Here is a 57671-nt window from a genome sequence, read left to right as displayed (position 1 = left end):
ACTTCTGCTGCCTGAGTCAGGCTGCCGATATCGACGATTTTTACAAAATACTTGAGTCGTCTTAAATTCATGTTGCCTCCGTCAATCCCCGAATACCCAGTTGGGTGTTTCAGCCTGCTGGCTTGTGGGAATGAAGTTGCAATATGCAGGCCAGGTTTGTTCGCGATGCAAAATTGCGTTGCCAGATTTTTCCTAACGGCACGGAAAATAAGCGTTTGTGATTACCTCGAAGGAGTTAATAAGCGCGGGCGATGACGTGATTCGCGTAAGCGTTGAACAACATGCACCGCGATGGGGCAGAAAATGCGAGTCAGGCGTGCAAAAAAGTGATGACCGGATGAGCTGGTTTGGTGCAGAAAACACAGAAAGTGAACAGAAACGGCGGGAATGGAACAAAACGAGCGGGAAAGAAGGAGGTTAGCCAGTTGGAAAACTTATGTGGCGGGCGGTGCGCGTTGTCCCTCACCCTAACCCTCTCCCGCGCGCGGGAGAGGGAACCGACCGTGCACAATGTCACTACGCAAAATAATTCGCGCTGTAGCAAGGCGGCAAGAAAATTCAGCCCCGGGAGCATAGTTAACTATGTGACCGGGGGGAATTTTCGCAGCCAACGCCGCTACAGCGTGAAGCATGAAGCGTATTAGCGTTTTTTACGGTTACGATGCATATCTATTGAAACCGCTGCGACGATGATGATGCCTTTGATGATGTCCTGCACATAAGCATCGACACCGACAAAGGTGAAGCCGCTCTTGATCAGGCCAAGGATCACTGCACCAATCAGCGTACCGGTGATGCGCCCCACGCCGCCCATCAGGCTGCTGCCGCCGATAACCGCTGCGGCAATGGCATCCAGTTCGTACGCCATACCCATGCTGGACTGGCCGCTACTGACGCGCGCCGCCAGCACCACACCCGCCAGGCCAGAGAGCGCACCGGCGATGGTGTAGACAATGATCAGGTACTTATTAACGTTGATACCGGACACTTTGGCGGAGGTCATGTTGCCGCCAATCGCGTAGACATATTTGCCGTAGCGGGTGTGTTTCAGTGCGATGTGGAACAGGAACGCCACCACCAGAAAGATGATTACCGGCATCGCGCCCTGGCCGATGGAGGTGAAGCCATCTGACAGGAAGCTAATCGGGTTACCCTGCGTGTAGTACTGCGCCAGACCGCGTGCCGACACCATCATGCCAAGCGTGGCGATGAACGGCGGAATACCGGTTTTGGTGATCAGCACGCCGTTCATTACGCCGCACAGCAGCCCTACGCCAATCCCGGCGACGATGGGAATCACCGCAGGCAGGTTCACCAGCGACGGATACATCGGCGACAGGCTGTCTGAAGTTTGCGCCAGACTGGCCGCCACCACCGCGGTGAGGGCAATAACCGAACCGGATGACAGGTCAATACCGGTGGTGATGATGACTTGGGTCACGCCCACCGCGATGATGCCGATGATCGCCACCTGCAGAATAATCAGCACCAGGCGGTTGGTGTTCATCAGGAAAGATTGGTCACGTACGTACCAACCGGCAATTTCAAAAATCAGGGCAATGCCCACCATCACGACAAAAATCCCGGTGTCTTTTGGCAGCTTGTGACGCAGGTTGCCAAAGAAAGAACTCTGTTCTGCGGCCTGCGGGGCCGTAATTTTTACGTTACTCATAGGTGTCTCACGCCTCACTCGGATGCCAACGACAAAATGGATTCCTGATTGGCCTCTTCTTTATCGAGGATGCCGGTTATACGTCCGCCGTGCATAACCATCACGCGGTCGCTCATGCCGAGAATTTCTGGCAGTTCGGACGACACCATGATGATGGCCACGCCGCGATTCGCCAGTTCACTGATTAAGCGATAAATCTCTGCTTTTGCCCCCACGTCGATACCGCGCGTGGGTTCGTCGAGAATCAGGATCTTCGGTTGCGCCAGCAGCCAGCGGGCAATCAGCACCTTCTGCTGGTTACCGCCGCTGAGGTTATTGATGATCTGATCCATGGTGGGGGTTTTAATGTTCAGCTTGCGAATCTGATCCATGCAGTCCTGCGCCATTTTGATGTGGCTGACAAAACCGCTTTTATGGGTGTAATCGGGCATGTTGACGATGCTCATGTTCTCCATCACCGACAACACCAGGAACAGCCCCGACTTTTTACGGTCTTCGGTCAGGAACGCCATGCCCTTCTCAATCGCCGTTGACGGCGAATCGATCTTGACCGGCACGCCATCAATCAGGATTTCACCGCTGTCGAAACTCTCCATGCCGAACAGGCTTTCCATCACTTCGCTGCGTCCGGCACCCACCAATCCCGCTACGCCGAGGATTTCGCCTTTGCGCACCGTGAAGTTGATGTCGGTGAAGCGATCTTTGCAGGTGAGATTGCGCACCGTCAGCACATCCCCACCGATTTCACCGTTGAATTTCGGGAACAGCTGGGTTAATTCACGGCCCACCATTTGCGTAATCAGTGACTGACGCGTGTATTCGCTGGTGCTGTTGCTGCCGACCCACGATCCGTCACGGAAAATACTGATCTCATCGGTAATGGTGAAAATCTCATCCATTTTATGGCTGATATAGATGATGGCTTTGCCCTGCTCACGCAGGTCGCGGATGATGGTGAACAGGTGCGCCACTTCGGTTTCCGTCAGTGCGGAGGTCGGTTCATCCATAATCACGATGTCCGAATTCCATGACACCGCTTTGGCGATTTCCACCATCTGCTGCGACGCAATACTCAACTCGCCAACCAGACGATCGGCTTTTAAACGGATATTGAGTTTGTTCAGCAGTTCCTGCGTCTGTTTGTTCAGCTTGCCGTGGTCAACAAAGCCGTACTTCATCGGTTCGCGGCCGAGCCAGATGTTCTCGGCCACGGTCATGTAAGGCACCAGATTGAGTTCCTGGTGAATCATGGAGATGCCGGAACGCAGCGCATCCATGGTGTCCTGAAACTGCACCGGCTCCCCTTTAATGCGAATGGTGCCCTTATCGGGACGATACATCCCGATAAGGCATTTCATTAAAGTGGATTTGCCCGCGCCATTTTCACCCATCAGGGCATGTACCGACCCCGGTTTAATACGCAGTGAGACATTGTCGAGTGCCTTCACTCCGGGGAAGAACTTGCTGATGCCTTCGGCTTCAAGCGCAAAAGCGGTCATACATCACCTCCGTACGGCTAAGTCGGTTACGGTTTATTTCTGATTCTGACTGGCGAATTTTTCGTAGTTATCTTTGGTAATCAGCTGGAACGGGATATCGACCACTTTCTGCACTTTCTCGCCGTTAATCAGCTTGACCGCCGTTTGTACCGCGCCTTCGCCCTGACCTTTCGCATCCTGGAAGACCGTGGCGACCATTTTGTCGTTCTTGATCATCTGCAGTGCGTCCGGCGTACCATCCACACCCGCTACCAGGATGTGATTCGGGTTTTTACCCAGCGCCTGCAGCGCACCGATTGCCATTTCATCGTTGTTGGAGGCAATCGCCTGAATGTCATCGCCCGCGGTCAGCCAGTTACTCACCACGTCCACCGCATCATTACGGGTGAATTTGGCGGTCTGTTTCTGCACAACTTTAATGCCCGGATATTTGGCGACCACCGCTTCCACACCTTTGGTGCGTTCACGGGTGGATTCGTTAGCCAGGTCACCCAGCAGAATCGCCACGTTGCCTTTGCCATTCATCTTTTTAGCCAGCGCTTCCATCTGCAGACGGCCCGCCAGTTCAGAATCCGAACCGACAAACGCCATTTTGTCTTTCAACTCGCCTGCCGGTTTACGGTTGACGAACACCAGCGGCACGCCGGCTTTCGCTGCGGCATCCACCAGCGGTTTCACCGCGTTAGTATCCACGGGGTTAACGATGATGGCGTCAACGCCCTGACCAATGAAGTTCTGCACCTGCTGCAGCTGCTGTGCCACGTCGCCTTTGGCGTCTTCAACCTGGCCTTTGATGTTGTCTTTTTGCATCTCTTTCTGCATTGCGTTGCGCAGAATGGTGAGGAAGTTGTCATCAAACAGCGCCATAGAAACGCCTACCTGAAGATCTTTTGCCATCACGGCGGCAGGTAACATGCAAACTAACAGGGAAGTTAATAACGCTTTTTTGAATTTCATAGGTAACCCTTCTTATTCGTTAACATGCTCAGGTTGGCTGAGACCGCGAATGAAAAATATCTTTTACATTCACCCAACGTCGCTGGCGTTTTTTTTGTGGTTGTAGAGGTAAGGCTTCTGGTCTAACGCTATCGGTTTACTGCATCTTTTCAGTGTAACTCGCTACTAATCAGCCAGTTATTTTCGAAATGCCGTTTCAGATGACACAACTCATTTCGCCAGTGATGATTAGCAGTTCATTTATTTCATCTAACCTGCATTTGAAACTTTCATCATAAAAGCACTGAAATGATTGTTTTAAAATCGGCAAATAACAAAACTTTGACATGCATCTAACATCTCAAAGGAATTGCGTTTAAAGTGAGATCTTGCTGGCAGTTTAGAATCTGATCATTCAAGGCAGAAAAGCAGCATTCCGCTGCTTTTACGCGCACTTAAACCAAAAGTGTGCAGTCGGGCTTTGACAATGGGGATCGGCATCGCTAATATGCGCCTCGTTCACACGATTCCTCTGTAGTTCAGTCGGTAGAACGGCGGACTGTTAATCCGTATGTCACTGGTTCGAGTCCAGTCAGAGGAGCCAAATTCAAAAACCCCGCTCAGGGAAACCTGAGCGGGGTTTTGCGTTTTTGAGGATTTGCCAGGTCGCCACGAGCAACTACGTCAGCGGAGCCAGCTCCAGACTGCTGCGGAAATCGTTGCCGACATAATCGGTATCGATCAGCTGGCGGCGACGCAGTTCTGGCAGCAGGCCGTTGAGCAGCAAATCCTGCTGATCGGGCTGGCCGAGTCCATGCAGCGAAATCACATCCAGCACGCCGGCGCGGTAGCGCTGTTCGATGGCATCGGCCAGGGTTTCTGGCGTACCAGCAACAAACCAGTGGCCGGTCTCTTCGGCTTTGATGATCAGCTCGCGCAGGGTTAATCCTTCCAGCGCATAGCCACGGAAAATGGCGGCGCGCCCCTGACGACGATGCACCTGCGCCAGTTCGGGAATTAACGCGGCGGGCAGCGGTTGGTCGAGCGGCACATCGCGCAGATCCACCTCGCCGCCCAGCATGTCGGCCACGCGTAATCTGCCCTGTTCATAGTTGATGCGTTCATGCTTATCGCGCAGACGGCGCGCCACATCGGCGTCGCTGTCGCCAATGATGGCGTGGAACGAGTTCATGATCAGCGGCGGATTATGTTCGCGGCCAAAACGTCGCGCCCGCTGCTGCACATCAGCCACGAAAGTTTGCGCCGCCTCAAAAGTAGGCTGCGAGGTGTAAATCACCTCGGCATAACGTGCGCCGAGCGTGACGCCCGCGTCGGATTGTCCCGCCTGAAACTGCACCGGACGGCGCTGTGGCAGCGGCGGTACGTTAAGCGGCCCCGCCACCTGGAAATAGTCGCCGCGATAGTGAATCGGATGCAGTTTGCTGTGGTCGAGACGAATGCCGCCGCTGGCGGTGCGCTGCGCTGCCGCGCGTTCGTTGGCGTCATACAGCGCGTTCATCACTTCAATAAATTCAGTGGCGCGCGCGTAGCGCTCCTGCGGTGGCGGCAGCTGGCTTTCACCGAAGTTCTCCTCGCCAACCGAGGAAGTTACCGCGTTCCAGCCCGCGCGGCCGCCGCTGATGTGATCGAGCGTGCCGACCTGACGCGCCAGATTATACGGATGCAGCCAGCTGGTGCTGACGGTAGCGATTAAACCGATGTGCGAAGTGACCTGGCTCAATGCCGCCAGCGCAATCAGCGGATCTTGCGTGCCGGTGGTGCCCGCTAATCCGGCCGCATCGGCCTGCAGCAAATCGGCGGTGAACAGGCCGGTGATTTTTTCGCGCTCGGCAATTTTCGCCAGTTCGATGGCGCGCGTGATGCCCACGCCGGTCTGGCTGTCATTGGCGGCGGAAATCACACTGCTGGCGCCGACCAGCGTTTTAAGTTTTCTGCGATAGGTTTGCGACACAACACTCTCCTTTATGGTTGTCGCGCGAAATCCGCTTTGACATGGTTTAAGGCGTCCGCATCGGTCAGCAGACGTAAGCCGGTGCGAGCCAGCACGCGCGCGCCAATCAGCAGCGCCTGATAGCCGCGCGCTGAGTTGGCCGCTTCACGGAATGGCACGGTATGGAAAATCAGATCGTCATGGCCGATTTTCAGCCACGGATGCGCCGTCGGCACCGCGTGGCTGATGTCGCCAGCATCGGTGGAGACTTTGTTTTTCTGCGGCGAGAGATCAACCTGTTCGCCTGCCGCGGTGAACTCTTCCAGCAGCAAGGCATCCAGCGCTGAGTTGAGTTTGAAATCGCGCGGGCCAATCTGATGGTCAATCTCGACGCGCGCGCCGGTCGCCAGCGCCACGCCTTCAGCAATGGCACGCAGACGCGGCTCAAGGGATTCCACCACTTCGCGGCTGTCCGCGCGGATGTAGTAATGCGCGGAGGCGTATTCCGGGATCACGTTCGGGGCCTGGCCGCCGTTGGTGATAATGCCGTGCACGCGCACGCCATCCGGCAGTTGCTGACGCAACACGCTGATGCCGTTGTAGAGCAGCACCAGCGCATCCAGTGCGTTGATCCCTTCATGCGGCGCGCTGGCGGCGTGCGACGGCTTGCCGTAGAAGTGGAAATAGAGATGATTATTGGCGAGCGTGGATTCAGTCAGGCGGGTTTTGCCCGAAGGATGCACCATCAGCGCCACGTCGACATCTTTGAGGTAGCCGGCTTCGACAAAGCGCTTTTTCACGTTGCCTTTGGGTCCGCCCGGTCCGGCTAATCCGCCCTCTTCCGCTGGCGTGCCTAACACCACCACGCGTCCACCGGTTTGATCCAGTACCTGCGATAGCGTGATGGCCGCCGCCACGCTGGTGGTGCCAATCAGATTATGACCGCAGGCGTGACCGATGCCGATCAGCGCGTCATATTCTGCGAGAAAAGCGATGGTGGGGCCCGGTTTGTCGCTGGCCTTCACCGCGTAGAACGCCGTTTCATGTCCGGCGACGTTGCGCGTGACCGCAAAGCCCTCAGCGCTGAGTAGTTGCGTGAGTTGCTCACTGGCAAAATATTCGTTGTTGCCGGTTTCGGGATTTTGGAATATCGCCTGCGATACCTTGAGATAAGCGGCGCTGTGTTGTTCGAGGCTGTTTTCGAGCGTGAGCTGAAGTGGATTCAGCGACATGAGCATTCTCCTTTGGCAAAACAATGCGCAATAGATTGCGCCGCTACCTTAGATGCAGGTATTCGTAGCGGCGCGATTTATCGCGCATCAGTGATAATCAATGGCGCTTATCAATACGCTGCACTAACCGGTCGCCGAGCCACTGAATGCCGCACACCAGCACAATCAGCACCGCGATCACCGCGATCATCACTGAGGTTTCAAAGCGCTGATAGCCATAACGGATCGCCAAATCGCCCAGTCCGCCTGCGCCAATCGCGCCGGCCATGGCCGAAGCACCAATTAGCGCCACCAGCGTAACCACAAATCCCGACAAGATGCCGGGCAGCGCTTCCGGGATCAGCACGTCCCAGACAATGCGCAGCTTGCTGGCGCCCATGGCGCGCACCGCATCAATCAGGCCGCGATCGACATCACGCAGCGACACTTCCGCCACGCGCGCGAAGTAAGGCGTGGCGGTGATCGACAGCGGCACAATTGCTGCCCAGGTGCCGAGCGAGGTGCCGACCAGAAAACGGGTAAAGGGAATTAACGCCACCAGCAGAATAATGAACGGCAGCGAGCGGAAGCTGTTGATGATCAGGCCCAGCACGCGATTCACGCCGCGATGTTCGGCGATGCCGCCGGGGCTGGTCATCACCAGAATCAGGCCGAGCGGCAAGCCCGCCACCAGCGAAAACAGGCCGGAAATCACCGTCATTAAAACCGTTTCGCCTAACGCATTGAGTAAAAGATCAATCATGACTGGCGACATAACCCACTAACTCCACTTGCGCCTGCTGCGCGTGCAGCCAGCTGAGAATATATTGCTCGTCGGCCGCGTTGGCTGCCGGGAGCGCAATAAAGAAACGCACCACCGCGTAGTGCTGGATGTGATCGATGCCGCCCTGCAGCAGGCGGAACTTGCCCGGCAGCGCGCTGGCAAAGCGGGTGAGCAGATCGCCCTGCGCATCGTCACCGGCAAAGTGCACGCTGTAGATGGCATCGCCTTGCTTGTCATCGCTAAGGCGCGCAGCAATATTTTCCGGCAGCTGCGGCAGCAAACCGCGCAGCAGCGTGCGCGTCAGGGCCGATTGCGGATGCGCAAACACCTGCCAAACCGGACCTTGTTCAATTATTTCACCGGCATCAATCACCGCCACGCGATGCGCCACGGATTTGATCACTTCCATCTCATGGGTAATCAGCAAAATGGTGATGCCGAGTTTTTGATTCAGGGATTTGAGCAGCGCCAGAATTGAGCGCGTGGTTTCCGGATCGAGCGCCGAGGTGGCTTCATCGCACAGCAGCAGCGCCGGGCTGGCCGCCAGCGCGCGGGCAATGCCAACGCGCTGTTTTTGTCCACCCGATAACGCCGCCGGATAGCTTTGCGCTTTGTCCGCCAGTCCCACCAGCGCCAGCAGTTCCGCCACGCGCTGCTGGCGTTGCGCCTTATCCATGCCGGCAATTTTCAGCGGCAGCGCAACGTTCTGCGCCACCGTTTTTGCTGATAACAGATTGAAGTGCTGGAACACCATGCCAACGCGGCTGCGCACCGTTTGCAGCTGTTTTTCCGACAGGCCGGTGATGTTCCGGCCTTCGATTTCAATGACGCCTTCATCAGGTTGTTCCAGACCGTTGAGACAGCGGATCAGCGTGGATTTCCCCGCGCCGCTGCGCCCAATCAGGCCAAGGATTTCGCCTTTCTGCACCGTCAACGAGATATCGCGCAGCGCCTGGGTTTGTCCAAAGCGACGTGACACGCCTTGCAGGCGCACCACGCTGCCGCTGTCGCGAAACTTCACCTGCGCCTCGTCATGGGCACTTTCCGCCACGCCGCGTTTCACGGCGGTAAAGGGCGTTTCGGCTGCTGAGAATAACGTCATCTTTATCGTTCCTTACCAGGCCGTTTCGCCCGTGCCTTTGTAGACCTTGTCAAACACGGTCTTCACGGCATCGTTCTGGTAAGAAGCCACCAGCGTTTTCACCCACGGCGCGCTGACGTTCTCTTTCTTCACCGCAATAAAGTTGTTGTACGGGTTATCTTTTACCGGCTCTTGCGCAATGCGGTCTTCGGCGGTCAGGCCACTTTTCAGCGCCCAATCGGTGTTGACGACGGCGGCATCGAGGTCAGGAACGGAGCGGCCGATGATGCCGGAATCCAGCTCTTTGATTTTCAGATGATGCGGATTGGCGGTGATATCGGCGGTGGTGGCCGCGATGCCGACGCCCGGCTTCAGTTTGATCAGGCCTTGTTGCTCAAGCAGCACCAGACCGCGCGCTTCGTTAGAGGGATCGTTTGGCACGCCAATCACCGCGCCCTCTTTCAGCGCTTTGGCGCTTTTCACTTTCTTCGAGTAGAGACCAATCGGCCACACGGCGGTATCGCCGACGCGTACGATGTCGTAGTGATTGACCTTGATTTGGTTATTGAGGAACGGCTGATGCTGGAAGGCGTTGGCATCCACTTCGCCGTTTTGCAGCGCTTCGTTCGGCTGGTTGTAATCGTTGAAGATCACGGTTTTCACCGTTAAGCCTTTCGCCGCCGCCTGTTTGATCACTTCGCGCCAGACGTCTTCATCTTCGCCGCTCATAATGCCGACTTTTACCGAGGTTTTGTCCGCCGCGTGCGCGATGGACAGCGGCGACAGCGCCGCGCTGGCCAGCAGCAAGGCGCCAGCCGTTAACAGGAATTTATTTTTTACTGATGACAGACGTGTGTGCATAAAGTGCTTCCTGATAGTTATAATTGCGCGAGTCAAAATTAGCTGTCGTAACGACAGATGACCGCAGTATACGCAGTTGCTTATTCCTGCATTATGATTTATTCAGGAATGCTATTCCTGAAAAGCATAAAGCCGCGGCGCCGCTCGCATCGCCACACGCGAGAAATGGCTGTGTTATCCTCCCCCTTTTGATGGACTTGTTACTGAGCGCTATGTCGGACACCACACCTAAACGAAAAAATGACCCTGAAGGGCTGAAGAAGCGCATCCTTGCTGGTGCGCTGAAAATGTTCGCCGAGTTCGGTATGCAGGGCGCACGGCTGGAGCAGATCGCTGAGCACGCGCAAACCACCAAACGCATGGTGGTGTATCACTTTGGCAATAAAGAGCAGCTCTATATTGAGGTGCTGGAGCAGGTGTATCAGGCGATTCGCCAGCATGAAACCGGCCTTAATCTCGCCGAGATGGCACCGGAACTGGCGATGACCAAACTGGTGGAAGCCAGCTTTGATTACCACGTTTCGCACCCGGATTTTATGCGCCTGGTGTGTACCGAAAACCTGCTGCGCGGGCGCTACATCATGCAATCCGAACGCATCAAGGCGCTGAACAAAAGTGCGCTCGATGTGCTGGATGACATTCTGACGCGCGGCCAGCAGCAAGGGCTGTTTATGGCTGGGCTGGATACCGTGGATGTGCACCGCTTGCTGAGCAGCATTTGTGTGCATCACGTCTCCAATCGTTACACCTTTCATACGCTGTTCACGCCGAACGATAGCGAGGAAGACAGCATCCGTCGCAACCGCCAGTTAGCCGTCACCGCCACGCTGCGTTATGTGCGCAAAGCCCCGTAGGCTGCGGCTGCGCGCTGATGGTCTACGCTTTTAAATTTGGGACCGTCACAGACCACAGACTAAGGAACTCCGTAGTGAACAAAGATCCCCACCTTTATCCCTTACGCCATACGCAGAATACCGATCGGGACAGCGCACTGTGGAACTGGGCGCAAAACTCGGTGGTTGGTCAGCGTAGTCAGTTACATCAGCCGCAAACTGAAGCGGAGTTGCAACAACTGCTGCGCACCGCCAGCGGTAAAGTGCGCGTGCTGGGCAACCGCTTGTCGCCGGGCCGCATGCTGGGCGTTGATGAGCAGGATTTGCTGCTGGATCTCAGCGCGTTCAACGGCGTGATCGCCCAAGACGAAGAGAGCGTCACCTTTGCCGCCGGTACGCCGCTGGAGCAGGTTTACAGCACCCTAACCGAGATGGATCGCATGCTGGCCTCGTCGCCGGGCGTGATTGCGGTGCAAACGCTGGCGGGCGCAATGGCCACCGGCACGCACGGCCAGGGTTTAGCACAAAGCTCCATCGCCGATGAAGCGCTGCGCATTCGCATGGTGTTGGCTGACGGCAGCGTGCGTGAATTTGTGCGCGGTGAGCCCGATTTCGCTGCCGCCCAGGTTTCGCTCGGCACCCTAGGCATTGTGACGGCCGTGACGCTGCGCACCCGCCCTTTCCGCCTGTTTACCTGCCACAAATTCGCCGTCTCCGCCGATACGCTGGAGAACGATCTGATCGAATGGAACCAGCAGTATGAGATGAGCAAAGCCTGGTGGTTTGTCGATGACAACCTGATGCACGTGTGGAACGCGCACGAAGCCAGCGCTGAAGATTCGCAGGCATGGCACGCCAATCAGCGCGAGGTGATTGAGCATGGCGATGACACCGACAGCAGCCTGAATGACACCATCGACCAGACGCTGGCGCAGATGCATCGCGATACGCAGATTCACGGCAAAGGCGGCAAACAGTTCCGCACCGTGACGCGCTTCCGCGATTTCACCGACATCAGCGGCGATATCTATCAGCTATTTTGTCGCGGCATTGCCGTGCCGCAGATCAACGTCGAGATCGGCGTGCCGCTGGAGAAAACGCCGCAGATTATCAGCAAGATCAAAGCGTGGTATGCCGAGAATCACCCGCATATGCACTATCCGATCATTCTGCGCTGTACCGGCGCGTCTGAAGGCTGGCTCAGCCCGGCGTATCAGCACGCCACCTGCTTCTTTGGCTTTGTGGTCTATTACGCTGATGACGGTTCGCTGTCGCAGGATGGTCTGCATTTTCTCACTGAAGTCGAGAAGCTGCTGGCGGCCGAAGGCGGACGTCCGCACTGGGGCAAATATTACGATCCGCAGCGCTATCAGTGGCGCGATATCTATCCGCAGTGGGACGCTTTCCGCGCGGTGCGCGACCAGCTCGATCCACAACGCCGTTTTAGCAATGACTATGTCACTGCTTTGTTTGATTAAGTTTGAAGGGGAGAAACCATGTTTGCATGGGTAACGCTGTTAACGCAGCCGGACTATTTCATTGGCGTGAAGGCGCTGCACCGCTCGCTGAAGCGCAGCGAAACCCGCTGGCCGCTAATTGTCATGGTCACCGACGCCATCGACCTGGAGACGCGTGAGGCGTTGCAGGCGCTGGGCTGTGTGATCCATCCGGTGGATCCGCTGACGCCAAACGCCGAACTGGAGCAGCATTACGCCTCGGCGCAGTTCGGAGAAGTGTGGAGCAAGCTGCGCGCGTGGGAGCTGGTTGATTGTGAACGCGTAGTATTTCTCGATGCCGACATGCTGGTGCTGCACAATATGGATGAGCTGTTTACGCTCGATCTGGGCAAGCATGCTCTGGCAGCGTGCCACGCCTGTCGCTGCAACCCCAACAAGATCGCCAGTTATCCCGCCAGCTGGCAGCCAGAGAATTGTCACTATACCTGGCAGGATCGCGGCGAACCGGCACCGTCCACGCTCGATCGCTACCTGAACGGCGGTTTTTTGGTGCTGAAGCCGGATTTGGCGGTGTTTGAGTGGCTGCAGGAGAAAGTGGCGGGGATTACCGATCTGCGCCGCTATCCGTTCTCAGAGCAGGATTTGCTTAATGAAGTGTTCGAGGATCGCTGGCTGCCGCTTTCGTACAAATACAATGCGCTGAAAACCTTGCCGTTCCAGCACAGTAAGATGTGGCGCGAAGATGAAGTGAAGAACCTGCACTTTATTCTGGCGAAGCCGTGGAAACGCGACTTGAATCAGCCTGAATCGGAACGCGACCGCTACTACGCGCTGGATAAGCTGTGGTGGGAGTTAGCGGCGGAATAAAAAAAACAGCGCGATTCGTCGCGCTGTTTCATATGAATTGCCCGTTACTGCGGGCCAGTTCGCCGCGAATGGGTTTCCTACGAAGCTTATGAACGGGTCTTCGCAATGCGCTCAAGCGCGACCTGCGCCAAAAAACCTGAACGGGTTTTGAATTCGGGATGCGTTGCTACGCAGCGGTCAATGCGATCAATCAGCAGTTTTGGCAAGGTTACATTGATTTTCTCGGACCCGCCCAAAATGCGAGTGACATCCACATCAATAAGTACCCAAACATAACCTGCATATTGCGGATCTTTCATCAACGATTTCAATTCAGAAACCGCCGGGATGTCCTGCTCTAATTCTACCAGCAGCTCCAGATGGCCGATAATCGCCTCTTTAGCATTTGTTACCGCCGCTTCCAGCGTATCTCCAGCAGAAAAACAGCCCGGCAAATCCGGCACCGTGACGCCAAATGCCGTGCTTTGGTCGCCCGCCTCAATCGCGATGGGATAGAACATACGTCACCTCTTTCGAATTAATGGACAGTCAGTCCGGCTTGTTTCCTGATACTTTTCACCGTTTTGATCGGCAAATCCTTTTTGGGGTGCGGTATCGTCACCAGCCCTTTTTTTACCGGATGGACAAAATGGTGATGGCTACCGTTTACACGTATCAGTTCCCAGCCATCGGCCTTGATCTCGGCCATTAATGATCTGCTATCCATGCCATTGCCTTACCGCGTCCTGAAAGCATAAAAAATAACCCCAACAACTCTAAATCGCAAGAAGAGTTATTGGGGTTATCTTTTTCCCAAATAAAAAGGTCGTCATAAATGACGACCTCAAGATGAGTGGTGAATGGAAATTTATTGCGCTTTTGGCTCGCCCATCGCTTTCAACTTCTTCGACAGCTCGCGACGCTCTTTGGAGAGGTCAGCGTTTTTGATGATGTATTCATCAACGCGGTCTTCATAGTCCACACGCATGCTGGCGATAATTTCCTGCACCGCCTCGATGCTCATGCCGGGTTTGATGTATTCACTCAGGTTGTCCAGCAGCAGCACACGTTTCTGGTTATCACGGACTTTCTTCTCGTTATCCACGATTTCGCGCTGCAGTTTGTTTTTACGACGGAACATACGCACAAACTCCAGTACGTCCTGAAATGATTGCTTGGCATTTTCCATGTTGGCACCTTTCTTGAGGCCTGCGTCGGCAGGCGGAATAGTCATAACGTTTAGCTTAGCGGCTTGGCCGCCAGGGTTGCAATTCTCACCGCTAAATTCGGACTGGCGCTTATCTTAGCGCAAAGAAAGGGTGATTCACATTAAGTCCTTGCCTGAGAAAACTATTTACGCAGCGCCAGACGCACTAAATCAGTCATACGCTCCAGCTGACGCGCCTGTTCGAGGCTCAGCCAGACGTAGCCGTAAATCGCCGTGGTTTCGGAACGTCCGCTGCGATTAGCAATCAGCTGCTCCAGTTCCTGGGTGATCTCCTCCAGCGCGTGGCTGTTGGCGGTGATCTGCTCGGTTTCGCCTTTCACCATCAGCGTGGCCAGCGCATTCAGCGTGTCTTCCGTCATCTGCTGGGTGCGGCGCAGCGTAGGCGCGTTGAGCATAATCAAGTGGCTTTCACGCGACGACCACCATGCATCAATTTGCATCTGCATGGTGTTGACCAGATTGCGATTGATGGTTTGGATCGCCTCAAACACCGATTTCGGAATGCGCGTCTCTTTACTCGCCGGCTCCAGCAGCGCGCGCATTTTGATCACGCTGCTCAGCAATTTCTGAAAAGGTTTATTCAGCCGCGGCTTCTCCAGCAAATTGGCGGAGAAACCGGTGTGATGCAGTTTGGCCATGGCGATAAACGCATCCGATAACTGGATGCGCCAATGCGTATAGGCACGCTGCGCCCAGATGGCGCTAAACAGCAGCGCCATCAGTGAACCGAGAATCACATCGCCTCCGCGCCACATGGCGATGGTGAAATCCCCGGCCGGTGCGCCAACCACCACGCCGAGCGTGATGCCGATCAGCAGCGCCATATAGGGATGTTTTCCCAGCGTCAGATAGCCGCAGACCACCATCACAACGGCGCACCACACCAGCATTACCGGCAGTGAAAACAGCTCAAGCTTGAGCGCGATCAGGCCAGAAATCAGTCCGGCAAAGGTGCCGCTGATACGCTGCACCACGCGCGGCAGCACATTGCCCCAGGTGGAAATCGGCCCCATCACGACCACCAGCGTAATCAGCGGCCAGGTGCCTTCGGGAATGTCGGTGAGCCGCACAAACAGGAAACACAGCACAAAGGCGATAGCGATACGTACGCCGTGTACGGTGCGATAGTGGCGGTAGAACCAGAACTCAATCTGCGAGATGGGCTTGTCAGCGCGTAACATGGTTGTCCGGGAACGCTAAAAATTTGCGCGCTATGTTACCCTGGTGACGGCTGCATCATCAGGGTCGAACGCAATTATTTTTCAGGTTTTGCTGAAATACAACATGGACGTTACATCAGGTTTTCTCAATAAAAACATTGATGTAACGCAGCGTGTTTGGTGCGTGCATTAAAACAGTTGCCATGAATGGCGATCAGAAAATCACGTCATCGCGCACCAGCACACCTTTCTGGTCTGCAACGCCTACAGCGATTGTGTCATCATCGCCGCATCATGGCGACGATGATGACGCGGAAATACGCGACAGATTACAGTTTCTGTTTCACGTAATCGCTGATGCGCGTAATGATGCCTGCCTCTTCCACCGCTTGCAGCGCGTAGAGCGGATAGCTGGCCAGCTGCTTATCTTTGTCCATCACCTGAATTTCGCCAATCTGCTCGCCCGCTTTCAGCGGCGCTTCCAGATCTTTGCGATCGATAACGTATTTCGCCATCACGTTGGCCACTTCGGTGCGCGGCAGCGACAGGTAGATATCCTGCGTGGTGCCGACATCGACCTTATGCGGATTGCCGTACCAGACGTTTTCGCTACCGATTTTTTTGCCTGCGTGGAACAGTTGCACGGTATCAAAGCTGTTTTGGCCCCACACCAGCAGCTTGCGCGCCTGATCTTCACGCCCTTTCGGGCTCTTGCCGCCCATGATCACCGCAATCAGGCGATGACGTCCGACGACGTTGGAAGCGATGATGTTAAAACCGGCGCTTTCGGTGTGGCCGGTTTTCAGACCATCGACGTGCAGATTTTGATCCCACAGCAAGCCGTTGCGGTTGTTTTGGGTGATGCCGTTCCACGTCAGGGTTTTCTCCCCGTACATGGCGTAGAAATCGGGCTCGCCGCTGATGATGGCGCGCGACAGCACCGCCAGATCGCGTGCGGTGGTGTGCTGGCCCGGCGCATCGAGGCCGTGCACGGTTTCGAAATGGGTGTGCGACAGGCCGAGTTTCTGCACGTAGCTGTTCATCATGGTGACGAAGCTGCTTTCGCTGCCGGCCACGTGATCCGCCAGCGCTACGCAGGCATCGTTGCCGGAATCGATGATCACGCCGCGCATCAGATCGCGCACAGTGACCTGATCGCCAGGCTTGAGGAACATCAGCGAGGAGCCTTTGAACACCGGATTGCCTGCGCCCCACGCATCTTTGCCGATAGTGACTTTGTCATCGCGGCTGATTTTATTCTGATCGATAGCGCGATCCACGACATAGCCGGTCATCAGTTTGGTCAGGCTGGCCGGGTTACGCTCTTCATCCGGATTGCCAGCGGTGAGAATTTGTCCGGTGGTGGCGTCCATCAACACCCATGAAGCCGCATCAATCGGCGGTGGTGTCAGGGGAAACGGCATGCTGTCGTCAGCCTGCGCCCACGATGCCCAAATAATTATTCCAGATACAGTTACCAGCAGACGCCTTTTCAACACTTCTTCCTCAAAATCAAAAAAATGAATTTACCGCCGCACGTTTTACGGCAAATAGCGCTTACAGATCTGAATAAATTGAAAAAAAGTATGAACTGCGCATAAATGCTGCGCGCCCGCTCGCAGCGAGAATGATCGAGGTTGTACTGCTACCCAGGGACGACTATCCTGTGCGTTGATTCTCCATTGCCAGGATAACGCCGTGCCCGCCTCTGAGTTCACCTTCTTATTCCACGATTATGAAACCTTCGGTAAAAGCCCGTCGCTGGACCGTCCGGCGCAGTTCGCGGGCCTGCGTACCGATAAAGAATTCAATGCAGTAGGTGAACCGCAGGTGTTTTATTGCCAGCCAGCCGACGATTATCTGCCGCAGCCGGAAGCGGTGATGATCACCGGCATTACGCCGCAAACCGCCAAAGCGCGCGGCGTGACCGAGGCGGCGTTTGCCGAACGCATTCACGGCCTGTTTAGCGAGCCGCAAACCTGTGTGATTGGTTACAACAATGTGCGTTTTGATGATGAAGTGACGCGCAATATCTTCTATCGCAACTTCTTTGATCCCTATGGCTGGAGCTGGCAGAACGGCAATTCGCGCTGGGATCTGCTGGATGTGATGCGCGCCTGCTACGCGCTGCGTCCGGAAGGCATTGAGTGGCCGGAGAATGACGATGGCTTCCCCAGCTTCAAGCTGGAGCATCTCACCAAGGCCAACGGCGTGGCGCACGAACAGGCGCACGATGCGATGTCCGACGTTTATGCCACGCTGGCGATGGCAAAACTGGTGCAAGAGAAGCAGCCGAAGCTGTTTGAGTTTCTGTTTACCCATCGCAACAAACAGAAACTGATGACGCTGATTGATATCCCGCAGATGAAACCGCTGGTGCACGTCTCCGGCATGTTCGGTGCGGCGCGCGGTAACACCAGCTGGATTGTGCCGCTGGCGTGGCATCCGGATAACCGTAACGCGCTGATTGTCGCCGATTTGGCCGGTGATATGTCGCCGCTACTAACGCTGGAATCTGACGAACTGCGCGAGCGTTTATATACCCGCCACAGCGATTTGGGCGATCTGCCTGCGGTGCCGATCAAGCTGGTGCACATCAATAAGTGTCCGGTGCTGGCGCCTGCCAGCACGCTGCGTCCGGAAGATGCCGCGCGCCTCAACATCGATCGTCAGCAGTGCCTTGCAAACCTCAAGCTGCTGCGTGACCACGCGGAAGTGCGTGAGAAAGTGGTGGCGCTGTTTGCCGACGCCGAGCCGTTTACCCCGTCAGATGATGTTGACGCGCAGTTGTATGACGGTTTCTTTAGCGATGCCGATCGCGCTGGCATGAATATCATCCGCCAGACGCCGCCGCAGAATTTACCGGCGCTGGATTTGACCTTCGACGATAAGCGCATTGCTAAATTGTTGTTCCGTTACCGTGCGCGCAACTTCCCCGGCACCCTCGATGACGCCGAACAGCAGCGCTGGTTGCAGCATCGCCGCGAAGCGCTGAATGCCGAGCGCGTGCAGGCGTTCCTGTTGGAGCTGGAGTCGCTGGCGAGTTTGCATGAGGGGAATACGGAGAAGATGGCGCAGCTGAAGGCGCTGTATTTGTATGCGCAGGAGCTGGTGTCTTAGTTCTCTGCGATTTGATGCCCTCACCCCGGCCCTCTCCCACAGGGAGAGGGAGACGCTGCCAAATGCTGGCGTGTGCGCTCGATCGGTTCCCTCTCCCACAGGAGAGGGAGACGCTGCCAGATGCTGGCGTGAGTGCACGATCGGTTCCCTCTCCCTGTGGGAGAGGGTTAGGGTGAGGGAAAACCCTTAAATCATCCCCCACACCAGCCACGTCAGTGCGAAACCGCTCAGCCCCATCACCGTCGTCAATACCGTCCAGGTCTTAAGGCCATCGGCCACTGACAAGCCCAGATAGCGCGTCACCACCCAAAAACCCGCATCATTGACGTGCGACAAGCCTAACCCACCGAAACAGGCCGCCAGCGTCACCAACACGCGCTGCATATCCGTCACATCGCCCACCGCCTGGCTTAACAAGCCGCTGGTGGTCAGAATCGCCACCGTTGCCGATCCCTGCGAAGCACGCAGCGCCAGCGACAGAATAAAGGCCGCCGGAACTAATGGCAGATGCAAGGTTTCCAGCGTCAACGCCAGCGCTTTGCCCACGCCCGATTCCACCAGCACCTTACCAAACGCGCCGCCCGCGCCCGCCACCAGAATCACGCTGGCGGAGCTGGGAATCGCACGTCCGGTGAGATCTTCCAGTTTCTCTTTGCTCCAGCCACGACGCACGCCGAGCAGCCACGCAGCCAGTCCCAGCGCAATCAGCAGCGCAATGGCTGGCGTACCGATCACCGTCATCACCGCACGCAGCGTGCTGCCTTCAGCCAGTGTGGTATGCGCGACGGTGCCCATGACGATCAACAGAATCGGCACAACAATCAGACCGGTAATAGTCAGCGCACCCGGCGCTGGCGCGTCGTTCTTCGGCTTGCCTTCCGGCTTCGCCAGCTGCAGCTGTTCTAATACATCAACGGAAAGATGATATTGACGCAGGTTCATCGCTTTCGCGACGTAATAACCGACGATACCCACCGGAATCGAGATCAGGATACCGAGCATCATCAGCCAGCCCATATCAGTGTGCAGAATGCCCGCCGCCGCCGCCGCGCCGGGATGGGTTGGCAGCGCCACGTGCACCGTCAGCATCACGCCCGCCATCGGCAAGCCAAACTTCAGCGGTGACACGCGCGCCACTTTGGTGAAGCCATAAATCAGCGGAATCACGATGATAAAGCCGACTTCGAAGAACACCGGAATGCCGAGGATAAACGCCGCCATGGTCAGCGCCGCCACAGTACGCTTGATACCCAGCGATTTACTGAAGCGTTGTGCCAGCGACTCGGCACCGCCCGAGGCTTCAATCACTGCGCCGAGCATCGCCCCCAGCACGATGATAATGGTGATATGCCCCAGCAAGTTACCCATCCCGCTAAAGATGGTTTCCATGATTTTGTCGGCTGGGATGCCAGTCGCAATCGCCACCAGCAAGCTGACAATCAGCAGCGCCACAAAGGGATGAACTTTGGTTTTAATCACCAGCAGCAGCAAGATCACAATGCTGGCGGTAGCAATGGCTAACAACAACGCGGTAGACATGATAATCCTCTGATTTAATTAGTATAGTTTGGGTACAGCTCTATCTGGTATTGACGAATTCAGGTAAGACTTACCCAGCACAGTGCTGAAAATCCCTGTGCTGGGTGGTTAAACAAAAATTATTTAGCGTAAGGCGCGAACCAGCCGAGGCCGGCTTCAGTGCGGCCACGCGGGATGTATTCACATCCCACCCAGCCGTCGTAACCCACTTCATCCAGCAGGTCGAACAGATAGGAATAGTTGATCTCGCCTTCATCCGGCTCGTGGCGATGCGGCGCCGAGGCGATCTGGATATGGCGATAACGCCCGGCGTATTCGCGAATCAGATGCGTCAGATTGCCGTCCACCAAATGCGCATGGAACAGATCGAGCTGGGTAAAGACGTTGGGCCGATCGATACGCGCCATCATCGCCAGCGTCTGATACTGGCTGGCGTAGAGATAATTCGGCTTAGTGACTGGATTAAGTGCTTCCAGCAGCAGGCGAATACCGTGCGGCGCTAAACGCTCGGCGGCATAATGCATATTACGCACGAAAGTCTCTTCATAGGCTGCACGATCGGCACCGTTTGGCACCGTTGCCGCCATCACATGCACCTGCCGGCAGTTGAGCGCCAGCGCATACTCCAGCGCCCGATCGATATCGGCACGCGCTTCCTGTTCACGGCCCGGAATGGCGGAAACGCCCCACTCGCCCGCCTGCACGTTGCCTGCGGCGGTGTTAAACAGCACCAGTTCCAGCTGATGTTTTTCCAGCTCGGCTTTAATCACCTCAGCCGGAAAGTCATACGGAAACAGGAATTCAACGGCGCGAAAACCGGCGTTGGCCGCGGCGGCAAAGCGTTCGATAAACGGCAGCTCACCGAACTGCGTTGATAAATTGGCTGCAAACTTAGGCATTAAACATTCCTCAATTCCGCGACTTCGCTATCGGTCAGATAACGAATCGAGCGGTCACCGAGCGTAAACATCAGGCGCGCGGTCTCTTCCAGTTCTTCAGTGTTATTGGCAGCTTCGCGCAGGGATTTGCCCACCACCACCGGACCGTGATTGGCCAGCAGGAAGGCGTTATAGCGCGAGGCCAGATTGGCCAGATCGTCTGCCAGGCGCTGATCGCCCGGCTTATAATACGGCACCACCGGCACATCGCCGACGCGCATCACCACATACGGCGTGAACGGACGGATGCAGTTTGCTGTGTCGAGATCGTTGAGGCAGGAGAGCGCCGTCAAATAGTGGCTGTGCAGATGCACCACCGCTTTGCACGCGGGATTGTTCAGATAGAGCGCGCGGTGAAAAGCCACCTCTTTCGACGGCTTGTCGCCGGAGATCCATTCGCCCTGAATCGTCACTTTCGACAGGCGATCGGCCTGCAGTTCGCCGAGGCAGGAGCCGGTTGGCGTCGCCAGCAAGTTGCCATCCTCCAGCAGCAGCGACAAATTGCCCGCTGAACCGGTGGCGTAACCGCGCTGAAAGAAGGACGCGCCGAGCTGTACCATTTCTTCGCGTGCTTGTTGTTCCGTCATGCTGAATACTCCTGTTGTGCGCGGGCAAAGAACTGTTCGTCGCCAAAGTTGCCTGATTTCAGCGCCAGTGACAGCGGCTGATGGATATCGCGCACCCACGGCACGCCCGGTGAAATCATCGGGCCAATGTGGAATGCGGTGACGCCAAGGCTTTGTGCCACCACGCCCGAGGTTTCACCACCGGCAACGATGAAGCGCTGCCAGCCACGGGTTTTCAGTTCACGAGTTACCGCAGCAAACAGCTGCTCAACCGCTTCACTGCTGCGCGCTGCGCCGTATTGCTGCTGAATAGCCTGCAGCTGCTGCGCATCGGCGGTAGCAAACAGCAAAGGTGCCAGTTCGGACTGATGATTGGCTTCCACCCAGTCACAGAGCTCCTGCGCATAGCTTTTGGCGTTATCAAGGCAGCGTTCCACCAGCACTTCATGCGAGGGCGCTTGCTGACGATACGCCTGCACCTGACGGTTGGTCATTTGCGAGCAGGAGCCTGAGATCACCACCGCGCGATCGCCTTGTGGGCGCCCGGCGTGTTCAGCATCGCTGTTCTGCTGCTGCGTTGCCCAGGCGCGGGCGATACCGATCGCCAGGCCTGAACCGCCGGTCACCAGGCGCGTCTCTTTCAGCGCTTCGCCCTGCGTCAGCAGATGCTGCTCGTGCAGCGCATCCAGCACCACATAGTTGATGCCCTGTGCTTTCAGGGTATCCAGCTGCGCACGCACCGCATCAGCTCCTTGATCGAGCTGCGCGGCGTTGATCACCGCGGCCTGGCCTTTGGCCTGGCGCGTCATCAAACGCACCAGATTGCTGTCGGTCATTGGCGTTACCGGATGATGGCGCATGCCCGATTCGGACAGCAGCTGATCGGCGACAAAAAGATAGCCTTGATACACCGTACGACCGTTAACCGGCAGCGACGGCGAGATCACCGTTTGCGTTTCGCCCAACGCCGCCAACAGCGCATCAGTCACCGGGCCGATATTGCCCTGCTCGGTGCTGTCAAAGGTGGAGCAATATTTGAAATAGAAACGATCGCAGCCCTGCTGTTGCAGCCACTGCAGCGCGGCCAGCGACTGATCGATCGCCTGCTGCGCCGGGCATGAGCGTGACTTCAGGCTGATAACAATCGCCTGCGCGCTCAGCGCGTCATGACTTTCCGGCACGCCGTTGAACTGGATGGTCGGCAAACCGTTTTGCACCAGAAAACTGGCGATGTCGGTTGCGCCGGTAAAATCGTCTGCAATAACGCCTAAACGCATGATTATTGCTCCTTCGCCTGCGGCAGCGTGATGCCGCTGAAGATTTTGATCACTGCGCTGTCATCTTCACGACCGTGGCCGGCGTTGCTGGCTTCGGTAAACATATTGAGCGCAGTAGAAGCCAGCGGCAGCGGGAAGTGCAGCGACTTGGCGGTATCCGCCACCAGATTGAGATCTTTAACGAAGATATCGACCGCTGATTTCGGCGAGTAATCGCCATCCACCACGTGACGCATGCGGTTCTCGAACATCCATGAGTTACCGGCGGCGTTGGTCACCACGTCATACATGGTGTCGAGCGGGATTCCAGCGCGCGCGGCCAGCGCCATCGCTTCAGCGCCCACAGCAATGTGCACGCCCGCCAGCAACTGGTGAATGATTTTGACGGTTGAGCCGAGACCGATTTCGCTGCCCACGCGATAGACTTTCGCCGCCACCGCATCCAGCACAGGCTTGAGCAGGGCAAAAGCTTCATCGCTGCCGGACGCCATTACCGTCATCTCGCCGACTGCGGCTTTGGCTGCGCCGCCGGAAACCGGTGCATCCAGCATCAGCAACTGATGCTGCGCCAGCTGTTGTTCAATCGCCTGCGCATCCTGTGAAGAGATGGTAGAAGAGACCATGACCACAGTGCCGGGCTTGAGCTGCGCCGCCACGCCGTTTTCACCGAACAGGATTGCTTTAACCTGCGCGGCGTTCACCACCAGCAACAGCACCGCATCGAGTTCAGCGGCAAAGCGGGCAGCGGAGGTTTGCGCATCACGTGCACCGGCCTGACGCAGGATTTCCAGCGCCTGCGGATTGAGATCAACACCCCAGGTATTTAATCCTGCACAGATGCAAGACTGCGCGGCACCCATGCCCATGGAACCTAAACCAATCACGCCGATGTTATTCACGGTTGCTGACATAGCAAACCTCCATTGTTAATTTAAGTGATAATTTGTTCATTGGTGTTAAGTCTGCCGCAGTCAGTGGCGAATAAACGTGCGTGATATCACAAAAATTAACTTAGCTGCTCATTGATTAACATGGATTCACAGCCGGAGGTCTGCGCTTCGAAGTCAGTCCAGATGGGATTTCTGCTTAGATTACGGCAAGATAAATTGTGCTGCGGGCTGTGAATCGATGATCTACAATGTGAAAAAATGATAATTCAGGGAGAGCAAGGTGATTCCGGTTGAACGTCATCAACAAATTTTAGCGCTGGTGGGCGAACGCGGCGTGGTTAGCATTGCCGAGCTCACTGAGCGCTTGGGTGTGTCGCATATGACGATACGTCGCGATGTGCAGAAGCTGGAAGAGCAAGGTGCGGTATTGTCTGTTTCGGGCGGCGTGCGCTCAGCAGATCGCCTGGCGGCGGAGCCATCGCATCTGGCGAAAACCAATATGTACAGCGGCGAGAAGATGGCGATTGGGCAGTATGCCGCGCGTCATATTCCGCGTAATAGCTGCATCTATCTCGATGCCGGCACTACCACACTGGCGCTGGCGCGCGAGTTGCTTGAGCGTGATGACTTGCTGGTGGTGACCAACGATTTCGTGATTGCGCGCCTGCTGATGGAGAGCAGCGGCTGCAAGTTGATTCACACCGGCGGCACGGTATGTCGTGAGAACCGATCCAGCGTCGGTGAAGCGGCCGCCAGAAGTTTGCGCCAGCTGGCGATCGATATCGCGTTTATCTCCGCGTCCTGCTGGGGCCCGCGCGGGCTGTTTACGCCGGATGAGGATAAGGTGCCGGTGAAGCTGGCGGCGAGCGATGTGAGTAGTAAGCGCGTGTTGTTAAGCGACAGTTCGAAGTACAACAAGATTGCGACGCATCTGGCGTTACCGCTGGAGCGGTTTGATACCTTGATTACCGATGCGGGGTTGAGTAAAGCGGGACGCGAGGCGTTGAGTGCGGGGAGTTGGGAGTTGGTGTTGGCGGGATAGTGCGTGCTGTCCCTATCGGTCGGTGCTCGCTGTCCCCCATCCCTGGTCCGTGCTTGCTGTCCCCCTCCTCGGTCCTCCCCCATAAATGGGGGAGGAAGATGGTGCTCTATACGAGTGAGGAGGTGCATGTGGCAGCGTCTCCTTCCCCCGCTTGCGGGGGAAGGCCGGGATGGGGGACAGCGACGTCGATCAAATCACACTTCTTCGCTGAACTGCGGAACCGGGTTGCGGAAGGTGCGGGTCACAAAGGCGAGGTAAATAATACCAATCGCTGCCCACACCAGGCCGAGCACCATGGAGGTCTCTTCCAGGTTAATCCACAACGCACCGACTGTCAGGGCACCCATTACCGGCAGCACCAGATAGTTGATGTGATCTTTCAGCGTCTTGTTACGCTTCTCACGGATCCAGAACTGCGCAATCACCGACAGGTTCACAAAGGTAAACGCCACCAGCGCACCGAAGTTAATCAGCGCAGTTGCGGTTACCAGGTCGAAGTTGATCGCCATCAGCGCGACCGCGCCCACCAGCAGCACGTTCAGTGACGGCGTGCGGTATTTCGGGTGCACGAAGCCAAAGAAACGCTGCGGGAACACGCCATCGCGGCCCATCACGTACATCAGACGTGAAACGCCTGCGTGCGCGGCCATACCGGATGCCAGCACCGTCACCACCGAGAAGATCAGGATGCCAATTTGCAGCGCTTTACCCGCCACGAACAGCATAATCTCTGGCTGTGAAGAGTCCGGATTCTGGAAACGCGAGATGTCCGGGAAGTACAGCTGCAGGAAGTAAGAAACCCCAATAAAGATCACACCACCAATCAGCGCGGTGAGGAAAATCGCGCGCGGGATGGTGCGTTCAGCATCTTTGGTCTCTTCTGACAGCGAACTGATACCGTCAAAGCCAAGGAACGAGAAGCAGAGAATAGTCGCACCGGTAATCATCGGGACTACGTGCGCATTCTCAGACCAGAACGGTCTGCTGCTGGTCAATGTCCCCTCGCCAACACCGTGTGCCACACCGTAAACCACCATGCCGGTAATCACTACCATCACTACCACCTGCAGCACCACGATCACGCTGTTGAAGTTGGCAACGGTTTTGATTCCACGCAGGTTGGAGATGGTCATAAAGGCCACCAGCAGCACCACGAAAATCCACGACGGAATGCCCGGCACCAGCGTCTCAAAGTAGCTTTTCGCCAGCAGGATGTTGATCATCGGCATGAACAAGTAGTCCAGCAGTGAGGACCAGCCAACCATAAAGCCGACGTGCGGACTGATTGCCTTCTGAGCATAGGTGTAAGCGGAGCCCGCAGATGGGAAGCGGCGTACCAGCTTGCCGTAGCTCACGGCAGTAAACAGAATCGCGATCAGGGCGAAAGCATAAGCGGTGGCGACGTGGCCGTCGGTCAATCCAGACACGATACCGAAAGTATCAAACAGGGTCATTGGCTGCATATACGCCAGGCCCATCATGACAACCGGGATCAGGGTCAGAGATTTTTTCAGGTGTGCACGCTGAGGTGCGGCAGAGGTGTTAAGCGACATTGTTCAGGCCCCCGCAGACGACAACCGCGATCGGTTGGGCTACAGGGCTACTGCGCAATTTGCTGCAGTGAGAAGTGATATAAGTGTTTACGATTGTCGCGGCGCCGTAGTCATCACGGAAGCGAGAACCAGCCTGCGCTGGTGCAATGTTAAACAGTCCCATCTTTGTTTTCCTCAAATCTCACGCACAAGCGTGTTTGTCAGTATCTATCTATCCGGATGCGTGTCCGGCCTCGTGTGAATGTCAGTGAGTACATCATGCAAAAAAATAACCGACGCGGTTAACGTCGGTTAGTTCTCATTTTGCAGGGCGCGTATTTTGCCCCAACTTATGCCATCGGCACAAGACGTTAGATCAATTCTTCCGGCACTCAGGCATTCTTGAGCATCCAGTCGATTTCCGTCGAGGTGATTAAGCGCTCAAACTGCATCAGTTCGTACTGTTTGCAGCTGTGCCACACCCCGCTAAAACGCTCGCCCAGCAGCTTTTGCAGCGGATAGCTATTCTCGAATTCATACAGCGCATCACTCTGCCGAATCGGTAATGCCAGCCCTTCTGCTTCATGTCCATTGCCCTGCACCGCATGCGGTAAAGGTAGCTGATTATCCAGACCGTGCAAAATACCGGCAAGAATTGTTGACACCACCAGATAGGGATTTGCATCCGCACCGGCCACGCGATACTCGATGCGATGGTTATCCGCATCGCCACAAGGCACACGCAGCGCAACCGTGCGGTTGTTGTGTCCCCATGACGCCTGTAGCGGTACATAGGCTTCCGGCAAGAAGCGGCGATAAGCGTTCACATTCGGCGCCAGCAACGCCATTGAAGCCGGCATTAAATCGATCATGCCCGCCAGCGCGCGTTTCATCAGCGGTGAATCGCTGCCGTCATCAAGCGCGAAAGCGTTGTGGTCGGCGGCATCCAGCATGCTGATGTGCACATGCATGCCGCTGCCTGCGTACTCTTCATAAGGCTTGGCCATGAAAGTGGCGGTCATGCCGTGATTTTCCGCCACCTGACGCACTAGCCGTTTCAGCTGAATAGCGTGATCGCAGGCTTTCAGCACGTCGCGCGTGTGATGCAGGTTGATTTCGAACTGGCCGGGCGACGCTTCCGCCAGCGCGCCATCGGCGGGAATGCCTTGCAGCTTGGCCAGATGGTCGATGTCCCGCAGTACGTCGGCGAAGTGATCGAGATTATCCACCGAATACACCTGGCTCTGCATATTGCGTTCGTCACTGCCCGGCGAGCACGGCGGCTGAATGAAGCCCTCCGCATCACGCTTTTTATCCACCAGATAGAACTCCAGCTCTACCGCTACCACCGGGAACAATCCTCGATTACGCAGCTGTTGCCACAGTCGATTGAGGACATTACGGGGTTCAACGTCAAAGGGAGTGCCATCTTGGTTACACATGGTCAGCAACAGCTGAGCGATGTGCGTGGGATCGGCGGCAGAAGGAATTAAGGTGCCGGGCACCGGCATGCAGAGGTGGTCGGGTTCGCCCAGTGACTGGCCCAGTCCGGCGTCTTCGACGGTGTTACCGAGAATATCCATAGCGAAAACCGAGGCCGGGAAGTAACACCCTTTTTCCAGTTTTGCCAATGCGGAGATGGGAATGCGTTTACCGCGAAATACCCCATTTAAATCATTAAGAAGAATATCGACATACTGCGTTTCAGGATGGCGTTCCAGCCAGGTTTTGACCTCCAGCTGGAACGCGCTTGTTCGCTTCTCTTCACTGTGTCGCGTGAAGTCTTCTACTTCTACGAGGTTCGTCATGATCCCACCCGCCCTTTACCGTTTAATATTGGTGCGCGCAATGCTCAAAATAACAGCCACTCCACTAACATAGCGCTAACGCAAAAAGTGTGCAAATGTAACAATTCTGTTTGAGGAATGAACGATCGGTTGCTAGATTGACAAAATATTGCACACTTTTAAGGCCAGCCGCGCATTTCCGGCGAAAATATTGAACAGCAACGCGGAGACGTTATGGGCATTATTTTTGACAAGCTCTTGATTGGCGTAGTGATGTGCCAGAACTTTATCGGCAGCCATCCAGGTCAAACGGTTCACAACAAATATCTCGACGCTATCGTGCTTGCCGGTGGCGTGCCGCTGCCCTTGCCGCATCAACTGATGCAGGCACCTCATCTATTAGAAAACAGTATGACCGTACTGGATGGCATTTTGCTGACCGGCAGTCCCAGCAACATTGAACCCTGGCATTACGGCGCAGACGGTAAAGAGGCGCATGCCGATCCAGCGCGCGATCGCCTCGCCTTTGGGCTCATCACCCATGCGATCGGTAAAAAGATGCCGATGTTCGGTATCTGTCGCGGTTTGCAGGAGCTGGTGGTCGCTAATGGCGGTGCGCTGCATCGCCAGCTGCATATGACACATCTGTTTCAGGAGCATCGCGAAAACGACGCGTTATCGCTGGATGAGCAATACGCGCCGGCACATACCGTGCAGCCAGAAGTGGATGGCCTGCTGAGCCAACTGCTCGGCAGCGCCGAACCTTTTGCGGTGAACTCGCTGCACGGGCAAGGCATCCGCGAAACCGGTCCACAGCTGCGTATCGAAGCACGCGCGCCTGACGGGCTGATTGAAGCCGTAAGCCTGCCAAAGCACCCTTTCGCTCTTGCGGTGCAATGGCATCCGGAATGGCACTCCGAACGTGATCCGATCTCGCGCCGTCTGTTTGAGGCCTTTATCCACGCCGCGGTCTGTTATCACAAGGAAAAACAGCCATGAATGATGCCACTCTGGCACCTGGACGTCGCTTATCGCAGATCCGGCAGGAGTTGGGATTGTCTCAGCGTCGCGTCGCTGAGTTATCAGGTTTAACGCACAGCGCCATTAGCACTATCGAACAGGACAAAGTGAGCCCGGCCGTCAGCACCTTACAGAAGCTGCTGAAAGTTTATGGGCTTTCGCTCTCAGAGTTTTTCTCCGAACCCAAAATCAATGCCACGCCGCGGGTGATTGTGCGCCCGGAAGAGTGCGTGGAGATCGGCAGCCTTGGCGTATCGCTGATGCTGATCGATAACGGTGCCGCACGGCGCGCGCTGGCGATGCTGCTGGAGCGTTATGAACCCGGCGCCAGCACCGGCGAGAAGTTACGCCATCCCGGCGAGGAAACCGGCACCGTGCTGGAAGGGGAAATCACGCTGGTGGTCAACGGCCAGAGTTACCATCTCTATCGCGGTGAAAGCTATGTGATTGATACCGGCTTGCCGCACAGTTTTACCAATACCTCAGATCAGCCGTGTCGCATTGTTAGCGCGCATACGCCCGCCAATTTCTAAGGTTTCGCGCTTAAGGAGGATGTCATGCAACATGTGGGAAGTTATTACGCCGCTACCGCCAACGCCCATGAGCCGTGGCCGGAGCTGCAAGAGTCAGTGCAGTGCGATGTCTGCATCATCGGCGGCGGCTTTACCGGACTCTCATCCGCGCTGTTTCTCACCGAAGCCGGTTACGACGTGGTGCTGCTTGAAGCGGCGAAAATCGGCTTTGGCGCCAGCGGCCGCAATGGCGGCCAGGTCGTCAACTCCTACAGCCGCAACGTGGATGTGATTGAGCAGCGCTACGGCAAACAGACCGCACAAATGCTTGGCAGCATGATGTTTGAAGGCGCGGAGATCATTCGCGACCGCATTGACCGTTACGCTATCGCCTGCGACTATCGCCCCGGCGGCATTTTCGCCGCACTGAATCAGCGGCAAATGGGCCATCTGCGCAGCCAAAAAGCCCTTTGGGCACGCTACGGCAATCACGATTTGGAGCTGCTCGACGAACGCGGCATTCGGCGCGAAGTAGCGACCGATCGCTACGTCGGTGGCTTACTCGATAAGCGCGGCGGGCATCTGCATCCGCTTAATCTGGCGCTGGGCGAAGCCGAAGCGATTCGCCGTCACGGCGGGCGCATTTATGAGCAGTCGGCGGCGATTGAAGTGAAATACGGCGCACCGCATCGCATAAAAACCGCTAAGGGCGAAGTCAGCGCCACCTTCGTGATTTTTGCCGGTAACGCTTATTTGCCGTCACAGCTTGAACCGCGCCTGACGGGCAAAAGCATGCCGTGCGGCTCGCAGATCGTCACCACCGAACCTTTAACGCGCGATCAGGCGCTGGGTTTGCTGCCGAACAATTACTGCGTTGAAGATTGTAACTATCTGCTCGACTACTTCCGCCTCACCGCCGATAACCGCCTGCTCTACGGCGGCGGCGTAGTGTATGGCGCACGCGAGCCGGATGACATCGAAGCGCTGATTCGCCCTAAGCTGCTGCGCACCTTTCCGCAGCTGCGTGACATCAAAATCAGCCACCGCTGGAGCGGCAATTTCCTGCTCACGCTATCGCGCATGCCGCAGTTTGGGCAGGTGGAGAAGAATGCGTTCTTTATGCAGGGCGACAGCGGACACGGCGTGACCTGTACGCATCTTTCGGGGAAGCTGATTGCTGAAGTGCTACGTGGGCACGCCGAGAGATTTGATGCGTTCGCGAAATTGCCGCATCTGCCGTTTCCAGGTGGAAGACGGTTTAAGGTGCCGCTTACCGCGATGGGAGCGGCGTGGTATGCGTTAAGGGATCGGTTTGGGGTTTAATCTGCTGCGCGCTGATGCCCTCACCCCGGCCCTCTGCTACGGGAGAGGGAGTAAAAGATTCCCTCGCCCGCCTGCGGGAGAGGATTAGGGTGAGGAGAAATTACTCCAGCGGCATTTTCATCGGGTCATCATACGTATACTCAAACCCCAGCTCACTCGCGATCTTCGAGCCATCAATCACCTTGCCGTTTGAACGCACTGGCTCAGCGACAAACGTCGGTGGTTCAAGCCCCAACTGCTTCGAAACGCTAGGATAGAAACTGTCGCGCGACGGATGTTTCGAGGCACATAAATTGTAAACATGCCCGCCTTTCGGGGTTTGCAGCAACAGCACAATCGCATCGACCACATCATCGAGATGCACCAGATTGACCGCATGACCGCCGTTTTCCAGCCCGGTTTTACCGGCAAGGAAACGACCTGGATGACGATTCGGCCCCACCAATCCTGCGAGGCGCACAATGTCCACGCTGGTGCCGGGCAAATCGTGCAGCCAGTTCTCCAGCTCTACCAACGTCTTGCCGGCGACGGTTTCCGGCTGCAGCGGACTGCTCTCTTTCATTACGCCCTCACCGCTGCCGTACACTGAGGTTGAGCTGGTGAAAATAATGCGCGGCACTTTCTTCGCCAGCGCGGTATCCACCACGTTCTGCACCGCCTGCATGTAATCTTCACCGCCTTTCACCGTGCGGCTGGCAGGTAACGTCACCACCAGCGCATCGACTGCCATCAGCGTATCTAACTCTTCGGCTTCACACTCCAGTTCGGGGGTCAGCACCAGCTGGAAGGCTTCAATGCCACAGCGGCGTGCGGCGTCCACGCCATCCGGCGAGGTTTTACTGCCGGTGACCTGCCAGCCGCGTGCCGTTAGCGCCATCGCCAGCGGCATACCCAGCCATCCCAGACCTACAATCGCGACCTTTTTCATATCGACTCCTGCTATGGGCTCACACTTCATCTTAGTGCGGTTAGATGTGCCAAACCAGCGCAAACTGTTTCGGGAGATTCCGGAAATTGACGGTTAAAAAAGGGTTGCCAATTGTCACCATCTTCGTTAGGTTATTCAGCACGCAAATGAATACTCATTCAGCAACGGAATTTACTATGACACGCGTTCAGTTCAACCACCATCATCACCATCACCCTGACTAGTCTTTCAGGCGATGTGTGCTGGGAGACGATTAGGATCTTCCAGTGGTGCGAACGCAAAGAGAGCCCCCGGAAGATCATCTTCCGGGGGTTTTTTTATGGGCGAACGCCAACCAACACGTTCAGACAGGATTGAATAAGAGGACAGGAACCATGTTAGATAACACCCGTATTCGCATAGCTATGCAGAAATCTGGCCGTTTAAGTGATGAATCACGCGAACTGCTGGCACGCTGCGGTATCAAAATTAACCTTCAGCAACAGCGTCTGATTGCGTTTGCGGAGAACATGCCGATCGACATCCTGCGTGTGCGCGATGACGATATCCCTGGCCTGGTAATGGATGGCGTGGTCGATCTCGGTATCGTCGGTGAAAATGTGCTGGAAGAGGAGCTGCTGAACCGTCGTGCTCAGGGCGAAGATCCGCGTTACTTCACGCTGCGTCGTCTGGATTTCGGCGGTTGTCGCCTGTCGCTGGCGATGCCGGTTGATGAAGAGTACACCGGCCCGCAATGCCTGAATAACGCCCGCATCGCCACCTCTTATCCACACCTGCTGAAGAAATACCTCGATAAACAAGGCATCGCCTTTAAATCCTGCCTGCTGAACGGATCGGTTGAAGTCGCACCACGCGCGGGTTTGGCCGATGCGATTTGTGACCTGGTTTCAACCGGCGCCACGCTGGAAGCCAACGGCCTGCGCGAAGTGGAAGTGATCTACCGCTCTAAAGCGGTGCTGATTCAGCGCGATGGCGAACTGCCGGCCGCCAAGCAAGAGCTGGTCGACAAAATGATGACGCGTATTCAGGGCGTAATTAAAGCGCGTGAATCCAAATACATCATGCTGCACGCGCCAAGCGAGCGCCTGGATGAAGTGATTGCGCTGCTGCCGGGCGCTGAGCGTCCAACCGTGCTGCCGCTGGCTGGCGATGTGAGCCGCGTGGCGATGCACATGGTGAGCAGCGAAACGCTGTTCTGGGAAACCATGGAAAAGTTGAAGTCGCTGGGTGCCAGCTCGATCCTCGTGCTGCCAATTGAAAAAATGTTGGAGTAATACGATGAGCACGCTGATGACACCCATTGATTGGCAGCAATGCAGCGCAGAGCAGCAGCAAGCGCTGCTGATGCGTCCGGCGATTTCGGCTTCAGAAACTATCAGCCAGATCGTGCGCGACGTGTTAGTGCAAGTGAAAGAGAGCGGCGATGCGGCGCTGCGTGAATTTAGCGCGCGCTTCGATAAAGCGCAGGTGGATAACCTGCGCGTCAGCGCCCAAGAGATGCAAGCGGCCAGCGATCGTTTGAGTGACACACTGAAGCAGGCGATGGCCGTGGCCGTGAGTAATATCGAGACTTTCCACAACGCGCAGATTCTGGCGGAAGTGGATGTGGAAACTCAGCCTGGTGTGCGCTGCCAGCAGATTACCCGTCCGGTGAAATCGGTGGGTTTGTACATTCCTGGCGGTTCCGCCCCGCTGTTCTCAACCGTATTGATGCTGGCGACACCGGCACGCATCGCCGGTTGCGGTCGCGTGGTGCTGTGCTCGCCGCCGCCAATTGCCGATGAAATTCTTTACGCGGCACAGCTGTGTGGCGTGAAAGAGGTGTTTCAGGTGGGCGGTTCACAAGCCATCGCCGCCCTCGCCTTCGGCACCGAAACCGTGCCGAAAGTGGACAAGATTTTTGGCCCTGGCAACGCCTACGTCACCGAAGCCAAACGTCAGGTTAGCCAACGGTTAGATGGCGCGGCAATTGATATGCCGGCCGGTCCATCGGAAGTGCTGGTGATTGCCGATGAAGGCGCCACGCCCGCGTTCGTGGCATCTGATTTGCTGTCGCAGGCGGAACACGGCCCGGATTCTCAGGTGATTCTGCTGACGCCGTCGCTGCAACTGGCCGAAGGCGTGGCGCAAGCGGTTGAAGAGCAACTGGCGCAGCTGCCGCGTGCGGCTACCGCACGTCAGGCGTTAGCGAGCAGCCGCCTGATTGTGCTGCGCGATTTGGAGCAGTGCATTGAGATCTCCAACCTGTACGGCCCGGAGCACCTGATCATTCAGACGCGTCAGCCGCGCGATCTGGTCGAAAGCATCACCAGCGCCGGTTCGGTATTCCTTGGCGACTGGTCCCCGGAATCGGCGGGCGATTACGCGTCCGGCACTAATCACGTGCTGCCGACCTACGGCTACACCGCGACCTGTTCCAGCCTTGGCCTGGCCGATTTCCAGAAACGTATGACGGTGCAAGAGCTGACGCCGCAAGGCTTCCTCAATCTTGCCGCGACGATTGAAACGCTGGCCGCCGCCGAGCAGTTGGAAGCCCACAAAAATGCCGTTAGCCTGCGTGTTGCCGCGCTGAAGGAGCAAGCATGAGCCTGAATATTGAAGAGTTAGCGCGCGCCAACGTGCGAGCGCTGACGCCGTATCAATCGGCGCGTCGTCTGGGTGGTAACGGTGATGTGTGGCTGAATGCCAACGAATTCCCATTGCCGGTACCGTTTGAGCTGTCGCAACAGACGCTGAACCGCTATCCGGAATGCCAGCCAAAGATTGTCATTGAGCGCTATGCCGCTTACGCCGGTTTGACGCAGGAGCAGGTTCTGGTCAGCCGCGGTGCGGATGAAGGTATCGAACTGCTGATGCGCGCGTTTTGTGAGCCGGGCAAAGATGCGATTCTGTTCTGCCCGCCAACCTACGGCATGTACAGCGTCAGCGCCGAAACCATCGGCATTGAATACCGCACCGTGGCGGCACTCGAAGACTGGCAGCTGAACTTGCCGGCCATTGCTGACCAGCTCGACGGCGTGAAAGTCGTCTATATGTGCAGCCCGAACAATCCGACCGGCAACCTGATCAATCAGGATGACATCCGCGAATTGCTGGCGATGACCGCCGGTAAAGCGTTGGTGGTGGCCGATGAAGCCTATATCGAGTTTTGCCCGGACGCGACGCTGGCGGGCTGGCTGCAGGAATATCCGCACTTAGTGATTCTGCGCACGCTGTCGAAAGCCTTTGCGCTGGCCGGTTTGCGCTGCGGCTTCACTCTGGCGAACAAGCCGGTTATCGATCTGCTGATGAAGGTGATTGCGCCCTATCCGCTGGCGACGCCGGTGGCGGATGTGGCTGGACAAGCGCTGAGCGAGCAAGGCATTACGCTGATGCGTCAACACGTTGCCGAGCTGAACGCCAATCGTGCCTGGCTGTTTGAGCAGTTGCCGCAGATTAGCGTAGTGCAGCAGGTGTTCCCGAGTGAAACCAACTATATTCTGGCGCGCTTCACTGATTCGCCAAAAGTGTTTAAAACGCTGTGGGATCAAGGCATTATTCTGCGCGACCAAAATAAAAACCCCGGCCTTGCGGGATGCCTGCGCATCTCCATCGGCACCCGTGAAGAGTGCGAGCGCCTGATCGCCGCGCTGCAAGCCTTATCAGTGGAGCAAGCATGAGTCAGAAGATCCTTTTTATCGACCGCGACGGCACCATCATTTCTGAGCCACCCACTGATTATCAGGTGGATCGCATGGAGAAACTGGCGTTTGAGAAGAACGCCATTCCGGCGCTGCTGGCGTTGCAGGCAGCGGGTTATCAGCTGGTGATGATCACCAATCAGGATGGCCTCGGCACCGACAGCTTCCCCCAGGCCGATTTTGACGGCCCGCACAACCTGATGATGCAGATTCTCCGCTCACAAGGCGTGAATTTCAGCGACATCCTGATCTGCCCGCATATGCCGGAAGATAACTGCGATTGCCGCAAGCCAAAGACCAAAATGGTGGAAGCCTGGCTGGCCGCCGGTGCGCTCGATACCGCCAACAGCTACGTGATTGGCGATCGTCTCACCGATATCCAGCTGGCGCAGAACATGGGCATTCAGGGCCTGCGTTACGGTGCGGAAGGCGAAGATTGGGATGCGATTCAGGCGCGCCTGACCCAGCGCGATCGTTACGCGCTGGTGCAACGCAACACCAAAGAGACGCAGATTAAAGTCGAAGTGTGGCTGGATCGTGAAGGCGGCAGCAAAATTAACACCGGCGTCGGCTTCTTCGATCACATGCTGGACCAGATTGCGGTGCACGGCGGCTTTCGCATGAACATTGATGTGAAAGGCGATCTCTACATCGACGATCACCACACCGTGGAAGATACCGGTCTGGCGCTCGGCGAAGCGCTGCTGAAAGCGCTGGGCGACAAACGTGGCATCGGCCGTTTCGGCTTTGTGTTGCCCATGGATGAGTGCCTGGCGCGCTGCGCGCTGGATATCTCCGGCCGTCCGCACATCGAATTCAAAGCCGAGTTCAGCTACCAGCGCGTGGGCGATCTCAGCACCGAGATGGTCGAGCACTTCTTCAGCTCTCTCTCCTACGCCATGATGAGCACGCTGCACCTGAAAACCAAAGGCCGCAACGATCACCATCGTGTGGAAAGCCTGTTTAAAGCCTTTGGCCGCACGCTGCGCCAGGCGATCCGCGTGGAAGGCAACACCTTGCCGAGCTCGAAAGGAGTGCTGTGATGAACGTGGTGATCCTCGATACCGGCTGCGCCAACCTGTCTTCAGTGAAGTGGGCGATTGAGCGCCTCGGTTATACGCCGCAGGTGAGCCGCGACCCGGATGTGGTGCTGCATGCCGACAAGCTGCTGCTGCCCGGCGTGGGCACCGCGCAGGCGGCGATGAATCAGCTGCAGGAGCGCGATCTCATCGACTTAATCAAAGCCTGTACTCAGCCGGTGCTCGGTATTTGCCTCGGCATGCAGCTGCTCGGTCGCGGTAGCGATGAGAACGGCGGCGTCACCACGCTCGGCCTGGTTGATGAGCCCGTCACGCTGATGGATACGCAGGATTTACCGCTGCCGCACATGGGCTGGAACCAGATCACCGCCAAAGCGGGCCATCATCTGTTCCGCGACATTCCCGATGGCAGCTACTTCTACTTCGTGCACAGCTACGCCATGCCGGTGAATGCAGCCACCATCGCCCAGTGCGATTACGGCTATCCGTTCACCGCTGCCCTGCAAAAAGATAACTTCTTCGGCGTGCAGTTTCACCCGGAGCGTTCAGGCAAAGCCGGCGCGCAGCTGCTGAAAAATTTCCTGGAGATGTGATGATTATCCCCGCATTAGATTTAATCGACGGCAAAGTGGTGCGCCTGCATCAGGGCGACTACGGCCAGCAGCGCGATTACGGTAGCGATCCGCTGCCGCGCTTACAGGATTACCAACGCCAGGGTGCTGAAGTGCTGCATCTGGTGGATTTGACCGGCGCGAAAGATCCGGCCAAACGTCAGATTCCCCTGCTCACCACCTTACTGCGCGGCGTGACCGTGCCGGTGCAGGTCGGCGGCGGCATCCGCCATCGCGATGACGTGGCGGCGCTGTTGGCAGCGGGTGCCACGCGCGTGGTGGTCGGTTCCACCGCGGTGAAGCAACCGGAAGAAGTCAAAAGTTGGTTTAACGAGTTTGGCGCCGACGCCATTGTGCTGGCATTAGATGTGCGCATTGATGCCAACAACCGCAAAGAGGTGGCGATCAGCGGCTGGCAGGAAGCGGCGGGCGTGACGCTGGAAGAGGTGATTGGCTGGTATCAGCCGGTTGGCCTTAAGCATGTGTTGTGCACTGACATTTCGCGCGACGGCACGCTGAGCGGATCCAACGTCGCGCTGTATAAAGAAGTGTCTGCGTCCTTCCCTGACATCGCCTTCCAGTCTTCAGGCGGCATCGGTTCGCTGGATGACATCGCGGCGTTACGCGGCAGCGGCGCACAGGGCGTGATCGTTGGTCGCGCGTTACTGGAAGATAAATTCACGGTGGCGGAGGCAATCGCATGCTGGCAAAACGGATAATTCCTTGTCTCGATGTGCGTGACGGGCAAGTGGTGAAAGGCGTTCAGTTCCGCAACCACGAAATCATCGGTGACATTGTGCCGCTGGCGCAGCGTTATGCGCAGGAAGGTGCGGACGAGCTGGTATTCTACGATATCACCGCCTCATCAGATGGCCGCGTCGTGGACAAAAGCTGGGTGTCGCGCGTGGCGGAAGTGATCGATATTCCTTTCTGCGTGGCGGGCGGCATTAAGAGCGAAGAAGACGCGGCGCGCATTCTGCAGTTTGGTGCCGACAAGATTTCCATCAACTCGCCAGCCTTAGCCGATCCGACGCTGATTACGCGCCTGGCCGATCGCTTTGGCGTGCAGTGCATCGTAGTGGGCATCGATACCTGGTTTGACGAAGTGAGCGGCAAATATCACGTCAATCAGTACACCGGCGACGAAGCGCGCACCAAAGTGACCACGTGGGAAACTCTGGATTGGGTACAGGAAGTGCAGAAGCTGGGCGCAGGCGAAATCGTCCTCAACATGATGAACCAGGATGGCGTGCGTAACGGCTACGACCTGGTGCAGCTGAAGAAAGTGCGCGATGTCTGCAAAGTGCCGCTGATCGCCTCCGGCGGCGCAGGCACCATGCCGCACTTCCTTGAAGCCTTTGAGCAGGCGAACGTCGATGGTGCACTGGCGGCTTCGGTGTTTCACAAACAAATTATCAATATCGGCGAGTTGAAAAACTTCCTGATCGACAACGGTGTGGAGATTCGCGCGTGTTAACTGCAGAACAACTGGCCAGGCTGGATTGGGTCAAAACCGCGGGCATGATGCCCGTTATCGTCCAGCACAACGTTTCCGGCGAAGTGCTGATGCACGGTTATATGAACGAAGAAGCGCTGCAAAAAACCCTCAGTGAGGGCAACGTCACCTTCTTCTCACGCACCAAAAACCGTTTATGGACCAAAGGCGAAACCTCTGGCCACTTCCTGCAAGTGGCGAGCATTACGCCGGACTGCGACAACGACACGCTGTTGGTGCTGGCCAATCCGATTGGCCCAACCTGCCATCTCGGCACTTCCAGCTGCTTCTCACCGGCTGCGCCAGACTGGACGTTCCTCTATCAGCTGGAGCAGCTGCTGGCCTCACGCAAAAGCGCCGATCCAGAGAGTTCGTACACCGCGAAGCTGTACGCCAGCGGCACCAAGCGCATCGCGCAGAAAGTGGGTGAAGAAGGCGTGGAAACGGCGTTGGCGGCAACGGTTAACGATCGTCACGAGTTGACCAATGAAGCTTCGGATCTGCTTTATCACCTGATGGTGCTGCTGCAGGATCAGGAGCTGGATTTGAGCACCATCATCAATAATCTGCGGGCGCGTCATAAATAACGTTTCGTAGGGTCGCCATTCATGGCGACCAATGTCCCAAGCGCGCATAAATGCGCACCCTACGCTATTCATCAGCATGGAAAACACCATGACCACACATGAAAAATTGATCGCCCTGCTTGACCAACATCAGGCGCGCTATCGCGTGATGGAGCATGAAGCGACCGGCAAGTGCGAAGCGGTGGCAGCGATTCGTGGTACGCAAGTGGGTCAAGGTGCGAAGGCGCTGGTGTGCCATGTGAAAGGCAACGGTATCAAACAGCATGTGCTGGCGGTGCTGCCTGCCGATCAGCAAGCCGATCTCAGCAAAGTGGCGGCGGCAGTAGGCGGTCGCCGTGCTTCGCTGGCCTCGCCTGCGGAAGTGGATACGCTGACCGGCTGCGTATTTGGGGCTATTCCGCCGTTTAGCTTCCATTCTGATTTACAGCTGGTGGTCGATCCGCTGCTGTTTGAACGCTATGACGAAATCGCCTTCAATGCCGGATTGCTGGAGCAATCGGTAGTGCTCAACATTGCAGATTACCAGGCACTGCATAATGGTAACGTGATGAAAATAATCCTCTAATTGCCTTGCCAGGCCCTGAGCGGTACTCTTTCTGACTCAACATCACATCCAAAGAAGACCGATATTATGGCAAGTTCTCGTTTAACCGCCCGCCTGCGTCACACGCTGGCGCTGGCTGTGCTGGCAGGTTGCGCATTTGGCGCACAGGCAAAAATTGATCAGGTGCGTTTCGCAGTGGATCCCACCTATCCTCCTTTCGAATCCAAAACGCCACAGGGCAAACTGGTCGGTTTTGATATCGATCTCGGCAATGCGCTGTGCCAGCAGATGCAGGCAAAATGCGTGTGGGTGGAGAGCCAGTTCGATGGCATGATCCCGGCGCTGAAAGTGCGTAAGTTCGACGCCATCTTGTCGGATATGGGCATCACCGAAGAACGTTTGAAGCAGATTGATTTCACCGTGCCGCTCTACGACACCCATACGCAGCTGATTGCGCGTAAAGGATCTGGCTTGCTGCCAACTGCTGAATCGCTGAAAGGCAAAACCGTGGGCGTTGAACAAGGCACCGTGCAGGAGCGTTATGCGTTGGCCAAATGGCAGCCGCATGGCGTGCAGGTTGTGCCTTATGGCGATCAGGCGCAGGTAGAAAGCGACCTGATTTCGGGTCGACTTGACGTGGTGTTTACAGATGCCGCTCAAGCCGCCAATGGCTTCCTGAAACATCCGCAGGGCAAAGATTTCGAACTGGCCGGCCCGATTGTACAGGATCCGATTATCGGTCCGGGCACCGCGATTGGTCTGCGTAAAGGCGACACCGAACTGAAAACCGCACTGGATAACGCGTTTGCCGAACTGAAGAAGAACGGCACTTTCGATAAAATTCAGAAACAGTACTTCGCGACGGACATCTCCATCCAGCAGTAATCTTTTGGGCGGCTTTTTTGCCGCCCTTTTTGCACTCAGCACTATAATTCCATCAGAAAATGCATCTGGCGTCGCTGAAAGCGTGCCACGAATAAAGGACATCGATAGCGTTATGCAACAACAACATCATCCTCTATTAAGCGCCTCGCTGGGAACGCAACGCGAAATTGTTAGCTTCCACTTCGGTACGGATTCACAGCAACGCGTCTACATTCAGGCTGCGCTGCACGGCGATGAACTGCCGGGCATGGCGGTGGCGTGGTACTTGAAACAGAAACTGCTGGCGCTGGAATCTGCCGGACAACTCAAATCCAAAATCACATTGGTGCCGGTGGCGAATCCTTTAGCCATGGGACAACACTGGCACGGTAGCCATCTCGGGCGTTTCCATACGTTATCAGGACAAGACTTTAACCGCCGCTTCCCGGCATTGGGTGAAGCCTTGGTTGAGGAACTCGCTGGCTCACTGACGCAAAGTGAATACGAAAACAAACGCCTGATCAGGGAAGCGATTGATCGCCATTATCGTGACCGCATTGCTCGCACCGAACTGGATGCCCAGCGCTTTACGCTGATGCGTATGGCGAGCCAGGCCGATTTGATGATTGATCTGCATTGTGACTGGGATGCGCTGCCGCACCTCTACACCACGCCGCACGCGTGGCCGGACATTGAACCTTTGGCGCGTTGGTTAGGCAGTGAAGTGCAGTTGTTGGCGCAGATATCTGGCGGTGAACCGTTTGATGAGGCTTGCTGTGAACCGTGGCTAACATTGGCAGAGCGTTTTGGTGATGAGTATCCGATGCCGCGCGGCTTGCTGCCGGTGACGCTGGAACTGCGCGGTGTGGCGGATGTATCGCCTGAGATGGCGGAGAAAGATGCCGACGCGATAATCAATGCACTGATTGAGGGCGGATATATTGCCGGTCAAGTGGGTGAATCCCCTGCCCTGATTCATCCGGCGACGGCGCTGGCGGGATGTGAGTATATCCATGCGGCGCAATCTGGATTGGTGTTTTATCGACGTAATTTGGGCGAGTGGATTAAGGCTGGAGAAGTGGTGGCGGAGGTTGTTGATCCGATTACTGACCAGGTGATGCCGCTGGTGGCTGAGTTTGGTGGCGTGTTGTATGCGAGGAATTTGACCAAGTTTGTGACGGCGGGGATGTTGGTGGTGCGGTTGGCTGGGGAGAATGCTGGGAGACGGGGGGAGTTGTTGGTTGGGTAATTAAATTAACAATTAAGTATTAAAAATGTTTTTTTTTCGTAAAATAACGATCACTTTCTGAACTCGAACTGTTGGTACACGTATGTTTAAAGACATTCAAGCGCTAAGATTTTTTGCCATATTTTTTGTCATTTTTTTGCATTTAGCCATTATCCTTCCTGATAATCATACATATGGCATATTGAGGAGTTTTTCTAACACGGATAGTGGCGTTGAGCTTTTTTTTGTGATTGCTGGTTTTTTCCTTTCTCATACTTTAGAAAAAACTAAAGATATCACTTCCAAGTCTGATAAGATAGTTTATTTACTTAAGTTATATATCAAAAAATTAAAAAGATTATCTCCTCCCGTTTATTTTTGGATTTTTATCCCCTTAATTTTTTCAATCATTACAAGAAATTCGGATTTATGGTTACCTTATAATTTGATGATTGAAAAATTTTTCTCATCAATAGTATGGTTGCGTAATTTTGAAGAGATAGGCACAGAAGGTAACTTTGGATACATGTGGGCATTATCTTTGGAAATGCAATTTTTCATAGTTTACCCGCTCTTATTTTTAATGCTTGGCAGAAAAAAAACTATATTAATATCTGTAGTTTTGTGTCTAATGATGACTTTCTATCGTCCTTTTGGCGGCCCTGCCTGGATGTTTAGATTTGATCCTATGCTTTATGGCGCACTGCTTTACTATTTAGTAAAATCTTTTGATTTGAATAAACTTGCTAATGAAGAATTCAAAATAAATAAATTGCATAAAATAATAATCTCTTTAACACTTATTATTTCTTTAGCTGTAATTCCCGCAGCACTATCTCACGTCTGGACTTTTCGTTTTAGTTGCGCTTCATTTCTTTCTTCAATTTGTGTTTTACTGGCTGTTATGGAAATAAATTTTTTTACAAGCTTTCCTGACAGGATAAATAAAGTGATTTATTATATTGGAGACCGTTCATTTTCTCTTTTCTGCTGTCACATTCCAGTTTGGTTTATGGTCTTCCAATTTTCACAAGGACATCAAATACCGGCATTATATCGGGTTATTACACAAGTCATATTGATGTTTGTTTTTGCAGAGCTAACCTATAGATTTTTAGAGAAACCATTTAAAAAATCATGAAGATATAAATGAGAGCGTCAATGATGGTCAAGTTTCATTTTACGTAATATCATCATAACTGAGGTTGATTGAAAACCAATCTCAGTTCGCCAGTTACAATAGACACAACCAATTTTTAAATCTGACGTTTTCTAAGTAATGAAATTCTGACAAATTTTTCAAATCCTTTTTTGTGTTTTAGAATTTTTCTTTCTAGCATTAACCAAGAAAGAATAGAGATGCATATACTTGTAAAAAAATATATAATTACGTTTATCCAACTTGGTGTGTCTTTTGGCGAAAAGGAAGTGCTTGTAAACAACTCGGGAACCAAGAGATGATAGAGATATAGTCCATAACTAATCACTCCAATTCCAGAAATAAATTTTATTTCCAGAAATTTTACCAAATTAGACTCTTGATTAAGAGATATATAAATAATTGTTAAACAAGTAGTGATTATGGTCATTGCATTCATTAAAACCAATGCAGACTCAACACCTGGAGCATCACTCTTTAAATCTCTTATAATACAAATGGAAAGAGTAAATATTACCCCACTAATAATCATGTAAGGCTTAATCTTTAAAAGATTATCCTGGTTTTTTTTCTTAACAAATACGGATAAAAGAGCTCCAGAACCAAGTGAGTCGAAATGAGAAAATGGAAGAGCATAAGCTGATAAATCATTATATCCAAATAAAGGTCTCAACGTTAGGCTAACAGCAGCCAAAAGTATTGACACAACAAAAAGCTCAACAAGATGTTTATTAGGCGTTAGCAGAACCAACGCTGGCCAGATAATATAAAACTGTTCTTCAACATCAAGCGACCAAAAGTGCGATGTATATCCAGTACCCTGTCCAGTCAAAAAAATATAAATATTAGTAGCATAGAATATATGCCACAATTTATTAATTTCAGAAAACCAGTAAATCCCTGACAAAAACCCCACACTTAAAACCAAATAGTAAATGGGAAAGATTCTTAATATTCTTCGGGAATAAAACTTTATCAACTTATCCCATATAGAACGAGTAACATCCTCTTTTTCTTGAATTAAAATTCCTGTTATCAAAAAACCACTAATAACAAAAAAAACAGTCACTCCGATTGATCCCAGTGATGAATCCGATCTGTAAAAATATGAAATAATATAATGTTGGAAAATCACCAATGCGACAGCAAAAGCGCGGAGACCATTAATTCCTTTGATGTAACCCATTGAGAAAGGCCTTATTTGGCATGATTACTAAAAATCATTTTGAATGAGCAACTTAAAGGTGAAATATTTTCACATAAGATATTCATAAAAAAATGTTGCGCATTATTAACATCGAAAAATAAACGTTTTAAACATACTTCAGAAACCTAAATATAAAGTGATTTTTCTATTATTTCATGAGGTAATTGATATGTTTTTTAAAAGCCATATTAAAGAAAAAACCCGGCATAGCCGGGTTAATAAATTATGCTTCGAGCCACTCAGTATGGAATACACCTTCTTTGTCGATTCGCTTATAAGTATGTGCACCGAAGTAGTCACGCTGAGCCTGAATCAGGTTAGCTGGCAGAACTTCTGAGCGGTAGCTGTCATAATAAGCAATCGCAGCAGAGAAGGTCGGAGTTGGGATACCGTTTTGAATAGCGTAAGACACTACATCACGCAGTGCCTGCTGGTACTCATCAGCGATATTCTTGAAGTAAGGATCTAACAGCAGGTTGGCTATGTCAGCATCATTAGCATATGCATCGGTGATTTTCTGCAGGAACTGAGCACGGATGATGCAACCAGCACGGAAGATCTTAGCGATCTCACCGTAATGCAGATCCCAGTTGTTTTCTTCAGATGCTGCACGCAGCTGCGAGAAGCCCTGAGCATATGAAACGATTTTGCCCAGATACAATGCACGGCGGACTTTTTCTATGAACTCAGCTTTATCACCAGTGAATGCTTTCGCCTGTGGACCGCTTAGAACTTTGGAAGCTGCAACACGCTGAGTTTTCAGAGAAGACAAATAACGGGCAAACACAGACTCAGTGATCAGTGACAGTGGCTCGCCCAGATCCAAAGAGCTCTGGCTAGTCCATTTACCGGTACCTTTATTAGCTGCTTCATCCAGAATCACATCAACCAGATATTTACCGTCTTCATCTTTTTTAGTGAAAATATCTTTAGTGATGTCGATCAAATAGCTGCTCAACTCACCGTTGTTCCATTCAGTAAAGGTTTCAGCCAGCTCTTCGTTGTTCAAGCCCAGTGCACCTTTTAGCAACGCATAGGCTTCAGCAATTAACTGCATGTCTCCATATTCAATGCCATTATGAACCATCTTTACATAGTGGCCAGCACCATTAGGACCGATGTATGCAACGCAAGCTTCGCCGTCTTCAGCGCGCGCAGCGATCTTATCAAGGATTGGAGCAACCAGTTCGTACGCTTCTTTCTGGCCGCCAGGCATGATTGAAGGGCCTTTCAGTGCGCCCTCTTCACCACCGGAAACGCCGGTACCGATGAAGTTGAAGCCCTGGTCAGAAAGCTCTTTGTTACGACGGATCGTATCTTTATAGAAGGTGTTACCGCCATCGATAAGGATATCTCCCTTATCCAGATGAGGAGTTAGGGAAGCGATAGTTTTATCAGTAGCTTCACCTGCTTGCACCATCAGCAGAATACGACGTGGTTTTTCCAGCGATTCAACAAATTTTTCAACAGTATAAAAAGGGGCGAGTTTCTTACCTTGGTTCTCAGTGATGACTTCATCAGTCTTTTCACGCGAACGGTTGAAGATGGAAACAGTGTAACCGCGGCTCTCAATGTTAAGCGCCAAGTTGCGGCCCATAACTGCCATTCCGACTACACCAATCTGTTGTTTGGACATCATAAACTCCTGTCTTTGAGGGCGTGTATGTATAAAGCACATACGATTAGTAATGTGTGATTCATGTTAACTCATCAAAGACCGCTAGAGGTAGAAAATGATGCTGTGGAATAATCTTAGATGATAAACTCACCGAACAAGCTTGTAACAAGATAATGCTTACCTCTAAGCGAGTAAGTAATGTACAAACCATCCACTTTTTGTAAGGAAATTCGACTATGACTAATCGAGTTCTATTGATAAATGATACAGAAGACGTCTATCACTGGGGATGTTATGGTACATCTCATGCTTTGAAAACTCAGTTAACTAACCAACAACTTAAAATCGTCGATACAATTCCAGTTTATGATGTGCACAATCTAGCTTGGTATCCAAATCATGTATCAGAATTTGGAGGCAAAGAAAACTTTATTTCACGATTTCCTGAGCTTTCTGAGAAAATGCAAAATTGTGATAGGATAGTTGTTAATGGTGAAGGAACAATCCATCATTTCTCAGGTTATCCCAAAGCACTTTTGTATCTTATTTATGCTGGTAAAGAATATTTTGGAAAAAATATTTATTTAATTAACCATAGCTGTTTTCCAAGCACCGATGATAAAGATACCCTTGATTTCTATAGAAAGGCTTATCAGTGCTGTGACTACATCGCGGCTAGAGAAAAACGTAGTGTTAACACTATTAAAGAAAATTTAGGGATGCCATGTGAGTTAGCCTTTGATAGCTTACCCCTCGCGGCAAAAGAAATTGAAAAATCAGTAGCAAGAGTTATTAATGAGAATTACATCTGCATTTCTGGTGCAGTAAACTATAAGCACCATCGTTCTGAGATGATCGCGAAGTTGATTCTTAAACTATATCCCAACCATAGATATATTTATTTGGCTGGTTCTAAGAAAGAAGGAATACACCACGAAGAGCCCATAGTATATGAAAGCTTGAAGAAGTATATGCCGACAATAGAAATGTATGGCGCAACTAGTTTTGAAGAGTGGATTTCTATAATAAAATATTCAAAGATTTTGATCTCTGGCCGATATCATTACACTATTGGTGCTATGTGCACCGGCACACCGACTGTTTTCTTTCCTTCAAACACACCTAAAATAGATGCTATCGCAGAAGAATATAAACTACCTCGCCCAGTATCATCTGAAAATGATAAAAAATTCAAAATAAAATTATATATAGCACTGAAATGGGCAGGGATAAGACGCTGGAAAAACTTAACAGCGGTTCTTGCAAAATCTGCATCTAATAACTATAGATGGTAGTTTTAGCTATTATAACCTGCTTACTTAAGTAAGCAGGATTGCACTTCAAAAAGTGCTCGTTGCCTTTCGGATAGAGCAGCGGAGTCAAAAATAAAGGTGTTAATTCCGCAGATAACTTTACTATTAACTAATAGTGTAGAATATATCCCAGCAATATATTTTATTTTATGCGAATTTTTAATTAGAAAAAGATCAGATATTGGTGCATCAGAGTAAATAAAGTTAAAGTTTATAGATAAATCGTATTTAAGCCTATTTAAGAGTTCATCATCGATAGGGTATCTTGTATGAGCTAATAATACAACATTATAGCCTTGCTTTGATTTCCTCTTAATTATATCAATATACTCATCCCTGATTATTCTGTTACTATTTTCATCAGGAAAACCACCATGTCCAATTATCACAACGTTGTTTGTACCTTCCAGACTGGGAGGAATATAACAACGAACAAGACACTGAAGTTTGTCTCTAACTTTTTCAATTGATATTGGTATTGAAATCAAATCATGAAAGTCGTTATAAATAAAAGGATGGAGGCAGAAAAATTTAGCTTCCGGTAAATATTGCTTATTTAGGAATTGATAATAGCTCGTCAAACCTTCTTCATAGAAAAAATGTCTGTCTGCAGGAAATGCCGAAGTAACAGTAAGTAGCATTTCTGGAAAAGGTGAAAATACCTCATCAAAAAATGGTATGTTATGATGATAATCTATTTTTTCATTATAGTACTGCTCATGCCCTACAAAATCGATACTTTCCCAATGGTGTAATCTGAAAGCCCAAATTTTATTTGATTCAATATTCTGTCGATCGATTGTAATTAAAAGGTGATTTTCATAGATTTCACCGCAAGAAGACTCAGCAAGAACAGAAGCTAATAGTGAAGAATAGAATCCAGTTGATATAAATAATCGTTTTTTCATTTAGCACCTAACTTGAAAATTCGTTTATTCATCAGAGCGAAAAGTTTTGCAAGCTTGCTAAAAAAAGAAATGAAAGTCAAATTGTATTTAGGCTTAAGTATCAAATGGTATGATTCATATTTTCTGCATGAGTTCATATAAATAACGCACTGAGTTTGAATTGCTGACACGTTATTATCTGCAATGATGTTAAATTGGAGCTTCGATAAGCATTGATATTTAAAGTTCAATAGATCGGCCGCCTTTACTTTTGGAATTCGGATATTTTCTCTATTTTTGTTAATGGTAATGTAATAATTAACATTATCTAATTTATGATATACGCCATATTGGCTCAGACTGATGATATGGTCCCACAATGGGAATAAACTACCCTCTTCTCTTAAAAGCCCTATTTTTTTTATTAATTTCCTAGAAAACAAAAATGGCATCATAAAAGTTGAAGGTTCTAAAATAAATCCTACAGTATTTAGTAATTTGTTATTTGCAGGATGTTCACTCTTCCCTAATTCAAAAGGCCGCTTCATTACGGTAGTTTCATATCTAAGTAATAAATTACAATAGAAAATGCTATCACAATCAACTAATTGTCTATCTCTTATTTCGCTAACAAAACCTTCACTAATTACATCATCTGCTTCCATTATCTGGATATATATGCTCTCTGTTGCTCTAATTCCTACATTGATAGCAGATGCAAAACCATTATTAAAATCAACAGATATGATTTTAATTTTATCAAGATATTCAAGGTGACTATTTTTTAGTAACTCTTGAGTTTGATCAAAAAAAACCTCAGCACACAGAATGACTTGGTTCCAATCATCAGAAGATTGAGCAATGAGAGAATTTATTGTTTTATTCAATTGTTCAATCCCTGAACGACTCACAGTAATAAATGTTATCAATGCATGCTTATTAGATGTCATATTATGAACTCAAAGCGGCGCGTTGAGCGCCGCATTTTTTTTCACTAGAAATTTATTTTTAAAGCACGAAGAACTTTAGCAACCAAAGATTTATTGAGCTTCATGTTCAATCCGAACACTTTCACAAGAATGAATCCGCCACTGATGCGATAAGTAATTTTGCCTGCATACCTTTCAATAAATTTATCTTGTTTACTCATTGGAGCATGGGGATTTCTTTTACGGTAGCCCCAATACAGGTCTCTTAAAGGATGAACACAGGTTAATGTCCAAGGTTTACGTCTGTCGGTAAAGTGCAGAATACCTATATCCTGCAATGTTTCGGCCTCTTGCTGTATATTGTACTTACGCTCTAAATCATTGGCTGTAAACATCCGGCTGTTGACGTTCCATTTTAAAGGTAAAATTTTTGTTTCGTCTTTAAAAGTTATATTCAAGATATCCTGATCTTGTAAACTAATCTCACGATTATTAATATAAAAATTGATCATGTATTCATTGAAAACATCATCATATTTTTCTCTAATTACATTAAGGTCAAAGACTATCATACCGGCATTAAAGTAATTATTATCTGCACCTAAAAGGAGGCGTCTAGATTGTAATACTCCACCTTCATCTAATGAGGCTCCAATGCATTTCCCGTCTAGATTCTCTGTCCATAGTTTTGCTATATCATCTACACAAATCATGTCAGAATCCATGTATATAACTTTATGCACATCCGGAAGAACTTTATGTATGACTAACCTATAATAAGTATTTAATGAAATATATGATCTATTTAGTGGTAATGAAGAAAATAACGATGGATTAATTTCAATAAAGTTTATTTTAATATTAGGTTTTAATCCATTGAGCAATAAATTTCTTTTAGTTTCTGTGAGATTCTCGTCACATAAAAGATTAAAAATAATCTTTTGCTTAGGGTGAGCATTATCCAAAATTGATTCGATTGCAGCACTTGCGTGTGCATAATACCGATCGTCAAAAGACATACAAATGTGGATATCTTCATTGAGCAATATTTTATTTTCTATCTTTTTATGGTTTATTAAATTTAAGACTTCTTGATTATTAATAATCGGAGATTCTGCGAGATACATTAACCCCGCAGTACTAACTCTAATGTTTTCATAAGCTCTACGTGCATATAATACATATGCATTTATCATTCTTTCCGCTATAAACCCCCAGATTCTTGATTGGTAAGAATCATATTCTGAGATATCAATTTTTAATTCAGCTTCTTCAAGAACACCAAACAGGAATGTGCAATACTCATGAAAATACTCCCGTTTCATAATGGCAACGTTAGCAAAGAAACATGATGTAGAATACAATGATTCTAATAGTGCCAAGTAGTATTTAGGATATTTTTCTTTAACAATTTCGATAACTATATCTAAATCTTTCTTGTAATGATCTAATGAATACTGCTCATAATTAGACATTATTTTCCACGGTAAACCAACAGGATGCACATTCCAAACAGGTCCAGTGATTATGTCCTGTTCAGCACAGATATTCTTAATGCTTTCAGGATCAAGTTTATGCTCAATGACAATGTCTTCATCAAGTTTATTAATAACTGTATAATCATGATGTGATTTAAAAGACAAATATCTTCTATAATGCATCAAGCCATAATAATCTGCATCATCATTTTTCCATGCCCAGTAAATTGCCGTCAACTCACACCACGATTTGTTTTTTTCAGAGATATTAATTCCAGTATCATCTCCAATACAATAATCTAGTGAATTTTTCGATAACTTACGACCAACCTGAATTGGAACAATACATTCATTCTTGATGTAAGGTGATGTTTTGTGATGACACACATATATTTTTATATTAGGAGAAGATGACACATTCAACCTCTAAATTTTGTTCAAATAATTTCACGGTATAGGTTTTTGGTTTTAATATAAACCTGCTGCAGGCTAAAGCGCTGCTCTACAATTTTTCTACCTTCGTTACCCATTACATTACGTAATTTTCGGCATGAAAGTAATGCTATAAGTTTTGTTTTGAACTCGTCCTTGTTACCCTTATCGACTAAATACCCATTTACTTCATTTTTAATGATGCTGCTACATCCACCACTATCAAATGCTATACATGCTCTACCTTTGGCGGCGCCTTCAATCAAAAAGCGAGGCACGCCCTCAAAATATATAGATGGAAGAGCGATAATATTACACTCATCAATCAAAGATGGGATATCATTTCTTTGACCAAGCCAATTTATCAAACCACTATCGTGCCATTTCAATATCAAATCATTAGAAATAGCATCTCTATCGTCACTTATTTGAATCCCAGCAACATTTAATATAAACCCATTCCCTTTCAAAGTTAGTTCTTTATTAATATCAACAAGGACCTCCAACCCCTTTGATTTTAATAACCTTCCTGCAAATAGTACTATTGGTGGATTATTAAAATTCTCAATACTAAAGCTGTACTCATTCAAATCAACACCAACACCATCAATAACAACACATTGATCAGGCATTACTGTTATTTTAGAACTAAGTATTTCAAGATCTTGATTATGTTCAAATGTGAGTTTGCTTTTTTCATTCTTAAAAATAAAAGCATATGAACAACATACAATGAAATTTAATACTTTATAAAGTGCGCTCGAGTTCATGAAAACTCTTCCAAGCCCAACAAAACTCGCTATGAATGGGATTTTTAGCACTCTAGAGTAAACACCTGCAATCATTATAGGCTTAATCGTAACGGCATGTATTAAACTTGGTTTAATTTTTTTTAATATTTTAATTATTCTATAAAAATCTAATATAGCGAGAAATGGATTTAATGTTCGTTCACTCATACAAGTTTCATGGCAAGTAAACCCCATACTTTCAAGCTTTAATTTTTCACTTTGAGTAAAATGAGCTAGTACATGTATTTCATAATCATCTAAAAAAAGTTTTGCTCTATCTAACCAATGAAGTTCAAAATACCAACCTGAGTTAATAAAAAAACATATCTTCTTTTTCATCATTGCACCGCTAGTGGCGGATACCACTAATTTTTTTTAGGCCGTCCATTACACCTCTCGCAAAAAAAACAAAATATTTCTTCTTATTTTTATTACGGAAACCATCGAAAAAATATTTTGCCAGACGCAAAACTTTCCCAGAAAAAGAGAAGAAATCATAGTTGTAAAGTATTTTGCATAGAAACATGTTTCTTGAAAGGTAATACACTTTCCATTCTTGCCCATTCCAATTATTTAAACTCCCCACATCATGAATAAAGATAAGCTCAGGTCTATAAAATATCTTATAACCGCATCGGTATAAATAATGAGAAAAGTAAACATCATCGTAATATATGAACAATTCATTTTTTATGAATTCATAATTTTGAATAAGCATTTTATTAGAAATAATACAACCAACAAATGAAAATGTTATAACTTCATCAATTTCATTTTCGTCTGCAATGAAATTTTCATTATTACGAAGATAAGTAATATTTTCAATAATTGTTAATGTTCTCTTTTTCCAAGGTAAATTCATTTTACATACTTCTTCTGAAGTATTTATAACTTTCGAACAATAAATAGTATTTTGATTAGGCTCGATAGCTTTAAACTTTTCTATGAAGTTATCCTGAGGGTAGGCATCATCATCATAAAATACCACCCAATCTGTGGTGATATTGTTAGCAATAAACTCAGCCCCAAATCTAAAGCCGCCAGAACCACCATCGTTCGTATCTCTGTGCACAATAGTTAAACGGTTGTTTATTAATAGGTTTAACCAATCTTTAGTAGTATCAGTAGAATTATTATTAACTATAACAATATGTTTAAAAGGCAACTTTAACGTTGCCTCATAAGTTTTTTTAAGCTTGTCCAATCTATTGTAAGTAACAATTAAAGCAGTCAAGTTCATCTTACTGAAACCGTAAACGCCGGCATTTTATTTTTGGTTTCGCAACACTCTAAGAAAACTCTAGATGTTTTAAGCGCCTCACTGATGGTTACATCCATATCCAAATAACGATATGTTCCTAAGCGCCCAACAAAAGTAATTTTGTTTTCTTTCTCAGCTAATTCCAGATATTTATAAAGCATTTCCATTTCGCCTACTTGTCGGATAGGATAATATGGAATGTCTTTTTCGGTACAACTTCGGCTAAATTCTTTATAACAGACTGATTCTGTGTGTGTTTCCCACGGAGCGAAATACTTATGTTCGGTTATTCTTGTATATTCTTCTTTTTCATCACAATAATTCATCACTGCACAGCCTTGGTAGTCTCCGCTATAATGAAACTTTTCAAAGTCTAATGTTCGGTACCCCAGGCGCCCGAACTGATGCTCATAAAATGCATCTAATGGTCCACTGTAGAAAATATGGTCGTAGGCCTCGATTTCATTTTTATCAAAAACTACATTCAAGCTCGTTTCTATATTTATATGGTTTAAAATACTTTCAACTATTGGAGTATAACCATCTTTCGGCATTCCCTGATATTTATGATTGAAATAATTATCATCATAATTAAAACGAATAGGAAGTCGCTTCAAAATTGATGCAGGCAATTCAGATGGATTTAACCCCCATTGTTTAATGGTGTATGTTTTAAAAAAAGCCTCATAAAGCTCTTTCCCAACGAACTTAAGGGCTTGTTCTTCAAATGTTTCGGGATTGACAATATCTGCTTGCCCTTTTTCAAGAATGAATTTTTTAGCTTCATCCGGCGAAAGCGTTTTATTGAAGAATTGATTTATTGTGTGAAGATTAATAGGTAAAGAATACACCCTTTCTTTAGTAGTGGCTTTCACACGGTTAACATAAGGCATCATTTCAGCGTGCTGGTTCAAATATTCCCACACCTCTTCGTTATCAGTGTGAAAAATATGTGGGCCATAAGTATGGACCATTACTCCACTTCTCTTATCCCTTTCACTGTAACAGTTACCTGCTATGTGGTTTCGTGAATCAATAACCCTTATTTTATAACCATTCTCGGCTAATTGACGCGCAATAATGGCACCAGAAAAACCGGCTCCAACAACTAAAATATTCTTACTATTCATCATTCATTCCTCTGCGAAATCACTGCATAAACTCTTTGTATTCTGCAATAACTTCTTTACTATTACCGATTTTCTTAACCTTATGGTTTTCTATCCAAATAACTTTATTACACACTTTTGCAATATCGTTCATACTATGGCTAACAAAAAGAATGGTTACCCCTTTCTTTTTGAAGGCGTTAATCGTGTTTATACATTTTTTTTGAAAACTTATATCACCAACAGCCAGAACCTCATCAATTATTAATATGTCTGGGTCAACTTGCGTAATAACTGAAAACCCAAGTTTAGCCAACATACCACTGGAATAGACTCGTATTGGCTCATCGATAAATTCCCCTAACTCTGAAAACTCAATGATATCATCAATTCTTGAGTTTAATTCTTTACGTCGCAGCCCTAATAAAGTTGCATTTAATTTTATATTTTCACGACCAGTTAATTCTGGATGAAATCCACCACCAAGTTCGAGCATAGATGCGACTCGTCCATTAACATGAACACTACCCTCACTCGGCTTTATTACACCTGCAACTAATGATAAAGACGTACTTTTACCAGCACCATTCCGGCCTATTAAAGCTACCGATTCCCCTTTCATTACTTGAAAAGAGATATCCTCTATTGCAAGATATGATCTACCTGAAAGCATCGTGAGCGCACGTTTAGGGTTAAAGATAAGCTCTTTTATCCCCGAACCAATATGGTGATATAAAGGATACCTTTTAGTTACATTTTTAAATTCAATGGCTACAGACATTACAAAATCTCAGCAAAACGGAATTTTAATTTATTGAATACCCATATACCAGCGATCATCATTATTAACGCAGATAAATAGATATGTCCAACCGTAATATAATTGATTGTCCCATGCATAAATAACTCTCTCCATGAAGTAATCATTAGAGACAATGGGTTAGAACCAATTATCCATCTATATGCTTCTGGGATCAGATCTACAGAATATAAAATTGGTGTGCAGTAAAACATCAGCATAATACCTAAGCTAATGAACCTTTCTAAATCTCTAAAGAAAAGATTTAATGTTGATAACATTAGAGCAAGGCCATACGTGAGCATCATTTGACCAAAACCAATTAATGGAATACCCCACAACCATGAAATTGCAGGTCGCATATCATAGATGTAAAGAAATACTACTATAACTGGAATGGTACAGAGAAAATGAAGGAACTCCATCAATACATTACTGAATGGGATTACTGACCGTGGAAAGACTGTTTTCTTTATTATTTGAGCATTTGCGATGAATGAAAACAATGAATTATTAGCTGAGCTTGCGAACCATTGCCAAGGAAATAATCCGGTAATTAGAAAAACTGTATAATTGGGTATTTGCACTCTCATCACTAGCTTGAAAATGAAGTAGTAAATCATCGCGAATAAAAGTGGATTTGCTATTGACCAAAGATATCCAAGAAAACTACTTTTATAACGTACCTTTAACTCTTTCTCAGTAATAACTGTTATTAAATCAAATAGATAGCCAACATTATACTTCATATATCTTGCTCTAAATTGCCTTTAAAATGAACGCTTGACATACATTTAGTACACCTTTCGCTCTTCATTGAAGGAGAAAGCTACCGCCCCTGGCTCACAGCTACCAGCTTGCTATTACCCTTCGCTCTCAAACCATAGCTAATTAGTTCTTCATCCGAAGTGTGAATATGAGAAAATTCAAATGAATACTAACCTGTTTTTAAAAAAAATTTATAGATAATAGCTAATAACTCTATTAACTATATAATCCACTCTTTTGATTCTCAAAAAATTAAGCAGCATGAATCCTAACATCTTAAGCCTTATTGCGAAAGCTACCCCCTTAGTGATTTGCCTAAAGATTAGACAAATCCGACAAAAACAAAAAGCCCGTCACAAGGACAGGCTTTTGCATTTCCCTCAGCTAGTTAGCTGAAACCATCCGGATTCTTACTCTGCCAGTTCCACGTATCACGCATCATGGCATCGATCCCGCGCGTCACGCGCCAGTCCAGTTCGTTATTCGCCAGCGTGGCATCGGCCCAGAACGCTGGCAGATCGCCGTCACGGCGTGGCTTAAACTCGAACGGAATCGGCTTACCGGACGCTTTCTCAAACGCCTTGATCATCTCCAGCACGGAGAAGCCTACGCCGCCACCGAGGTTATAAGCTTTGTAGCCTTCAACTTTGGCTAAGTGGTCCAGCGCTTTTAGGTGCCCTTCTGCCAGGTCGACAACGTGAATGTAGTCGCGCTGTGCGGTGCCATCCGGCGTGTCGTAATCATCGCCAAACACGCCCAGCTTCTCCAGACGGCCAATCGCCACCTGCGCGATGTACGGCAGCAGGTTATTAGGAATGCCGGTTGGATCTTCACCAATTTCGCCAGACTCATGCGCGCCAACCGGGTTGAAGTAGCGCAGTGCGATGGCTTTGAAATTCGGATCGGCTTTAGCGAAATCGCGCATCACGAATTCGATCATCAGCTTCGAAGTGCCGTACGGGCTGGTGGTGCCGCCGATTGGCGTGGTTTCCACGTAAGGAACCGGTGCATCGGCGCCATAAACGGTCGCAGATGAGCTGAAGATGAAGTTCCACACGCCAGCAGCGCGCATCTCTTCCAGCAGCACCACGGTGCCAGCCACGTTGTTTTCGTAGTATTCCAGCGGCATGCGCGTGGACTCACCAACGGCTTTCAGTGCGGCGAAGTGAATCACAGCGCTGATATCGTTAGTGGCAAACAGGTCACGCAGGCAGGCGCGATCGCGGATATCGCCTTCGACGAACACCGCTTTTTTGCCTGAGAGCTTTTCCACGCGGTTGATGGCTTCGCGGGAAGCATTGCAAAGGTTATCCAGGACCACAACGTCGTCGCCGCGCTCTAACAGCGCCAGCACCGTATGGGAGCCGATGTATCCCGCTCCGCCCGTTACCAAAATAGCCATGTGTACTCCTTTAAACCGCGCTAGAGGCGCGGTAGAGAATGAGAAAGCTTATTTCGCCAGGATTTTCTGAATAGATTCGCGGAAATCGCGGCCCTGATCGTTGTTACGCAAGCCGTAAGAGACGAATGCCTGCATATAACCGAGTTTACGACCGCAGTCGTAGCTGGTACCGGTCAGCAGCTGCACATCAACTGGCTTCTTCTTGCTCAGAGAGGCGATAGCATCGGTCAGCTGAATGCGGCCCCATGCGCCCGGCTCAGTGCGCTCCAGCTCTTCCCAGATATCCGCAGAGAGCACATAACGGCCAACTGCAGTCAGGTCAGAGTCGGTAGAACCCGCTTCTGGCTTCTCAACAAAGCTGGTGATGGTGCTGATATCGCCTGGGTTATCAATCGGCTCTTCGGTAGTCAGCACGCCATATTCAGTAAGATCTTCGCCCGGCATGTGTTTCGCCAGCACCTGGCTGTGGCCGGTGT

The 57671-nt window shown here is 50.9% G+C and carries 56 protein-coding genes, 1 tRNA gene and 1 other annotated feature (2 of these 58 cut by a window edge); of the genes, 23 read left to right on the top strand and 34 right to left on the bottom strand.

Annotated elements, in window-relative coordinates:
* From nac to IB226_RS02735, 4 genes are all read right to left on the bottom strand, one after another.
* Window positions 1–71, bottom strand: partial view of a nitrogen assimilation transcriptional regulator NAC gene (nac, locus tag IB226_RS02750; protein ID WP_101763422.1) — the 5' portion only. It extends 847 nt beyond the left edge of the window; the window shows 71 of its 918 coding nt (coding positions 1–71); it begins with the start codon at window positions 69–71; its stop codon lies beyond the left edge, outside the window.
* A gap of 569 nt (window positions 72–640) precedes the next feature.
* Entirely contained in the window at window positions 641–1672 is a 1032-nt protein-coding gene (locus tag IB226_RS02745) for an ABC transporter permease (RefSeq protein ID WP_101763421.1), read from the bottom strand.
* 14 nt (window positions 1673–1686) lie between these two features.
* Window positions 1687–3171, bottom strand: a complete 1485-nt coding sequence (locus IB226_RS02740; RefSeq protein WP_101763420.1) for a sugar ABC transporter ATP-binding protein — start codon at window positions 3169–3171, stop codon at window positions 1687–1689.
* A gap of 33 nt (window positions 3172–3204) precedes the next feature.
* Window positions 3205–4128, bottom strand: coding sequence for a sugar ABC transporter substrate-binding protein (locus tag IB226_RS02735; protein ID WP_110866691.1), 924 nt, complete (start codon window positions 4126–4128; stop codon window positions 3205–3207).
* Window positions 4129–4635: 507 nt separating this feature from the next.
* Here IB226_RS02735 and IB226_RS02730 point away from each other — a divergent pair.
* Window positions 4636–4711 (top strand) — tRNA-Asn (locus IB226_RS02730).
* 75 nt (window positions 4712–4786) lie between these two features.
* On the opposite strand, the gene IB226_RS02725 is transcribed toward IB226_RS02730, so the two are convergent.
* From IB226_RS02725 to IB226_RS02705, 5 genes are all read right to left on the bottom strand, one after another.
* The gene (locus IB226_RS02725; RefSeq protein WP_192233458.1) at window positions 4787–6079 is read right to left on the bottom strand and encodes an NtaA/DmoA family FMN-dependent monooxygenase; all 1293 of its coding nucleotides are present in this window, start codon (window positions 6077–6079) and stop codon (window positions 4787–4789) included.
* An 11-nt stretch (window positions 6080–6090) separates the two neighbouring features.
* Window positions 6091–7290: a M20 family metallopeptidase gene (locus IB226_RS02720; protein WP_192233456.1), complete on the bottom strand. Its 1200-nt coding sequence runs from the start codon at window positions 7288–7290 to the stop codon at window positions 6091–6093.
* A 97-nt stretch (window positions 7291–7387) separates the two neighbouring features.
* Window positions 7388–8044, bottom strand: coding sequence for a methionine ABC transporter permease (locus IB226_RS02715; protein WP_192233454.1), 657 nt, complete (start codon window positions 8042–8044; stop codon window positions 7388–7390).
* A complete protein-coding gene (locus tag IB226_RS02710) occupies window positions 8025–9155 on the bottom strand; it encodes a methionine ABC transporter ATP-binding protein (RefSeq protein WP_192233452.1) in 1131 nt (376 codons plus the stop codon). The genes IB226_RS02715 and IB226_RS02710 overlap by 20 nt, the downstream gene beginning before the upstream one ends.
* Before the next feature lie 12 nt (window positions 9156–9167).
* Complete coding sequence (locus tag IB226_RS02705) at window positions 9168–9995, bottom strand: MetQ/NlpA family ABC transporter substrate-binding protein (protein ID WP_192233450.1); 828 nt, start codon at window positions 9993–9995, stop codon at window positions 9168–9170.
* A 212-nt stretch (window positions 9996–10207) separates the two neighbouring features.
* Between IB226_RS02705 and IB226_RS02700 the strand changes: the two genes are divergently transcribed.
* From IB226_RS02700 to IB226_RS02690, 3 genes are all read left to right on the top strand, one after another.
* Window positions 10208–10849: a TetR family transcriptional regulator gene (locus IB226_RS02700; RefSeq protein WP_192233448.1), complete on the top strand. Its 642-nt coding sequence runs from the start codon at window positions 10208–10210 to the stop codon at window positions 10847–10849.
* Window positions 10850–10923: 74 nt separating this feature from the next.
* Window positions 10924–12306 (top strand): D-arabinono-1,4-lactone oxidase, encoded by a 1383-nt coding sequence (locus tag IB226_RS02695; RefSeq protein WP_192233446.1) that lies wholly within the window; start codon window positions 10924–10926, stop codon window positions 12304–12306.
* Between the two features lie 18 nt (window positions 12307–12324).
* Window positions 12325–13152, top strand: coding sequence for a glycosyltransferase family 8 protein (locus tag IB226_RS02690; RefSeq protein WP_192233444.1), 828 nt, complete (start codon window positions 12325–12327; stop codon window positions 13150–13152).
* An 86-nt stretch (window positions 13153–13238) separates the two neighbouring features.
* On the opposite strand, the gene IB226_RS02685 is transcribed toward IB226_RS02690, so the two are convergent.
* From IB226_RS02685 to dacD, 5 genes are all read right to left on the bottom strand, one after another.
* Window positions 13239–13652: a type II toxin-antitoxin system HicB family antitoxin gene (locus IB226_RS02685; protein WP_101763410.1), complete on the bottom strand. Its 414-nt coding sequence runs from the start codon at window positions 13650–13652 to the stop codon at window positions 13239–13241.
* 17 nt (window positions 13653–13669) lie between these two features.
* Entirely contained in the window at window positions 13670–13858 is a 189-nt protein-coding gene (locus IB226_RS02680) for a type II toxin-antitoxin system HicA family toxin (protein ID WP_007891008.1), read from the bottom strand.
* A gap of 141 nt (window positions 13859–13999) precedes the next feature.
* The gene (tmaR, locus tag IB226_RS02675; protein WP_008110563.1) at window positions 14000–14320 is read right to left on the bottom strand and encodes a PTS system regulator TmaR; all 321 of its coding nucleotides are present in this window, start codon (window positions 14318–14320) and stop codon (window positions 14000–14002) included.
* A gap of 161 nt (window positions 14321–14481) precedes the next feature.
* The gene (locus IB226_RS02670) at window positions 14482–15540 is read right to left on the bottom strand and encodes an FUSC family protein (RefSeq protein ID WP_101763409.1); all 1059 of its coding nucleotides are present in this window, start codon (window positions 15538–15540) and stop codon (window positions 14482–14484) included.
* A gap of 308 nt (window positions 15541–15848) precedes the next feature.
* A complete protein-coding gene (gene dacD, locus IB226_RS02665; RefSeq protein WP_192233442.1) occupies window positions 15849–17015 on the bottom strand; it encodes a serine-type D-Ala-D-Ala carboxypeptidase DacD in 1167 nt (388 codons plus the stop codon).
* A 202-nt stretch (window positions 17016–17217) separates the two neighbouring features.
* On the opposite strand from dacD, the gene sbcB reads away from it, so the two are divergent.
* Window positions 17218–18639: an exodeoxyribonuclease I gene (gene sbcB / locus IB226_RS02660; protein WP_110866679.1), complete on the top strand. Its 1422-nt coding sequence runs from the start codon at window positions 17218–17220 to the stop codon at window positions 18637–18639.
* A 186-nt stretch (window positions 18640–18825) separates the two neighbouring features.
* Here the strand turns inward: sbcB and IB226_RS02655 are convergent, their stop codons facing one another.
* The 5 genes from IB226_RS02655 to ltnD form a co-directional block, all read right to left on the bottom strand.
* Window positions 18826–20178, bottom strand: coding sequence for a GntP family transporter (locus IB226_RS02655; RefSeq protein WP_137386087.1), 1353 nt, complete (start codon window positions 20176–20178; stop codon window positions 18826–18828).
* A gap of 119 nt (window positions 20179–20297) precedes the next feature.
* A complete protein-coding gene (locus IB226_RS02650) occupies window positions 20298–21077 on the bottom strand; it encodes an HPr family phosphocarrier protein (RefSeq protein ID WP_192233440.1) in 780 nt (259 codons plus the stop codon).
* Window positions 21077–21703: an aldolase gene (locus IB226_RS02645; protein WP_192233438.1), complete on the bottom strand. Its 627-nt coding sequence runs from the start codon at window positions 21701–21703 to the stop codon at window positions 21077–21079. Before IB226_RS02645 ends, IB226_RS02650 begins: the two co-directional genes overlap by 1 nt.
* The gene (otnK, locus tag IB226_RS02640) at window positions 21700–22959 is read right to left on the bottom strand and encodes a 3-oxo-tetronate kinase (protein WP_225608141.1); all 1260 of its coding nucleotides are present in this window, start codon (window positions 22957–22959) and stop codon (window positions 21700–21702) included. Before otnK ends, IB226_RS02645 begins: the two co-directional genes overlap by 4 nt.
* Before the next feature lie 2 nt (window positions 22960–22961).
* On the bottom strand, window positions 22962–23870 hold the full coding sequence (gene ltnD / locus IB226_RS02635) for an L-threonate dehydrogenase (RefSeq protein WP_192233436.1): 909 nt from the start codon (window positions 23868–23870) through the stop codon (window positions 22962–22964).
* 259 nt (window positions 23871–24129) lie between these two features.
* Between ltnD and ygbI the strand changes: the two genes are divergently transcribed.
* Window positions 24130–24891, top strand: a complete 762-nt coding sequence (ygbI, locus tag IB226_RS02630) for a DNA-binding transcriptional repressor YgbI (RefSeq protein ID WP_101763401.1) — start codon at window positions 24130–24132, stop codon at window positions 24889–24891.
* A 194-nt stretch (window positions 24892–25085) separates the two neighbouring features.
* Here ygbI and IB226_RS02625 read toward each other — a convergent pair whose 3' ends face one another.
* Together IB226_RS02625 and IB226_RS02620 are read right to left on the bottom strand one after the other, a co-directional pair.
* Window positions 25086–26444, bottom strand: coding sequence for an APC family permease (locus IB226_RS02625; protein WP_101763400.1), 1359 nt, complete (start codon window positions 26442–26444; stop codon window positions 25086–25088).
* 371 nt (window positions 26445–26815) lie between these two features.
* Complete coding sequence (locus IB226_RS02620) at window positions 26816–28231, bottom strand: glutamine synthetase family protein (protein WP_101763399.1); 1416 nt, start codon at window positions 28229–28231, stop codon at window positions 26816–26818.
* 213 nt (window positions 28232–28444) lie between these two features.
* Here IB226_RS02620 and puuD point away from each other — a divergent pair, with 213 nt between their 5' ends.
* From puuD to IB226_RS02605, 3 genes are read left to right on the top strand one after another with little or no spacing between them, the layout of a single operon-like run.
* A complete protein-coding gene (gene puuD, locus IB226_RS02615; RefSeq protein ID WP_192233434.1) occupies window positions 28445–29209 on the top strand; it encodes a gamma-glutamyl-gamma-aminobutyrate hydrolase in 765 nt (254 codons plus the stop codon).
* Entirely contained in the window at window positions 29206–29763 is a 558-nt protein-coding gene (gene puuR, locus IB226_RS02610; protein WP_008104818.1) for an HTH-type transcriptional regulator PuuR, read from the top strand. The genes puuD and puuR overlap by 4 nt, the downstream gene beginning before the upstream one ends.
* Window positions 29764–29787: 24 nt before the next feature.
* Window positions 29788–31065: an FAD-binding oxidoreductase gene (locus IB226_RS02605; protein ID WP_192233432.1), complete on the top strand. Its 1278-nt coding sequence runs from the start codon at window positions 29788–29790 to the stop codon at window positions 31063–31065.
* Between the two features lie 100 nt (window positions 31066–31165).
* Here the strand turns inward: IB226_RS02605 and IB226_RS02600 are convergent, their stop codons facing one another.
* Window positions 31166–31993: an SDR family oxidoreductase gene (locus IB226_RS02600; protein ID WP_192233430.1), complete on the bottom strand. Its 828-nt coding sequence runs from the start codon at window positions 31991–31993 to the stop codon at window positions 31166–31168.
* A gap of 176 nt (window positions 31994–32169) precedes the next feature.
* Between IB226_RS02600 and hisL the strand changes: the two genes are divergently transcribed.
* From hisL to IB226_RS02535, 13 genes are all read left to right on the top strand, one after another.
* Entirely contained in the window at window positions 32170–32217 is a 48-nt protein-coding gene (hisL, locus tag IB226_RS02595) for a his operon leader peptide (protein WP_100396937.1), read from the top strand.
* Window positions 32193–32314, top strand: a sequence feature (His leader region). It overlaps the preceding gene by 25 nt.
* 53 nt (window positions 32315–32367) lie before the next feature.
* On the top strand, window positions 32368–33267 hold the full coding sequence (gene hisG, locus IB226_RS02590) for an ATP phosphoribosyltransferase (protein ID WP_137386095.1): 900 nt from the start codon (window positions 32368–32370) through the stop codon (window positions 33265–33267).
* Window positions 33268–33271: 4 nt separating this feature from the next.
* Window positions 33272–34579, top strand: a complete 1308-nt coding sequence (gene hisD / locus IB226_RS02585; RefSeq protein WP_192233428.1) for a histidinol dehydrogenase — start codon at window positions 33272–33274, stop codon at window positions 34577–34579.
* Window positions 34576–35652 carry a histidinol-phosphate transaminase gene (gene hisC, locus IB226_RS02580; protein ID WP_192233426.1) on the top strand — a complete coding sequence of 359 codons (1077 nt, stop codon included), beginning with the start codon at window positions 34576–34578 and terminating at the stop codon, window positions 35650–35652. Before hisD ends, hisC begins: the two co-directional genes overlap by 4 nt.
* Window positions 35649–36716, top strand: coding sequence for a bifunctional histidinol-phosphatase/imidazoleglycerol-phosphate dehydratase HisB (gene hisB, locus IB226_RS02575; protein WP_192233424.1), 1068 nt, complete (start codon window positions 35649–35651; stop codon window positions 36714–36716). Before hisC ends, hisB begins: the two co-directional genes overlap by 4 nt.
* Complete coding sequence (hisH, locus tag IB226_RS02570; RefSeq protein ID WP_101763389.1) at window positions 36716–37306, top strand: imidazole glycerol phosphate synthase subunit HisH; 591 nt, start codon at window positions 36716–36718, stop codon at window positions 37304–37306. The genes hisB and hisH overlap by 1 nt, the downstream gene beginning before the upstream one ends.
* Entirely contained in the window at window positions 37306–38043 is a 738-nt protein-coding gene (gene hisA, locus IB226_RS02565) for a 1-(5-phosphoribosyl)-5-[(5-phosphoribosylamino)methylideneamino]imidazole-4-carboxamide isomerase (protein WP_192233422.1), read from the top strand. Before hisH ends, hisA begins: the two co-directional genes overlap by 1 nt.
* Window positions 38025–38801 carry an imidazole glycerol phosphate synthase subunit HisF gene (gene hisF, locus IB226_RS02560; RefSeq protein ID WP_192233420.1) on the top strand — a complete coding sequence of 259 codons (777 nt, stop codon included), beginning with the start codon at window positions 38025–38027 and terminating at the stop codon, window positions 38799–38801. Before hisA ends, hisF begins: the two co-directional genes overlap by 19 nt.
* On the top strand, window positions 38795–39406 hold the full coding sequence (gene hisIE / locus IB226_RS02555; RefSeq protein ID WP_101763386.1) for a bifunctional phosphoribosyl-AMP cyclohydrolase/phosphoribosyl-ATP diphosphatase HisIE: 612 nt from the start codon (window positions 38795–38797) through the stop codon (window positions 39404–39406). Before hisF ends, hisIE begins: the two co-directional genes overlap by 7 nt.
* 88 nt (window positions 39407–39494) lie before the next feature.
* On the top strand, window positions 39495–39971 hold the full coding sequence (locus tag IB226_RS02550) for a YbaK/prolyl-tRNA synthetase associated domain-containing protein (RefSeq protein WP_192233418.1): 477 nt from the start codon (window positions 39495–39497) through the stop codon (window positions 39969–39971).
* A gap of 66 nt (window positions 39972–40037) precedes the next feature.
* On the top strand, window positions 40038–40835 hold the full coding sequence (locus IB226_RS02545) for an ABC transporter substrate-binding protein (protein WP_192233416.1): 798 nt from the start codon (window positions 40038–40040) through the stop codon (window positions 40833–40835).
* A 112-nt stretch (window positions 40836–40947) separates the two neighbouring features.
* Complete coding sequence (locus tag IB226_RS02540; protein WP_192233414.1) at window positions 40948–42063, top strand: succinylglutamate desuccinylase/aspartoacylase family protein; 1116 nt, start codon at window positions 40948–40950, stop codon at window positions 42061–42063.
* 82 nt (window positions 42064–42145) lie between these two features.
* A complete protein-coding gene (locus tag IB226_RS02535; RefSeq protein ID WP_192233412.1) occupies window positions 42146–43183 on the top strand; it encodes an acyltransferase in 1038 nt (345 codons plus the stop codon).
* A gap of 115 nt (window positions 43184–43298) precedes the next feature.
* Here IB226_RS02535 and IB226_RS02530 read toward each other — a convergent pair whose 3' ends face one another.
* Entirely contained in the window at window positions 43299–44387 is a 1089-nt protein-coding gene (locus tag IB226_RS02530; RefSeq protein WP_192233410.1) for an acyltransferase, read from the bottom strand.
* A 244-nt stretch (window positions 44388–44631) separates the two neighbouring features.
* Window positions 44632–46044: an NADP-dependent phosphogluconate dehydrogenase gene (gene gndA / locus IB226_RS02525; protein WP_192234496.1), complete on the bottom strand. Its 1413-nt coding sequence runs from the start codon at window positions 46042–46044 to the stop codon at window positions 44632–44634.
* 218 nt (window positions 46045–46262) lie between these two features.
* Between gndA and IB226_RS02520 the strand changes: the two genes are divergently transcribed.
* Window positions 46263–47321: a polysaccharide pyruvyl transferase family protein gene (locus tag IB226_RS02520; protein WP_192233408.1), complete on the top strand. Its 1059-nt coding sequence runs from the start codon at window positions 46263–46265 to the stop codon at window positions 47319–47321.
* A gap of 20 nt (window positions 47322–47341) precedes the next feature.
* On the opposite strand, the gene IB226_RS02515 is transcribed toward IB226_RS02520, so the two are convergent.
* The 10 genes from IB226_RS02515 to galF all read right to left on the bottom strand — a co-directional run.
* The gene (locus IB226_RS02515; RefSeq protein ID WP_192233406.1) at window positions 47342–48247 is read right to left on the bottom strand and encodes a polysialyltransferase family glycosyltransferase; all 906 of its coding nucleotides are present in this window, start codon (window positions 48245–48247) and stop codon (window positions 47342–47344) included.
* Window positions 48244–49176, bottom strand: coding sequence for a glycosyltransferase (locus IB226_RS02510; protein ID WP_192233404.1), 933 nt, complete (start codon window positions 49174–49176; stop codon window positions 48244–48246). The genes IB226_RS02515 and IB226_RS02510 overlap by 4 nt, the downstream gene beginning before the upstream one ends.
* A gap of 44 nt (window positions 49177–49220) precedes the next feature.
* Window positions 49221–51050, bottom strand: coding sequence for a DUF4422 domain-containing protein (locus IB226_RS02505; protein WP_192233402.1), 1830 nt, complete (start codon window positions 51048–51050; stop codon window positions 49221–49223).
* Window positions 51051–51070: 20 nt separating this feature from the next.
* Window positions 51071–52198, bottom strand: a complete 1128-nt coding sequence (locus IB226_RS02500; RefSeq protein ID WP_192233400.1) for a glycosyltransferase family 4 protein — start codon at window positions 52196–52198, stop codon at window positions 51071–51073.
* Window positions 52199–52205: 7 nt separating this feature from the next.
* Window positions 52206–53096, bottom strand: coding sequence for a glycosyltransferase (locus tag IB226_RS02495; RefSeq protein WP_192233398.1), 891 nt, complete (start codon window positions 53094–53096; stop codon window positions 52206–52208).
* Window positions 53093–54247 (bottom strand): UDP-galactopyranose mutase, encoded by a 1155-nt coding sequence (glf, locus tag IB226_RS02490; RefSeq protein WP_192234495.1) that lies wholly within the window; start codon window positions 54245–54247, stop codon window positions 53093–53095. The genes IB226_RS02495 and glf overlap by 4 nt, the downstream gene beginning before the upstream one ends.
* A gap of 19 nt (window positions 54248–54266) precedes the next feature.
* The gene (locus IB226_RS02485; protein WP_192233396.1) at window positions 54267–55007 is read right to left on the bottom strand and encodes an ABC transporter ATP-binding protein; all 741 of its coding nucleotides are present in this window, start codon (window positions 55005–55007) and stop codon (window positions 54267–54269) included.
* Window positions 55007–55774 carry an ABC transporter permease gene (locus IB226_RS02480; RefSeq protein ID WP_192233394.1) on the bottom strand — a complete coding sequence of 256 codons (768 nt, stop codon included), beginning with the start codon at window positions 55772–55774 and terminating at the stop codon, window positions 55007–55009. The genes IB226_RS02485 and IB226_RS02480 overlap by 1 nt, the downstream gene beginning before the upstream one ends.
* Window positions 55775–56181: 407 nt before the next feature.
* Window positions 56182–57195, bottom strand: coding sequence for a UDP-glucose 4-epimerase GalE (gene galE, locus IB226_RS02475; RefSeq protein WP_192233391.1), 1014 nt, complete (start codon window positions 57193–57195; stop codon window positions 56182–56184).
* A gap of 48 nt (window positions 57196–57243) precedes the next feature.
* Window positions 57244–57671, bottom strand: the 3' portion of a protein-coding gene (galF, locus tag IB226_RS02470) for a UTP--glucose-1-phosphate uridylyltransferase GalF (protein WP_101763372.1). The gene runs 466 nt beyond the window's last position; the window shows 428 of its 894 coding nt (coding positions 467–894); its start codon lies beyond the right edge, outside the window; the stop codon is at window positions 57244–57246.

This window comes from Pantoea sp. PNT03 (assembly GCF_014852515.1).
In the GTDB taxonomy this organism is placed as follows: Bacteria; Pseudomonadota; Gammaproteobacteria; order Enterobacterales; family Enterobacteriaceae; genus Pantoea; species Pantoea leporis.
Note: the sequence above shows the minus strand (reverse complement) of the source record. Positions and strands in the feature narration are given on the sequence as shown.

What these genes read in the sequence shown, in the direction of transcription:
- IB226_RS02745 (WP_101763421.1), bottom strand. Translation starts at nt 1,672, where the DNA reads ATGAGTAACGTAAAAATTACGGCCCCGCAGGCCGCAGAACAGAGTTCT.
- IB226_RS02740 (WP_101763420.1), bottom strand. Translation starts at nt 3,171, where the DNA reads ATGACCGCTTTTGCGCTTGAAGCCGAAGGCATCAGCAAGTTCTTCCCC.
- IB226_RS02735 (WP_110866691.1), bottom strand. Translation starts at nt 4,128, where the DNA reads ATGAAATTCAAAAAAGCGTTATTAACTTCCCTGTTAGTTTGCATGTTA.
- IB226_RS02720 (WP_192233456.1), bottom strand. Translation starts at nt 7,290, where the DNA reads ATGTCGCTGAATCCACTTCAGCTCACGCTCGAAAACAGCCTCGAACAA.
- IB226_RS02715 (WP_192233454.1), bottom strand. Translation starts at nt 8,044, where the DNA reads ATGTCGCCAGTCATGATTGATCTTTTACTCAATGCGTTAGGCGAAACG.
- IB226_RS02710 (WP_192233452.1), bottom strand. Translation starts at nt 9,155, where the DNA reads ATGACGTTATTCTCAGCAGCCGAAACGCCCTTTACCGCCGTGAAACGC.
- IB226_RS02705 (WP_192233450.1), bottom strand. Translation starts at nt 9,995, where the DNA reads ATGCACACACGTCTGTCATCAGTAAAAAATAAATTCCTGTTAACGGCT.
- IB226_RS02700 (WP_192233448.1), top strand. Translation starts at nt 10,208, where the DNA reads ATGTCGGACACCACACCTAAACGAAAAAATGACCCTGAAGGGCTGAAG.
- IB226_RS02690 (WP_192233444.1), top strand. Translation starts at nt 12,325, where the DNA reads ATGTTTGCATGGGTAACGCTGTTAACGCAGCCGGACTATTTCATTGGC.
- IB226_RS02685 (WP_101763410.1), bottom strand. Translation starts at nt 13,652, where the DNA reads ATGTTCTATCCCATCGCGATTGAGGCGGGCGACCAAAGCACGGCATTT.
- IB226_RS02680 (WP_007891008.1), bottom strand. Translation starts at nt 13,858, where the DNA reads ATGGATAGCAGATCATTAATGGCCGAGATCAAGGCCGATGGCTGGGAA.
- tmaR (WP_008110563.1), bottom strand. Translation starts at nt 14,320, where the DNA reads ATGGAAAATGCCAAGCAATCATTTCAGGACGTACTGGAGTTTGTGCGT.
- IB226_RS02670 (WP_101763409.1), bottom strand. Translation starts at nt 15,540, where the DNA reads ATGTTACGCGCTGACAAGCCCATCTCGCAGATTGAGTTCTGGTTCTAC.
- IB226_RS02655 (WP_137386087.1), bottom strand. Translation starts at nt 20,178, where the DNA reads ATGTCTACCGCGTTGTTGTTAGCCATTGCTACCGCCAGCATTGTGATC.
- IB226_RS02650 (WP_192233440.1), bottom strand. Translation starts at nt 21,077, where the DNA reads ATGCCTAAGTTTGCAGCCAATTTATCAACGCAGTTCGGTGAGCTGCCG.
- IB226_RS02645 (WP_192233438.1), bottom strand. Translation starts at nt 21,703, where the DNA reads ATGACGGAACAACAAGCACGCGAAGAAATGGTACAGCTCGGCGCGTCC.
- otnK (WP_225608141.1), bottom strand. Translation starts at nt 22,959, where the DNA reads ATGCGTTTAGGCGTTATTGCAGACGATTTTACCGGCGCAACCGACATC.
- ltnD (WP_192233436.1), bottom strand. Translation starts at nt 23,870, where the DNA reads ATGTCAGCAACCGTGAATAACATCGGCGTGATTGGTTTAGGTTCCATG.
- IB226_RS02625 (WP_101763400.1), bottom strand. Translation starts at nt 26,444, where the DNA reads ATGTCGCTTAACACCTCTGCCGCACCTCAGCGTGCACACCTGAAAAAA.
- IB226_RS02620 (WP_101763399.1), bottom strand. Translation starts at nt 28,231, where the DNA reads ATGACGAACCTCGTAGAAGTAGAAGACTTCACGCGACACAGTGAAGAG.
- puuD (WP_192233434.1), top strand. Translation starts at nt 28,445, where the DNA reads ATGGGCATTATTTTTGACAAGCTCTTGATTGGCGTAGTGATGTGCCAG.
- puuR (WP_008104818.1), top strand. Translation starts at nt 29,206, where the DNA reads ATGAATGATGCCACTCTGGCACCTGGACGTCGCTTATCGCAGATCCGG.
- IB226_RS02605 (WP_192233432.1), top strand. Translation starts at nt 29,788, where the DNA reads ATGCAACATGTGGGAAGTTATTACGCCGCTACCGCCAACGCCCATGAG.
- IB226_RS02600 (WP_192233430.1), bottom strand. Translation starts at nt 31,993, where the DNA reads ATGAAAAAGGTCGCGATTGTAGGTCTGGGATGGCTGGGTATGCCGCTG.
- hisG (WP_137386095.1), top strand. Translation starts at nt 32,368, where the DNA reads ATGTTAGATAACACCCGTATTCGCATAGCTATGCAGAAATCTGGCCGT.
- hisD (WP_192233428.1), top strand. Translation starts at nt 33,272, where the DNA reads ATGAGCACGCTGATGACACCCATTGATTGGCAGCAATGCAGCGCAGAG.
- hisC (WP_192233426.1), top strand. Translation starts at nt 34,576, where the DNA reads ATGAGCCTGAATATTGAAGAGTTAGCGCGCGCCAACGTGCGAGCGCTG.
- hisB (WP_192233424.1), top strand. Translation starts at nt 35,649, where the DNA reads ATGAGTCAGAAGATCCTTTTTATCGACCGCGACGGCACCATCATTTCT.
- hisH (WP_101763389.1), top strand. Translation starts at nt 36,716, where the DNA reads ATGAACGTGGTGATCCTCGATACCGGCTGCGCCAACCTGTCTTCAGTG.
- hisA (WP_192233422.1), top strand. Translation starts at nt 37,306, where the DNA reads ATGATTATCCCCGCATTAGATTTAATCGACGGCAAAGTGGTGCGCCTG.
- hisF (WP_192233420.1), top strand. Translation starts at nt 38,025, where the DNA reads ATGCTGGCAAAACGGATAATTCCTTGTCTCGATGTGCGTGACGGGCAA.
- IB226_RS02550 (WP_192233418.1), top strand. Translation starts at nt 39,495, where the DNA reads ATGACCACACATGAAAAATTGATCGCCCTGCTTGACCAACATCAGGCG.
- IB226_RS02545 (WP_192233416.1), top strand. Translation starts at nt 40,038, where the DNA reads ATGGCAAGTTCTCGTTTAACCGCCCGCCTGCGTCACACGCTGGCGCTG.
- IB226_RS02540 (WP_192233414.1), top strand. Translation starts at nt 40,948, where the DNA reads ATGCAACAACAACATCATCCTCTATTAAGCGCCTCGCTGGGAACGCAA.
- IB226_RS02535 (WP_192233412.1), top strand. Translation starts at nt 42,146, where the DNA reads ATGTTTAAAGACATTCAAGCGCTAAGATTTTTTGCCATATTTTTTGTC.
- IB226_RS02530 (WP_192233410.1), bottom strand. Translation starts at nt 44,387, where the DNA reads ATGGGTTACATCAAAGGAATTAATGGTCTCCGCGCTTTTGCTGTCGCA.
- gndA (WP_192234496.1), bottom strand. Translation starts at nt 46,044, where the DNA reads ATGTCCAAACAACAGATTGGTGTAGTCGGAATGGCAGTTATGGGCCGC.
- IB226_RS02520 (WP_192233408.1), top strand. Translation starts at nt 46,263, where the DNA reads ATGACTAATCGAGTTCTATTGATAAATGATACAGAAGACGTCTATCAC.
- IB226_RS02515 (WP_192233406.1), bottom strand. Translation starts at nt 48,247, where the DNA reads ATGAAAAAACGATTATTTATATCAACTGGATTCTATTCTTCACTATTA.
- IB226_RS02510 (WP_192233404.1), bottom strand. Translation starts at nt 49,176, where the DNA reads ATGACATCTAATAAGCATGCATTGATAACATTTATTACTGTGAGTCGT.
- IB226_RS02500 (WP_192233400.1), bottom strand. Translation starts at nt 52,198, where the DNA reads ATGATGAAAAAGAAGATATGTTTTTTTATTAACTCAGGTTGGTATTTT.
- IB226_RS02495 (WP_192233398.1), bottom strand. Translation starts at nt 53,096, where the DNA reads ATGAACTTGACTGCTTTAATTGTTACTTACAATAGATTGGACAAGCTT.
- glf (WP_192234495.1), bottom strand. Translation starts at nt 54,247, where the DNA reads ATGAATAGTAAGAATATTTTAGTTGTTGGAGCCGGTTTTTCTGGTGCC.
- IB226_RS02485 (WP_192233396.1), bottom strand. Translation starts at nt 55,007, where the DNA reads ATGTCTGTAGCCATTGAATTTAAAAATGTAACTAAAAGGTATCCTTTA.
- IB226_RS02480 (WP_192233394.1), bottom strand. Translation starts at nt 55,774, where the DNA reads ATGAAGTATAATGTTGGCTATCTATTTGATTTAATAACAGTTATTACT.
- galE (WP_192233391.1), bottom strand. Translation starts at nt 57,195, where the DNA reads ATGGCTATTTTGGTAACGGGCGGAGCGGGATACATCGGCTCCCATACG.